Annotated in this window: 18 protein-coding genes; 14 read left to right on the forward strand and 4 right to left on the reverse strand. The window is 73.5% G+C overall.

The annotated features are described in order from the left end of the window. The first annotated feature begins 162 nt into the window (after positions 1–162). From ACIQ9E_RS25855 to ACIQ9E_RS25875, 5 genes are all read left to right on the forward strand, one after another. Positions 163–1,029, forward strand: coding sequence for a DUF4132 domain-containing protein (locus ACIQ9E_RS25855; protein WP_403710925.1), 867 nt, complete (start codon positions 163–165; stop codon positions 1,027–1,029). Beyond that, the gene (locus ACIQ9E_RS25860) at positions 1,026–6,008 is read left to right on the forward strand and encodes a DNA-binding protein (RefSeq protein WP_403710872.1); all 4,983 of its coding nucleotides are present in this window, start codon (positions 1,026–1,028) and stop codon (positions 6,006–6,008) included. Before ACIQ9E_RS25855 ends, ACIQ9E_RS25860 begins: the two co-directional genes overlap by 4 nt. Before the next feature lie 253 nt (positions 6,009–6,261). Then, positions 6,262–7,422 (forward strand): AAA family ATPase, encoded by a 1,161-nt coding sequence (locus ACIQ9E_RS25865; protein WP_403710874.1) that lies wholly within the window; start codon positions 6,262–6,264, stop codon positions 7,420–7,422. Beyond that, positions 7,419–11,105 carry a DUF5682 family protein gene (locus tag ACIQ9E_RS25870; RefSeq protein ID WP_403710876.1) on the forward strand — a complete coding sequence of 1,229 codons (3,687 nt, stop codon included), beginning with the start codon at positions 7,419–7,421 and terminating at the stop codon, positions 11,103–11,105. Before ACIQ9E_RS25865 ends, ACIQ9E_RS25870 begins: the two co-directional genes overlap by 4 nt. Continuing rightward, positions 11,102–13,021, forward strand: coding sequence for a hypothetical protein (locus ACIQ9E_RS25875; protein ID WP_403710878.1), 1,920 nt, complete (start codon positions 11,102–11,104; stop codon positions 13,019–13,021). The genes ACIQ9E_RS25870 and ACIQ9E_RS25875 overlap by 4 nt, the downstream gene beginning before the upstream one ends. A gap of 368 nt (positions 13,022–13,389) precedes the next feature. Here ACIQ9E_RS25875 and ACIQ9E_RS25880 read toward each other — a convergent pair whose 3' ends face one another. The 3 genes from ACIQ9E_RS25880 to ACIQ9E_RS25890 form a co-directional block, all read right to left on the reverse strand. Next, complete coding sequence (locus ACIQ9E_RS25880; RefSeq protein WP_403710880.1) at positions 13,390–14,082, reverse strand: response regulator transcription factor; 693 nt, start codon at positions 14,080–14,082, stop codon at positions 13,390–13,392. A 364-nt stretch (positions 14,083–14,446) separates the two neighbouring features. Then, positions 14,447–17,254, reverse strand: coding sequence for an ATP-binding protein (locus ACIQ9E_RS25885; RefSeq protein ID WP_403710882.1), 2,808 nt, complete (start codon positions 17,252–17,254; stop codon positions 14,447–14,449). Between the two features lie 4 nt (positions 17,255–17,258). After that, on the reverse strand, positions 17,259–22,952 hold the full coding sequence (locus tag ACIQ9E_RS25890) for an AAA family ATPase (protein WP_403710884.1): 5,694 nt from the start codon (positions 22,950–22,952) through the stop codon (positions 17,259–17,261). Between the two features lie 299 nt (positions 22,953–23,251). On the opposite strand from ACIQ9E_RS25890, the gene ACIQ9E_RS25895 reads away from it, so the two are divergent. From ACIQ9E_RS25895 to ACIQ9E_RS25935, 9 genes are all read left to right on the forward strand, one after another. After that, positions 23,252–24,637 (forward strand): glycosyltransferase, encoded by a 1,386-nt coding sequence (locus tag ACIQ9E_RS25895; protein ID WP_403710886.1) that lies wholly within the window; start codon positions 23,252–23,254, stop codon positions 24,635–24,637. 53 nt (positions 24,638–24,690) lie between these two features. After that, a complete protein-coding gene (locus ACIQ9E_RS25900; RefSeq protein WP_403710888.1) occupies positions 24,691–25,749 on the forward strand; it encodes a DegT/DnrJ/EryC1/StrS family aminotransferase in 1,059 nt (352 codons plus the stop codon). 25 nt (positions 25,750–25,774) lie between these two features. After that, positions 25,775–26,980 carry a cytochrome P450 gene (locus tag ACIQ9E_RS25905; RefSeq protein WP_403710890.1) on the forward strand — a complete coding sequence of 402 codons (1,206 nt, stop codon included), beginning with the start codon at positions 25,775–25,777 and terminating at the stop codon, positions 26,978–26,980. Positions 26,981–26,996: 16 nt separating this feature from the next. Further along, positions 26,997–27,191, forward strand: a complete 195-nt coding sequence (locus ACIQ9E_RS25910) for a ferredoxin (protein WP_146483544.1) — start codon at positions 26,997–26,999, stop codon at positions 27,189–27,191. 67 nt (positions 27,192–27,258) lie between these two features. Further along, positions 27,259–28,014 (forward strand): thioesterase II family protein, encoded by a 756-nt coding sequence (locus ACIQ9E_RS25915; RefSeq protein ID WP_403710893.1) that lies wholly within the window; start codon positions 27,259–27,261, stop codon positions 28,012–28,014. Then, the gene (pabB, locus tag ACIQ9E_RS25920; protein WP_403710895.1) at positions 28,014–30,080 is read left to right on the forward strand and encodes an aminodeoxychorismate synthase component I; all 2,067 of its coding nucleotides are present in this window, start codon (positions 28,014–28,016) and stop codon (positions 30,078–30,080) included. The genes ACIQ9E_RS25915 and pabB overlap by 1 nt, the downstream gene beginning before the upstream one ends. A gap of 143 nt (positions 30,081–30,223) precedes the next feature. After that, positions 30,224–35,341, forward strand: a complete 5,118-nt coding sequence (locus ACIQ9E_RS25925; protein WP_403710897.1) for a beta-ketoacyl synthase N-terminal-like domain-containing protein — start codon at positions 30,224–30,226, stop codon at positions 35,339–35,341. 90 nt (positions 35,342–35,431) lie between these two features. Next, entirely contained in the window at positions 35,432–36,436 is a 1,005-nt protein-coding gene (locus tag ACIQ9E_RS25930; RefSeq protein WP_403710899.1) for an ATP-binding cassette domain-containing protein, read from the forward strand. Further along, the gene (locus ACIQ9E_RS25935; protein ID WP_403710900.1) at positions 36,433–37,251 is read left to right on the forward strand and encodes an ABC transporter permease; all 819 of its coding nucleotides are present in this window, start codon (positions 36,433–36,435) and stop codon (positions 37,249–37,251) included. The genes ACIQ9E_RS25930 and ACIQ9E_RS25935 overlap by 4 nt, the downstream gene beginning before the upstream one ends. Before the next feature lie 82 nt (positions 37,252–37,333). On the opposite strand, the gene ACIQ9E_RS25940 is transcribed toward ACIQ9E_RS25935, so the two are convergent. After that, positions 37,334–49,523 (reverse strand): SDR family NAD(P)-dependent oxidoreductase (locus tag ACIQ9E_RS25940; RefSeq protein WP_403710901.1); only part of this gene is annotated, 12,190 nt, incomplete at its 5' end.

Consider the following 49,523-nt stretch of genomic DNA (forward strand, 5'->3'; position numbering starts at 1 on the left):
CGGCACCCGATTCGCCGGTCGCTTCCCGCGGTCCGTCCACAGCTTCCCCGGCCGATTGTCAGTGAACGCCGCTAACGTTCCGCCTGTCGTCGCACAGCTGTCGGGCACATCCCGGCTGAACTGTGCTTTCTTCTTGCTGTCCTGATGCGTGAGGCGGGAATCGTGGGCTGGCTGTCGGCGGGTGACGGGTACGAAGTCGCCTTGGTGGAAGGACGGGTGGCAGCGCGTGCCACCTCGGGAAGGGCGGCGGGACGGCAGTTGAAGTCCCTGCCTCGGGCCCTCAGGGACCACCCCGAGGTGGACCGGCTGCGGCGGTTCGCGGAGTGGCTGGATCGGCACGCCGCGCAATGCGTCGCGCAGGTGGACTCCTGGATGGTGTCGTCGCTGCCCGTGCCCACCGGCCTGCTGGCCCAGGTGTGGCGGGACGAGGCCTGGCAGTCGGCCCTGCGCGACCTGGCCGTGGTCGGCGACGACCCGGACGAGGTCGGCCTCCTGCGGGGTGCCACCGACAACGGCGAACTGCGGCTGGTGAACCTCGACGGCGAGACCGTCCGCCTCTCCCCGCGAACGGTGACCCTGCCGCACCCGGTCCTGCTGCCCGATCTCGACGACATCCGGGAGTTCGCCGCGGAGCTGGGCGTCGTCCAGCGCGTCGAGCAGATCCACCGGGCGACCTGGCTTCGGCCCGGCGACCTCGCCCCCGGGGCGACCGAGATACGCGAGTTCGCCGGCGGCTCCTTCCGCTCGCGCTTCGCCGTCGCCGCGCGCGCCGGCTCCCTGGGCTATCGCGTCTCGGGCGGCTACTCGACGGCCCGGGTCCGCGACGGCGGTCGCACCGTCGAAGCGTCCGTATGGATCGGGGAGCCGTACTGGGAGGACTCGGTGGAGACCGGTGGCCTCACCTGGCGCGGCGAGGACGGCCGGGCCGTCCCGCTGCGCGAAGTGGGCCCGGTGGCCTGGTCGGAGGGGATGCGGATGGCCGCGGCGCTGTACGCCGGGCGTGACATCGAGAAGGGCAAGAACGCATGAGCGGGGGGACGCAGGTGTCGTACGAGGACATGCTCGCGGCGGGCGCGGTCCTGCCGCCGGACACGCGGGACGCGGGTGAACGGGCGGCTCCGCTGACGGCGCGCAGCTACCGCCACCCGGGTCTCGACGACCGGGTGGTGGTGCGGGTGGTGGCCGCCGAGCTGGGCGCGGCGGAGGATCTCGCCGCCGGGTTCCTCGGTCTGGAGCAGGACGGAGAGCCGGCCGTGGTGGGCCTGGGGCTGCGCCGGTCGCTGGGCTTCCCGGAATGGGTGCTGGTCAACCATCCCGCGGACGGGCACCATGCGCTCGGTGTCGTACCGGATCTGGAGCGGGCGGCCCGGCAGGTGCGGTCCCGGCCCAAGGCCGCCATGGACGCCTATACGGAGATCGGCGCGCGGCTGGCGGCCTCCGTCCCGCACTTCCTGCCGACCTTCTACGAGCAGGCGGGCCGGGCCTTCCTCACCGAGGAGAACGCCACGTACGCGGCGCAGCTCTTCACCCGGGCCCGCAAGGCCGAGGCGGAGCACGGGCTGGTCGTCGAGGAGGACCGCCTCGACGCGGTGTTCCTTGAATTCGCCCTGGCGGGGGCGCTGCCGGTGAAGGTGCTCTCCGCGTACGGCAGGGAGCTGGCCGCCCGGGTACCGGCCGACGAGGCGCTGCGGCGCTTCACCCGGCTCTGTCTGCGCCGTACGGCGGGCGGGCTCCCGCCGTCGGCACAGATGGCGGGCGATCTGCGCAAGCTGGCCCGCGCCGCCGGCCGGGACGCCGAAACCGCCGAGCAGGAGTACCTCTCCGAACTCCTCGGTCTGCCGGCCACCCTGCGGGCCGCGGCCGGCTGGTGGAAGGGCCACCGGGCCGCGCTGGTGGCGCTGGCCGCCCGGGACCGGCGGGTCCGCGGCGCCCTGCTGGACATGGTCCCGGCGGGCTACGACGACGAGCTGCCCGCGCTCTGGCTCAGGGTGCTGGAGGACTCCGGCGCCACCGCGGGCCTGTGGGACGCCTCGCTGCCCGAGGAGGAGCGGCCGCGGGACGGCACGGCGGGCTGGCTGGGGCGCTTCCTGGCCTTCCGCGAGCGGGCGCGCTCCTGGCGTGGTTCGACCCGGATGCCCGAGCTGTATCCGCTGGTGGAGCGGGCCGTGGACCGTCTGCGCGCCGAACTCGGTGCGTCCGGTGGTGCGCTGCGGGTCACCCATGACATCGACCTGATCGACCTGCTGCTGTCCCTGGACGTCCCGGTCGCCGCACCGGAGCCCGACGACGCCCTGCCGCTGACCCCGTGGGCCCAGGGCGAGGGGCACCGGGACCTGCTGCTCCTGGCTGCCGACGCCCGGTTCCACGACGCCTTCCTGAAGGGTGCCGAACAGTTCGGCAACCACGACCCTGCGCTGCGGGCCATCCGCGTGCTGGCCGCGTCCCCGGGTGGCCGCCCGTTGCTGGCCCGGTGGGTCGCGGCGGCCGTCAAGCGCTTCACGGTGGCCGGTCTGCCGCAGTTGCCCGACGCGCTGGGCCGGCTGAAGTGGCTGCCCGCCGAGGCGCTGGCGCTCGCCGAGGACGAGGTGCGCAAGGCCGTTGCCACCGACCTCGCCCCCGTGCTGGTACGCACTCTGCGGGCCGGCCTCTTCGACGAACTCGGCTGGCCCGCGTGGGAGGAGGCGGTGGCCGGCCTCGTACCGAAGGACTCGGTGGAGGATCTGATCGTCGCCGACGCCTGGCCCCACCTCGTGGTCGCGGGCGAGGCCCAGGCCCGGGTGATCGGCGCCGAGGGCACCCTGCTCACCCACGATCTGCGCATCCCCACGGGCGAACGCCGTGGCGACCCCGGCTTCCACCATGTCGACGGCGCACTCCTCGTCTACTGGAGCAGCCGCAGCGGCGGCCTGCGGGGCTACTGGCACAGCAGGGCCGACCGCATCGAGACGCTGGCCGGCTCGCGCTCCACCCGCGGCACCGAAATGGACTGGTACCGGGGCGACTTCCCGATCACCCTGCCGCTGCCCGGCGGCGGCCGGACCACCGGCCGTGGTGTCGTGCACGCGGGCGACACCACCGTGCCCGAGGAGTGCCCGCTGCTCTTCGACGGCTCCTCCTACTGGGTGTGGCACGCGGACTCCGAGGACCGCGCGGCGCACGGCTGGTACGAGTACGATCCGGCCACCGGCGACCGGGGGCGCATGAGCCGGCCGGCGTTCCTCGCCGACGCGCTGCGGAACGCCCCCGAGGGCAGCAGCTTCGCGGGCGGCCGGCTGCACCCCTCCCCCACGGCCGGTGCCGCTCCCGCCTGCGCGCCCGTGTACGGGTTCGTCGGCCTGCGCAGCCTGACGCTCCCGGACGGTTCCACCCGGGTCGAGGACCTCGCCGGGCACGCCCTCACCCTCCCGGCCGACACGGGTGTGCCGTACACACTGGTGATGTTCCCCGGCGCCGAGCGGCCCACCGCGGTCGTGCGCAACGGCTGGCAGCTCGATCTCGTGGACGCGGAGGGTGTCGTCACCGCCTGGGCGAAGACCGACCGCACCGCGGGCTCCTTCGGCGAGGGCACCCTCCTGCTGCCGCCGGTGCAGTACTGGGAGTGCCTGACCCCGCGGGATCCGGAAGGCTCGGCGGGACTGCGGGGCATCGACCGCGACACCGCCGCCGCCCTGCTGGCAGCCGCCGCCGACCGGGACGCCGAGGCGCTGATCCGGGCGATCCGCACTCTGCTGCCCGTCACCCACCCCGCCCTGCTGAAGGGCGTCGCCGGAGTCGTGCGCTACGCGGCGGCCCAGCAGGGCGTCCTGGACGCGGCGGCGACCCGGCTGACCCGGGCCATGGAGGGCGTCCCGGACGACGAGGGGCCGGCCGGTCCGGCGGACCGTCTGCTGAGCGAGGCGCTCAGCGGAGTCGGTGCGTCGCGCGGTTACTGGTCGAGCAGCGAGGACGGGGCCGACACGGTCTTCCGTGCTCTGCGCCTGCTGACTCGCGCCACCGACACCGGAGCCACCGACACCGGGGCGAACGGGACCGGGGCGAACGGGACCGGGGCGAACGGGACCGGGGCGAACGGGACCGGGGCGAACGGGACCGGGGCGAACGGGACCGGCGGCCGGCTGCACCTCGACGGGCCGGAGGTGCCGACCGGCCGGCCGGAGCTGCTCCCGCTGATCGCCCGGACGCCGGCGCTCGCCTACCGGGCCGCCGCCGGCACCACCACCGAGGAGCACCGCGAGGCTCTGCGGCAGCTCCTGGCCGGATTCGAGCGGTTGGGGACGGACGGGTCCGCGGCGTCCGGGCGCTGGCGCAAGGTGACCCTGCGTCTGGACGCGCACCGGCTCCGTCTCGCGTCGGGCGAAGGGCAGGAGGGTTCCTGGAACGGTCTGCTGACGCTCGGGGGCGGCGCCTTCGTCGCGTTCACCGGGCACGGGTCCCTGGACGACGCCGGCTGCGATTTCACCGGCCTCTTCCACGACCCCGCGGGCCGGTTCGCCGCGCCGGAGCCCTACACCGTGCTGTCCTGCGAACCGATCGGCCACGGCGAACACGGTTTCCCGCTCGGGAAGTTCCTGGCCGAGCTTGCCGCGCGGGGTCCCGCGCCGTGGTTCCCCGCGGCCGCCGAGGAGTTCGCCCGCCTGACCGGTACCACCGAGACGATGGCCCGGCTCGTCGTCGCCGGGCTGCCGGGAGTCGACGTCTACGAGCGGACCTTCCTCACCACCGAGGCCCGCAACGCCATCGGGGTGAAGGCCGCTCCCGCGGCGGTCGCCAAGGACGAGCTGCGCGGTATCGACAGCGCCGTGCGCGCCGCGGTCGTGGGCGCCCTGCTGCCCTCCGATCCGGCCCGGCTGTGGACCGACGGCCCGGACGCGGCCGCGGGCGCCGCCGTCTGGAACGCCGAGATCGGCAGTCGTCCCGCCGTGCCCGAGGAGCTGCTCGGCGACGCCGTCCGTGCCCTCAAGCACTCGGCGTGGACCGTACGGGAAGCCCTGCCCGCGCTCCTGGACCCGGCGGCGTCCCCGCAGCTCAGCCGGGATCTCCAGTGGGAGGTCAAGGGCGACCGGGTGCGGCCCGTCGACGGCGCCGGGGCCGGGTTCACCGCGGCGACCCTGGTCGGTGCGGTGGCCCTGATGGCCTGGCTGGCCCACCGGCTGCCCGCGGACGATCCGATCCGCGCCGCGCTGCCGCCCGCGTTCACCGCCGTACGTACCCGGCTCGCGGCTCCCGGCCTCATGCTCGACCTCGGCCGCTACATCAGCCTTCCCGAGTTCCGGAAGGCGGCGGGCGCGCCCACCGAGACCGGCCCGGGATTCGAGCGCTACGGCGCCGTCGTCCTCGCCACCTACGACGACCAGCCCGCCCCGGGCATCCGCGTCGACCTCCTCGACGAGGCCGGCCAGGACCCCCATCTGCCCGCCACGCGCGCCGACGAGCACCCGTACCCGGTGGAGGTCGCCCTGCGACTGGTCCGCGACCCCCGTTTCGCGGCCCTGCTCGCCGACCCCGGGGAGCCGATCGCGGGCGACCGCGGCCCGGCCGGCACCTGGTGGCCGCAGGATCCGGGCCGCTCCGTGCCCGACCTGGTCACCGAGGCGGCGAAGGAGTACGGCCTCGGTGAGGACGCGGCCACGCTGTATCTGATGCTGCTGGCCCTGCCCGATCCGACCGACCGGTCCACCGCCCGGTGGACGGGCTGGAAGCCGGCCCGTCTGAAGGCGGCCCGCGCCGAACTGGCCGCCACCGATCTCGTGGTGCAGGCCGCCAGGACCAGAGCGGGCCGTTCCCTCTTCCTGCCCGGCGGCTGGGCCGAACAGCCCGCGCCGCGGATCCCGCTGGAGCACTGGAAGCTGCCGCTGTTCGACACGGTCCACGGCGAACGCGCCTCGTTCGGCGTGATCGCGCCCACCGAACCGGTCGCCGACCTGTACCGCAGGGCCTGGCAGCGGATCCTCGACGGCGACACGCCCCGGTTCGAGGAGCTGGAGGCGCGGCGGGGCCGCCGCCGCTGACCGCACCGAAGCACCCCCTTCGGCGGATGCGGGCGCGGAGGCACCGGACCTTCCTCGCCTCGGACTTCCGCCCCGGCTTCCGGCGGATGCGGGCGGAGGGGCACCGGGCACCACCGGTGCCCCTGCCCCTCCCGCCTCCCCCCTGCCCGCCTCTCCCCCGGCTCGTCGACGTCACCGGACTCCAGACACCCACACCCACACCCACACCGACACCGACACCGACACCGACCGGACCTACCCAGCAAGGACACCCATGCCCCCGACCCGCACGACGACCGCCGTTCCGCCCCCGCGGACACTGCCCGCCGAGGAGCGTTACGCCACGGAGCTGGCCTTCCTCGCCGCCCATGACACAGGCCCCCGTCCGCCCGGCTGGCTGCTGACGCCCCGTTCCGTCGTCACCTTCGTCTGCGGCAGCGCAGGCGAACCCCTCCAGCTGGCCGAGCCCCGGGAAGCGCTGCCCGGCCGGCTCGTCATAGCCCCGAAGTTCGTCGGCGAACGCGCCCTGGTGGAGCGGTGTGTGGTCACGCTCGCCGGGGAACGCGGACTGCTGCTGGTCGGTGAGCCGGGTACGGCCAAGTCGATGCTCTCGGAGTTGCTGTCGGCAGCCGTCTGCGGCACCGGCGCACTGACCGTGCAGGGCACCGCCGGCACCACCGAGGACGCCCTGCGCTACGGCTGGAACTACGCGCTGCTTCTGGCCCAGGGACCCACTCCCCAGGCCCTGGTGGACTCACCGGTCCTCAGCGCGATGCGCTCCGGGCAGGTGGCGCGCGTCGAGGAGATCACCCGCTGTCTGCCCGAGGTGCAGGACGCACTCGTGTCCATCCTCTCCGACCGCCGGATGAGCGTGCCCGAACTGTCCGGAACCGCCGGGGCGCAGGTGGCCGCCGCTCCCGGGTTCACGGTCATCGCCACCGCCAACCTGCGTGACCGCGGAGTATCGGAGATGTCCGCCGCGCTCAAGCGCCGCTTCAACTTCGAGACGGTGCATCCGATTGCGGACGTCGAGGCCGAGACCGCGCTCGTCAGGCGGCAGGCCGTCGCGGGCGTCGAACGGGCGGGCGCGGCCTTCGGCGTCGACGACGCGGTGCTCGACGTGCTGGTGACCGTCTTCCGGGATCTGCGGGCCGGGCGTTCGGCGGAGGGCTGGGACGTGGAGCGTCCCGGTACGGTGATGTCGACCGCGGAGGCGGTGCAGGTCGCGGTCTCCCTCGGAGTGGCCGCCGCCTATCTGCCCGCCGGGGACTCGCTCGACCTGGTCCCCGGTCATCTGCTGGGTGTGGTCCGCAAGGACGATCCCGGTGACCACGCCCGGCTGCTGGGCTACTGGGACGGCCCCGTGCGCCGCCGCGCCGAGGACGGTTCGCCGACCTGGCGCCGCCTGTGGGACCTGCGGGAGAGCCTTCGGTGACCACTGCCCGGAATCCGGAGGCGCCCCCCGCCCGGGACCCGCGGGCGGCCCTCGACGCCCTCGCCGAGTCCACGGTGCCCTATCTGCTGGGTGTACGGCACCACAGCCCGGCGCTCGCCGCGGCCGTGCCCGCACTCCTGGACGCGGCCGGCGCCGACGTGGTGTGCGTGGAGCTGCCGGCCGACTTCCAGCCGTGGCTCACCCATCTCGGCGCGCCGGGTACGGTGGCGCCGGTCGCGCTCGCGGGTGCCGGGCAGGACGGGCGGCTCGGCTTCTACCCGTTCGCCGACTTCTCCCCGGAACTCGCCGCCGTCCGCTGGGCGCGGGAACGGGGCGCCGAGGTCGTCTGCTGCGATCTGCCGTTGGCCGACGCGCGCTGGGACAGCACGCACCCCCGTCAAACCACTGCGACCACTGAGGCCGCTGAGGCCGGGGATCCGCGGGCGGCGGTCGCCGGACCCGCCGACCGGCCGGCTCCCCCGTCCTTCGCGCAGGCGCTCACCGCTGCCGGAACCGGCCGGGCCGGGGACGATCTGTGGGACCGCACCGTGGAGGTACGCGCCCCGGGCTGTACTCCCGAGATGCTGCGCCGGGCCGCGCTGGGCGTCGGCTGGGCACTGCGTCAGGACGCCGGGTCGTCCGGCGGGGTGTCCGCCGTGGACCTGGCGCGCGAGGCGCATATGCGGGACACGATCGCCCGCGCGGCGGCGGGCGGACGCCGGGTGGCGGCGGTCATCGGTGCCTTCCACGCCCCGGCGCTGACCGGCGCGACGGCCGGGCGGGAGCAGCCCCCGGCCGACGGCACGACCGTGCAGGGGGCGCCGGCCGCCGCGGGATCGCCGGGACCGGTCCTCCCGGGGCCCCCCTCCCCCGTCGTCACTTCCCTCGTCCCGTACGCATTCGAGCTGCTGGACTCCCGGTCCGGCTATCCCGCGGGGATCCGCGATCCGCGCTGGCAGCAGGAGGTGTTCGGCGCCGGAGGAGATCCCGGGCGGCTGCACGACGCCGCGGCCGGGGCGATCACGCGGGTGTGCCGGGAGCTGCGGGCGGCCGGGCATACGGCGGGGACGGGCGAGGCCGGCGAGACGCTGCGCGTGGCCTGCGATCTGGCCCGGCTGCGCGGGCTCCCGGCCCCGGGCCGGGGCGAGGTCCTCGAAGCCCTCACGCTGGTCCTGGGCCAGGGCGAACCGCTCGGGCGCGGCCGGGCTCTGGCGCGGGCCCTCGAAGTGGTCCTGGTCGGCACCGAGCGCGGCCGGGTCGCGCCGGGCACACCGCGCTCCGGGCTCGGCCCGTCCGTCGAAGCCGAACTCGCCGCCCTGCGGCTGCCGGGCCCGGACGATCCCGCGCCGCGCGAACTCCGTCTCGACCCGCTGCGTTCGGCGCTCGACCACCGCCGCGAGATCCTCCTGCGGCAGCTTGAGGTGTGCGGGGTGGGATACGGCGAGCCGGTGGCGGTGGCCGGTACCGGCGACGCCGCCGCGCTCTCCTCGCGGTGGCGGCTGTCGTGGGTCCCCTCCGTACCGGTCCGGCTGGACCTGGCCGGGGTGCGCGGTGTGACCGCCGCACTGGCGGCGGAGGGCACCCTGCGGGAGACCTTCCGCAGGGAGTCGGCCGACGGCGGCCCCACCTGCGCCCTCGTCCTGACGGGGCTTCGGGACGCCGCGCGCTGCGATCTGCCCGCGCTGGTCGCCCAGCGGCTGGCCGAGGCCGCCGAGGTGCTGCCCGCGTCCGCGACCGTCCCCGAGATCCTCACCGGGCTGGACCTGCTGGAGGCGCTGCGCCGGGGACATCTGCCCGGCACCACGCCCGCGGGCCGGCGGGCGGCGGGTTCGCTCGCCGCCGACCTTCTGGAGTCGGCGGTACGGTCTCTGCCGGGGCTGGCGGGCAGCGACGACCCGGAGGAGGCGGCCGCGCTGGTCGCCCTGGCGGCCCGCGCCGGTGAACTCCGTCTGGGGCTGCGGATGGACCGGGCCCTGGCCGACCTCGTGGACTCCGCGTCACCCCTGGTCCAGGGCGCCGCCCTGGCCTGCCGGGTCCTGTTCGACCTGGAGGGAGCCGAGACGCTGGGCGCCAGAGCCGCCGGTTGGATCGACACGGCCACCGGTCCCGAAGCGCGGCGCGCGCTGGCCCGCCGGCTCGCCGGACTGCTGACCGGGGCCGCACCGCTGCTCCAGTCGGCGCCCGCAGCCCTGGACCCGCTCCTCGACCGGATCGACTCACTCGACGACCGGGGCTTCCTGGACCGGCTGCCGGCCCTGCGCGGCGGCTTCGACACGCTGACCCCGGCGGGCCGGGACCGGCTGCTGCACACCGTCACGGAGCGGCTGGGCGACCGTCTCGACCTCGCGCTGGGCGCCTCCCCGCAGTTGCTGGCCCTGTGGACGGCGGCGGACGAGGCCGGCCGTTCGGCGGCGGCCTCCCTGCGGCCGGCTCCCCCGCCGTACCGGCCCACCGAGGCACCGGCACCGGCCTCGGAAGACGCCGACACGGGTGGCGCCGACACGGGTGGCGCCGCGGCGACACCGGGCGGGTCCGTCGCGGACGGGCCCCACGACGGCGTACTGCGTCTGCCGGCGACGGACCGGTGGCGTCTGCTGCTCGGCAGGGAACACGACCGGCTCCCGGCGGACGCCCGTCGCTACGCCCACGCGCTCGACGAGCTGTACGGAACGGGCCGCGGGGAGGGCTCCTCGGACCTGGGCCGGGACGGCGGTCGCGGGGGCGGACAGGACGCCTCCTTCCCGACCGCGCGGGAATGGTCCGACGAACTCCAGGCGCTGTTCGGCGCGGAGGTGCGTGAGGAGGTTCTGGCGGGCGCCGCCGACCGTGGGCGCAGCGATGTGCTGACCGAACTCGATCCGGAGGCGGTGCGCCCGTCCGTCGATCTGCTGACGTCCGTGCTGTCGCTGGCGGGCGGGATGCCGGAGCAGCAGCTGGCCCGGCTTCGCCCACTGGTACGCCGGCTGGTCGACGAACTGGCCAAGGAGCTGGCGACCCGGATGCGCCCGGCGCTGACCGGTCTCGCCACCCCTCGCCCGACCCGCCGTCCGGGAGGCCGGATCGACCTGCCGCGTACCCTGCGGGCCAACCTCGTCCATGCCCGCAGGAGGGCCGACGACAGCATCCTGGTGGTTCCGGAACGGCCGGTGTTCAGCACCCGTTCGCGCAAGGAGGCGGACTGGCGCCTGATCCTGGTGGTCGACGTGTCCGGGTCCATGGAGGCTTCCGTGATCTGGTCGGCGCTGACCGCGGCCGTACTCGGCGGCGTGCCCACGCTCAGTACGCATTTCCTGGCGTTCTCGACGGACGTGATCGACCTGACGGACCGGGTCGACGACCCGCTGTCGCTGCTGCTGGAGGTCCGTGTGGGCGGTGGCACCCATATCGCGGCCGGTCTGGCCCACGCCCGCTCCCTGGTGACGGTGCCGAGCCGGACCCTCGTGGTGGTGGTGAGCGACTTCGAGGAGGGCTACCCGCTCGGCGGGCTGCTCGGCGAGGTACGGGCCCTCGCGAGTTCGGGAGTGCACCTGTTGGGCTGTGCCGCGCTGGACGACAGCGGCAGCCCGCGCTACTCCGTACCCATCGCCCGGCAGCTGGTCACGGCCGGTATGCCGGTCGCCGCCCTCAGTCCTCTCGCCCTCGCCCGCTGGGTGGGCGATCGCCTCCGCGGAGAATCCCGATGAGCCCCGAACTTCCCCCGGTCGCAGCCGAGGTGACCGCTGCGGCAGTGGCGGGTCTGACATCCCGGCTGCGCAAGAAGCTGGACGCCGCCGTTGAGACCTTCACGGCCGTCCCCGTCGTAGTGAAGGGCGCCGAGCGGCGGGTACGGTGCGGTGCGGACGCGGAGGTCGTCCTCGCTCCCGGCCCTTCCGGAGCGGTCGCGGAAACCGAGCAGGCGGTGTGCAGTTGCCTGCTGGCCCCGAGATGTCTTCACCTGGCCGCCGTACTGAGCGCCTGCCCGGTGGCGGACGCGGACACGGCGCCAGCCGCGGCCGTGGTGATCGACGGGGACACGGTGATCGACGGGGAGGCCGCGCCGGAGGCGCAGGGCGCCCGCTCCGCCCCGGCCACCGGTACGGCGGACGGCTCGGTCGCTGCCGTACCGGTGCCGGGCGACCCCGGCACCCCGGCGCGGACCGCTCTCACAGCGACGCAGTCGGCTGCCGCGCGCGCCCTGTGGGCCGCCGCGGTGGCGGCGCTGGCCGCCGGGGTACCTGCGGCGGGTGCGGTCGCACAGGCGGAATTGCTGCGGGCCTCGCACTCGGCGCGCATCGCCGGGCTGTACCGCGCGGAAGGTGCGGCGCTGCGTGTGGTACGCGGACTGCGGGGCGTCCGGGCCCGCCACGACGGCCACCGGCTGGCCGACCTGGTCGCCGATCTGCGAGAACTCCTGCTGACCACGGCCCTGTTGATATCGGGGGCGCCGGACCCGGTATGGGTCGGGTCCGCCCGGCGCTCCTACCGCCCGGAGGGCGCACTGCGCGTCCACGGCGTCTGCCGGGAGCCGGTGATCGCGGCCACCGGGTTCGGCGGGGTGGTCACGCACGTCGTCTCCGACGACGGGCGCTGGTTCACCGTCGCGGACGTCAGACCGGGCGGTGCCGCTCGTGCGCGCGGCGCCGCGACCGCCACGGTCGCGCTGGGCTCGGGGAGTGTCGATCACGCCCGGCTCTCGCGCGGTGGGCTGCTGGTCTCGGGGGCGACCCTGTCGCCGGACGGCCGGCTCGGAGCGGGCAAGGGCGTCAGGGCGACACCGGTCGCGGGCCGGTCCTGGACCTCGGGGCCCTTGGCCGCCCTGTTCACACGGCCTCTCGCCGATGCCGTGGGCGGCGGGCTCGGGAACGCTCTGGTGAACGACTCCGAGCAGGCGGCGCGGCACCGGGCCGGTGGACTGATCGGCTGCGATCTGGTCATCGTCGGAGCGTTCGACGACCATGTCCTCGCGCGGGAGCTGCTGCCCGGCGGGACGGACCGGAGCGGTCTGCTGCTCCGGTTGCTGCCGGCCCATGGCCATCCCGGCCTGGCGCATACCGCGAACCTTCGCCGGCTGGCGTCCCGTCCCGGGCTGCGGCTGCGTGCCGTCGGCCGCCCTGATCCCGACCGCGCCGCCACCCTCCGGCCCCTGGCCGTCGGGCCGCTGCCCGGCGGGGGCACGACGACCCTGCGCCTCCCGGAGGAGTGGCTGGGCCATGCCGACCTGGGCTACGACCGCCTCGAAGGCGCCCATCTGCCACCCGCTGACGCGCTGCCGGAGACGGCCGGGGATCCCTGTGTACCGCCGGACCCGGTGGCGGAGGCACCGTTGTGGCGGCTGCGGCGGCTGGTCGAGGTCGCCGTGTCGGGGGGCCGCCGGGCCGTCGCCCAGCCCGCGCGCGACGGCGACCGGGCCGGAAACGCCGCGGCCCTGCGCCGGGTCGGATTCCGCGCGGCGGCGGAGCTGTTGACGGAGCTGTCCACGGAGGCGGACCGGCGCGGCCGTGATGTCTTCGGCCGCACCGAGGAAGCCGACCCCGGCGCGTACGCCCGCGTGTGGCTCGCGGCGGCTGTCTATCTCGCCGACACCGAACGGGCCCTGGTCCGGGCGACTTGGCAGCCGTAGCACACCGGACGCGGCGCGCTCGCCGACGGCGACGGAGGCTCTGCAGGAGGTCGAGTACCCGCTCGTCGGCGGCGCCCTGGCGGTGCACCATCCGGAGCGGGTATGCGGCAGGGTCGGGGGCGCTGTCCAGGACCGGCCGATCGGCCCGGCGGGGGAACACCTGGGTGCAGGCGGCGCCCACCCAGACCCCGGACGACTGCCCGAACCACGATGTCCTCCGCTCGTCGAGGGCGCTGCGGACGATGTCGCGTCGCGGGCGATGTTGCGGGTCGAGAGATACGGCAGCAGGTCGGCCGTGGCCATCCGGAGGCCTCCGTCGCGGGGCCCGCGGAGGACGACGGCCGGCCGCGGGGCGCCCCCGGTGGCCGCTACTTGACGAAGTCCTCGACGACCTTCGGCGGCCACATGCCGACTTTGAGTACGCCCATGGAGTAGGCGCGCGAGACCAACGCCGCCCGGTTGGGCACCCGCAGCTTCCGGAAGAGACAGGTCACGTGGTATTCGACGCCCTGTCGGCTGAGGTAGAGGCGCGCGGCGAGCGGAACGGTCGAGACTCCGGCGGCTATCCCTTCGAGGATCCGGGCGTCGATCTCGCTGAGCATCTTCTTCCGGCTGGGCATGACGTCGGTGTCCACCGGCTCGCTGTCCGAGGCCATCATCACCCAGATCGCCGACACATCGGGGGTGCCGCTGCGTACGGCGCAGGCGGAGAGGGAGGCCGTGAAGGCCCGGCCGTCGGGACCGACGGCGAGCACCTCGCTGGTGAAGCGGTCCCGCTTGCCCTCGGTCAGCCCGGCGAACTTCCGCAGCAGCGGCTGCTGGACACTGGGATGCACCAAGTCGGTGAAGGGCCTGCCGCAGGGCTGCGCCGTGTCCCCGCCGAACCGTCCGAAGAACTCGTGGTTCCCCTGCTGCACGGTCAGGTTCCGGTCGAGACAGGCCATGGTGAGACCCGGCCGCCGGAACAGCGGGTGCTCATCGGCCGGCCCCGTCGGGTCCGCGGCGATGTCCTGTGCCATGGTCTGCGCCAGGTCCACCAGCATGGGTACGGAATTCGCCATGGAAATCTCTGTCCTTTCATGGCGTGAGGTATTGCGAACGTCTGCTGCGAGTCTCTGCGAGCCATGTGGTCCGTCGGAGAAAGGCCCCGGACCGAACCGGACTCCGTTGTAGACATTAGATAACCGGCTTCGTACCGGTCAACGCCGGTCGGGTATCCGAAGCCAACACCGTGGTGATCGGATCCCATGGTTCGGCCGGGCTCCTTCGCTTCGGTGGTTCGGTACGGTCCGGTACCCGCCCCACTGCAGGTCAAGTCAGCAGAAGGGCCTTGACGGGGCATTGACGGGCCGACCGGGCCGCCCACCGAAGCGGAACGACGGGATACCGAACCATCGCCCCTCCACCGAAGTGACACACATGCGGTCAGGATCCTTCGGAGGCCTTCCGGGCACCGCGCCGAAGGGACCTGAGCTGCGGCCGCCCGGATATCCCGAGTTTTCGATAGGAATTCGTCAGATGTTTTTCCACCACTCGGGAGCCGACTTTGAGTTCCGTCGCTATTTCCTGGTTCGTGAGGCCGTCGGCGGCCAGTGCCGTGACCCGTGCTTCGGTGGGTGTGAGGGCCGGCTCGGTCGGCGGGCCCGGCAGGCCCGGCGCGCCCGGCCGGTCCGCCTCCTCCTGCCACGGCACGCCGCAGGGCATGGCGAGCGCCACGGACTCGCTGAGCAGCTTCTGCACCTCCGCGCCTTCGCGCAACGCACGGGCCAGCGCGCGCAGTGCCCTGGCCAGTTCGAGTTCGTTCGCCGAGCCGCGGAGTACCTCCACCGCGTCACGCAGGAGGGCCGTGCCCTCGCTGTCGCCGCGGAGCCGGCCGCGCAGCCGCTGAGCCCGGCCGATGGCGACCGGTGCACCCCAGATCCGCGCCTGTGTGTACTCCTCTTCGGCGAGCGCCCTGGCGGAGTCCAGGTCACCGCGCCGGTGCAGGAGGCGGATGGCCCGGGGCCGCCACGGGAACAGCACGGGGTTGCGCCAGCCCGACGCCTCCAGTTGGCGGCCGCAGGCGAGCACGGTGTCCAGGGCCCGGTCCGGTTCGCCCCGCTGCGCCTCCAGCTGAGCGTCCATCAGCCGCAGCATGGTGGTGGCGGCCAGGTTTCCGGCGGCCCGCTGTCCACCGCCCTCCGTCCGCACCCGCTCGCCGAGCGCCGTGTCCCCGGTCTCCAGGGCGACGGCGGCCAGTACGGTGACGGCCGTCGCCACGTTGCCCGGCCGGCCGGCCACCGCGTGCTCGAAGGCCCGCTCGGCGTGGTCCCTGGCGTGCGCGAACCGGCCGCGGGCCAGCGAGACCATCGCCCGTTCGGCCTGGAGCAGGGGTTCGGGGCCGGCTCCGGACCGGCTCCGGTGCTGCTCGCGGTCGGCCAGCCAGTCCCCGAGTGCGTCCACCTCGTCCGCACCGGCGAACACCGGTGCGAGCAGGGGCAGGACCGGCGGGGCTCCGGACCCGGTGGCCGGTACCCGCTCAAGGATCCGCCCGGCCTGCCGGGCCGCCTCGTAGGCGGGCAGCCGGCCGCTGAGGGTGGCCGCGTGCAGGAGCACGGCGAGCAGTTCCCGTTCGGCGCCGGAGCCGACGGCCGGGTCTCCGGGCCGGCCGCGCAGCAGGGCGACGGATCGGGCCAGTTCGGCGGGGTCCTGACGGGCGCTGTGACTCAGCCGGGCCTCCAGTCGCAGGGCCAGGTCCCGTTCCGGTCCTGTCAGCCGGTCCGGGGAGCCGAGGTCGGCGGCGGCCTGCCGGAGGATGTTCAGGGCCGAGGGGCTGACGGTGGAGACATAACCCGGTGAGATCCGCAGCGCGGCCGCGGCCCGGTCGTGCGGGGTGTCCAGCAGAGCCATCGCCTGGGCGGTGTGGCGTTCGCAGGCGGAGCTGTCGTAGGCCTTCTCCGCCGCCGCCAGGTCGATGAGCAGACGGGCCCGATCCGTTCCCTGTTCAGGGCTGTCGAGCAGGGCGTGGCGGAGGAACCGGGCTGCCTCCCGGGGGGCGCCCCGGCGCAGTGCCGCGTCCGCCGCGGTGCACAGGACGGCGGTGGACCAGCCGTCGCCCGGGGCGGCGGCCGCGATGACCTGGGCCGCGATCTCTTCGGCGGGGTGTCCGGCCTCGTGCAGCAGAACGGCCGCCCGCCCGTGCCACTGGCCGCGTTCGGCGATGGTCATATCGGCCTCGGCCGCGTCCTGGACCACCGGGTGGACGAATACCGGGGTGTCTTCACCCAGGAGCAGTCCGAGCCGGTGCAGGATGCGGAGAGCGCCGAATGCTCCGATCATGTCGAGGCCGGCCAGCCGGGCGGCGAGCCCGAAGTCGCTCTGCTCGCCGAGGATCGCCAGCGCTGCGGCCAAGTGGCGGACCGGCGGGGTCTGGGCGCGCAAGCAGTCGGCGAGCCGTTCACGCAGCGGCGCGGGCCGCTGTGCGGCGGCGGTCCGGGCGTGGGCGGCGGTCGGCCGCAGACCGGCGGCCGCGGAGGCATGCAGCAGCGAGCACAGGATCACCGGATTACCGCCCGATGCCTGGTGGCAGGCCGTGATGAACTCCGGTTCGCCGTTCTCGCCGAACTGTGCGCGTACGAGCTGTCCGGTCGCCGCGGGTGACAGCGGAGCCGGCCGTATCACCTGTGTCGCGGCATCGGTGACTTCGCACACCAGCGGGTGCCGGGCACGGGCGTCCCCGTCGCGCAGGGTGCAGACCAGTACGGCCCGCAGCCCCTGCGGTCGGCCGGCGAGGTAGGCCAGGCAGCGCAGCGACCAGGTGTCGGCCCATTGCAGGTCGTCGACGAGGATCAGCAGCGGCCGTTCGCGGCCGAGCCGGGCCAGGAGCGCGCGCAGTGCGGGGAGGACGGCGTCGAGGGGAGCCTCCGGATCGTCCTCACCGGCGGGCAGGAGGTCGTCGGCGAGGACGTCCTCGCCGAGTGATGTCCCGGATGCCCCGTCGCCGGACACGGCGAGATGCAGGCTGTCGAAGAGTTGTCGTACGACACCGAGGACGAAGTCCTGTTCCATGACGGCCGCGTTGGCACGCATCACGTCGGCGTCCTGGTCGGTGAGCAGGGCCGGTAGCTCCCGCAGCCAGGTGGATCTGCCGATGCCGAGCGGTCCGGCGAACAGCAGGAGCGAGGATCTGCCGTCGGCCGCCGCGTGCAGAGCTTCCTGCACCAATGCGGTCTCGGAAGTACGTTCGAGCAGCATCGGCTCACCGCCCTTCCATATCGCCCACGAACGCGTGGAGTTCGTCCCGGCCGTGGATCCGCAGTTTGCGGTAGACCCGGCTCAACCGGAGTTCCACGGCGCGCCGCGACAGGGACAGCAGTCCGGCGATCCTGGTGTTGCTGAGCCCGCGGGCGGCAAGCGTGGCCGTACGCGCCTCCGGCGGTGACAGTTCGGCCCATGCCGCTGCCCGGGCGGCACCGGGACCCCGTCCGGGCGCGAGTTCCGCCGCGAGCCGCCGGGCCCGCTCGGCCATCGGGCCCCGCGGGTGGGTGGCGGTGAGGGTTGTGAGTTCGGCCAGGGCCGCGGCGGCGGCCTGCCGGTTGCCGCCGTGGGTGAGTTCGGCGGCGGCGAGATCCGCGAGCGTGCGCTGGTAGGCGGGGCCGGGCGGGCCGCCGCGGAGGAGGTTCGCCGCGTACCGGGCGCGGACCGGGTCGCTGTGGGCGGGTGCGGGGCCGGCGTTCAGCTCGGCCCATCCGAGCTGTTCGGCGGAGCCCCATCTGCGGGCGAGTCGCAGTTCTTCGTCGCTCAGCCGCTGCGCTTCGGCTTCCTGCCCGGTCGCGCGCAGGAGTCTGGCGGCGGCCGAACGCCAGGGCAGTACCGCGGGGTTGATGTGGTCGCGGTGCAGCAGCAGGCGGCCGCACTCCCGCAGGAGACGTACGGCTCCGACGGCGTCGTGGTCGGCGGCGGCCACCATCGCCCGGGCGAAGAGGAGCTGCGGCCAGTACGGGCTGTGGCGGACGGTATCGGAAACCGGCTCGGCGGCGAGTCCCCGGGCCCGTACGGTGTCCCCGCGTTCCAGCTCGACGACGATGCGCACGGCCCGGAGCCGGGCGGTCTCGGCGGGATGCCGGCCGGGCGCGGGCAGGGCCCGTTCGGCGGCGCGGATGTCCTGTTCGGCGGCGGCGAGCAGACCGCGCCGCAGATTCAGCTCCGCGCGGACGGCGAGGATACGGGGGACCGCGATCTGCCGGCCGTCGGCCCAGACGTCGGTGAGCAGGGTACTCAGTCCGGCGTCGGCCTCGTCGTGGTCTCCGGTCAGGCACAGTGCCTTGCAGGCCGCGAGATAGGGCAGGACCGGGGTGCCGCGCGACAGCCGGGCGAGTGCGGTACGGGCCAGCTCCCTCGCCGTGGTCAGGCCGTCGCCGGCCAGGGCGAGCTGCCAGGCACGGGACCCGGCCTGGAGGGCCGAGACCGGGTGGGTGGGGAGTGGGGGCAGCTCGGGGACGATGTGTTCGGCGTGGTCCCGGTCGGTGGGGTCGGCTGCCCAGAACAGTGCGGCGATGGCCTCCTGTTCCTCCGCGGCGGCGGCGGGGCGGGCTTCGGCGACGGCCCGGCGCATCCCCTCGGTGTCTCCGGCAGTGAGTCCCAGGTCCACGGCCTGCACCCGGAGTCCGGACCGGATGTCGCGGGTCCGGGCGAGCCGGCCGAGTCGGCGGATGCCCGCCTCGGGGGTGGTGACGAGTTCGGCGGCGGCCAGTTCGAGAGTCAGTCGGGCGTGCCACTCCGCGTCGAGCGGTTCGCGCAGTGCGCGGGCCAGGAAGGCGGCGGCCCGGGGGTGGTCGCCCGTCCGCTGGGCCGCCACGCTGCCGCGGCGCAGTACGTGAACCGTCCACGCGGCGCCGAGGGGGTGGGATTTCAGCAGGAGTCCGGCGACCTGCTGGTCGGGGGCGCCCGCGCGGTGGGCGAGACGGGCGGCGGCGGCGTACAGGTCGGCGCGCCCGGCCGCTTCCATCCCGGCCAGGATCTGCAGCCGGGCCTCGGGGGCGATCCGGATGCCGGTCCCGCTGCCACGGACCAGTCCGGTGGCGTCCAGCACGGCGCGCAGCCGGGCCTCCCTGAGGTGGCCGAGTCCCGCGAGGACGCAGACGGCGGTGAAGTCGAGGACCCCGCCCCCGACGGCAAGGGCTCGCAGGGCGGCGACGGTCTCGGCCGGCAGGCCCCGCAGAACCCGGCCGATGTGGTCGTCGAGCGCGGCACGGCCGAGGGCTTCGAGTTCGGGGATCCGGACGGCGACGGGGAGGTGTCCGCGCCGGACGAACTGCCGGAGGGTGGTGTGGAAGACGGCCGGGGTCGCCGCCGATGCCCGCAGGGCGGCGGCGGTGAACTCCGGTTCTCCCTCGACACCGCACAGGGTGCGCACGGTCAGTGCGGCGGCGGCGGGGGACGGCGGCCCCAGCAGGGTTTCACAGGTGCTGTCCGGATCGGGCGAGGAGGAGACCAGACCACGCCAGTCGGGGCCGGCGACGCAGGCGTCGCTGCCGCTGGCCACCACGGCCAGCGGGGCGTTGGCGGAGCGTCTCACCAGGGCGTGGAGCCAGTGCAGCGACTCGGGGTCGGTCCACTGGGCGTCCTCGACCACCACCAGGAGGGGGCGCTGCCGGGCCGCGCGCAGCACCGGGGCGAACCGGTCGGCGCCGGGAGCGCCGAGGGCGGTCAGCAGTTGGGCGGCCACGCCGCGGCAGAGTCCGGACTCGGACGGCACCGCTCGGGCACTGAGCACCCGCAGGCCACGGGACCGGCCGAGGCGGGCGGTCCAGCGGGCCAGGGCGTTCTGGCCGTAGCCGGGACGCCCTGTGAGGGTGACGACCGCGGACCGTCCGGCGGCGAGACGGTCGAGGAGGACGCTCAGGGTGCGCTGCTCACGGCTGTGGTGCGGCAGCAGGGCGGCGGCACCGCGCGGTTCGGACAGGGAGGGAGCGACGGGACGGCCGGGGCTCGGTAAGGCCCTTGGGGACATGGGCGCGCTCGGGTTCTGAGGTCGGCGGAGGGTGGACGGCGGGGCCGGCACGGCGCCCCGGCCGGAGTCGGGGTCGGCCGCTTCGCGCGGGTAGGCGGGCCGTGGCGGATCCCGGAGGGTGGTGGCCAGGGCGGTCCGGCGGCTGACACCCAGTTTGCGGTAGACACTGGTGAGGTGTGTTTCGACGGTGCGCAGCTCGACGCAGAGGGACTGGGCGATCTCCCGGTTGCCGGCACCGTCCAGGACCAGGCCGACGACCTTGCGTTCGGCTCCGGTGAGCAGGTCCTCCCGCGCTCCGGTCAGCTCGGGCATCCGTCCGCCCGCGGCGATGAGGAGGCGGCGGGCACGGTGCGCGAGGGAGAGTGCGCCGCAGGCGTGGGCGAGGTCGGCGGCGAAGCGCAGATGCGGGCGTGCGGCGGCCTGGTCGCCGTCGGCCAGCAGGCGGCGGCCGAGTTCGTAGGCGGCCCGGGTGTGTTCGACACGGGCGGGCGAGGCGGCCAGTATGCCGGCGGCTTCCGTGAGCAGTTCGATGCCGGGTCTGCCCGGGGTGATGACACCCCGGGCCAGGGCTGCGATGCCCAGGGCGCGGGCGGTGCCCCAGCGCTTTGCCAGTTCGTCGCCGTATTCGGCGTGGGCGTGGGCTTCCCGGGGGCGGCGCAGTGCGGCGAGGGTGTGGCACGCCTCCGCCCACCAGGGGGCGAACACGGGGTTGGCCAGGCCTGTTTCCCGCTGGGCGCGGCCGGCGGCGAGCAGCAGGTGCAGCGCCCTTTCGTGGTCGCCGAGGGCCCGGCGGGCGCGGGCGCGGACCATCAGGGAGAGCTGTTGGTCGATGACGGGGCCGACCGGGGACGCCGGGGAGATCATGCCGACCAGGTTCTGGGCGAGGGCGGCCTCGCCCCGGTCGCTGAGGGCCGCCGCGAGGACCAGGCGGGGCAGGGTCAGGTGCGCCGTCGTGCGGCCCGCCGCATCGAGTGCCGCGCGGGCGTCGGCCATCGACTCGGTGATCGCGCCGGTGCCGTACAGGACCAGGGCGCGGGCGGAGTGGGCGAGGGCGCGGGTCCGGCCGGTTCCGGGTTCCCCGGCTTCGGCTTCGGCGACCGCGTGGTTCAGGGTGGTGAGGGCTTCGGTGGTCTCGTCGGCCAGGGCGAGCACCGTGCAGGAGGCGAGCACCGGCCAGGAGGTACGGGGTCCCGGTGCGTCCAGTACGCGGCGGGCGTAGGTGTCCGACGCCTCGCGCGAGCCCTCGTAGAAGGCTGTGACCAGGGCCCTGACGGCGTCCATAGGGGCGGGCAGCGGCTCGGGCGGCCGGGCGGTGGCGCGGGGTGCGGCTCCGGTGGCCGTACGGTCGGCGCGGCCCAGGAGGAGCAGGGCCGATTCCAGGGCCGGGGCGAGGTCTCGGAGTCCGGTGCCGGTGCGCAGTTCGGCCAGGATCTCCGCGAGGCCGTGGTCCTGGGGTACGCCCCGTCCCGCGGCCAGGCAGGTGGTGGTGTACTGCACGGCGGCGACAGCGCGGGTCCGCAGGTCGGGGGTGTGGTCGAGGGTGTCTCTGAGCAGGTCGACGGCGGCGTCCGGGTCGGTGTGCGCGATGAGGCCGGCCAGCCGGAGACGGAGAGCGTGGTCTTCGGGTACGGCTTCGAGCACGCGGCGCAGACAGCGTACGGCGGTGCCGCGGGCGCCGCGGCCCTCGGCCGAGGCGGCAGCGTCCCGCAGCAGCGAGGCCATCCAGGGGCGGAGGGCGCCGGGGACGGCGAGGAGGTGTCCGGCGACCTCTTCGGCCGGGCGGCCGGCGTCGCTGAGCAGCAGGGCGGCCCGTGCGTGCAGTTGGGCGAGGTCGCCGGGGCCGAGCGGTTCGAGGACCGCCGCACGGATCTCGCCGCCCGCGAAGTCGGTGCGGCCGGGGGTCAGGACCTCGGCCTGGCGGAGTATCCGGACGGCGTCCGCCATCTGGACGGCGGAGACCCCGGCCAGTGCGGCGACGTGGTCGGGCAGATCCTCGCCGAGGACGGCTATCGCCGTGGCGACGGACTCCACCCAGCCGGGGTTTCTCTCGAAGAGGGTACGGAGGGACAGGACGAGCAGTCGTCTGCCGCGTTCGGCGGCCTGCCGGGCGCCTTCGCGGTCGGGACGGACACCGGCGCGCCGCAGCTCCGTCAGCAGCCGGGACACCTGGCCCGGGTTGCCGCCGCAGGCGTCGGCGACGCGAGCCGCGAACGACGGCGCGACCGGGCGGCCGAAGGCATGCCGGACCATCTCGGCGACCGCGGCCGGATTCAGCGGGTTCAGCGGCACCGTGGTGCACGAGGGATGGGCGGCGAATCCCGACCAGGCACCGTCGGCCGGACCGGTCTCGGTGCTGCGGGCCAGGACCAGCAGCAGGGGCAGCCCGTCCGCCCGTCGCAGGAGGAAGTCGAACCAGCGGAGGGTGTGTTCATCGGTCAGATGGGCGTCGTCCAGCGCGAGGAGGACGGGGCGGCGCGCGGCGAGGCGCGTGATGAGGCTGTACAGCCCCTGGAGTACCGGGTAGTCGGTGTCGAAGGTGAAGGGCCGGTGATCCGGGCCGGGCAGCAGAGCGGGCAGGGCAGGGCGGGCGGTGCCGTACAGCAGCGGATGCCGGGGGGCGCTCTCGCCCGTCAGGCCGAGCGGTCGCAGCAGAGCCCGGACGCCGTCGTACGGAGCGGTGGCAGTGCCCGTACCGGATGTTCCGTGGAGGACCGTCATACCGCGTGTCCCACTGTCGGCCGCCGCACTGCCGCGGGGGACCGATTCATGGAGGAAGGCGCGGATGAGGCTGCTCTTCCCCATGCCGAGCGGTCCGGCCAGGATGACGACTCCCGAGCGGCCGGCGCGGGCCGCCGCAGCCCGTATGGAAAGCGTATGAATTTCACTGTCACGACCGAAGACAATCGTACTCGCGTGTGACGGGACCAGTTGGTCGAACAAAGAATCCCTCTCGTCGAACGGAGAGGACCGGCCTCATCCGGCAGCTGTCTTCATAATTATCCACACTGCCATTGATCTGCGGAAGCGTATCGGAACCCGACAACACGACCATCTGAAATCCGCCAGGGAAGGAAACGGCAACCCGCCCCCGACGAAGGGAATAGTCGCGTCTTCAACAAACGACTCGCGGGTCCGCCCCGGCGCCGCCGGACCCGCGGAGTCTAAGGATTTCCCGGCGCGCGCCGTGAGACCAAGGGGAGGTGCAGCCAACCCCGCCGGGCCATGACCCCAGGAGTCCGATGAGCACCAAGCAGCGGCCGGTCCTCTTTGTCAGCCTGCCGGAAAGCGGACTGCTCAACCCGCTTCTCGTCCTCGCGGGCGAACTCTCCCGGCGGGGCGTGCCCGACCTCTGGTTCGCGACGGACGAGCCCCGGCGGGCCGAGGTGGAGCGACTGCCGAGGGGCTCCGGTGTCGAGTTCGCTTCGCTGGGCGAGGTGTGCCCGGAACTCTCCGCGGTCAGCTGGCCGGACGAGGTGTACCGGGAGGTAACCCAGCCCTCCCGTTTCAAGGCGCACCGCGCCGTGATCCGGCAGTCCTACCGCCCCGAAGTCCAGGCAGCGAAGTTCCGACGTCTCGACTCCCTCGTCGAAAAGATCAATCCGGCGCTCATGGTAATCGACTGCGTTGCCTCTTTCGGTATCGACGTCGCCATCAGCCGGAACATTCCGTACGTACTCAGCGTGCCGTTTCTGCCGACGAATGTCATCACCTCACTGAATCCGTTCGGACCATCCGGAACCCCTCGGGACTTTCCCGTTCCACATTCCGGCCTCCCTTATCCGATGAATTTCTCCCAGCGGATCCGGAACAGCCTCTTCAAATATCGCACTCTGGGTATGTTCTTCCATCCGGCCATGGGCCGGGTACTCTCCGCCGACGCCCGTATCCGCAAGGAACTCGGCCTGCCCGGGCCCAATCCGATGACCCGGGTCGACCGGGCCGAGCTGGTGCTGTGCAACTCGATCGCCGAACTGGACTATCCGTTTGCCGTGCCGGAGCGGATGAAGCTGGTCGGGGCCATGGTGCCGCCGCTGCCGGAGGCTCCGCGCGGCGAGGACGGCGGCGGGGTCGCCGACTGGCTCGACGGCCGGCCCTCCGTGGTCTACATGGGCTTCGGGACCATCACCCGGCTCGACCGGGAACAGGTGGCCTCCCTGGTCGAGGTGGCTCGCCGGATGCAGGACCGGCATCAGTTCCTGTGGCGTCTGCCCGCCGAGCAGCAGCATCTGCTGCCGGCCGCGGCCGGCCTGCCCGCGAATCTGCGGATCGAGAGCTGGCTGCCCTCGCAGCTCGATGTGCTCGCCCACCCCCATGTCCGGCTGTTCTTCACCCACGGCGGCGGCAACGGGTTCAACGAGGGCATGTACTTCGGCAAGCCGATGGTGGTCCGCCCGCTCTGGGTCGACTGCTACGACCAGGCCGTACGCGGCCAGGACTTCGGCCTGAGCCTGACCCTGGACCGGCCCCGGGACGTCGACCCGGACGATGTCGTCGACAAGCTCACCCGGGTCCTGGGCGACCCGCGGTTCAGCGAGCGGGCCGAACGGATCGGAAAGCTCCATCGCACGGCCGGCGGTCGGCAGACGGCTGCCGATCTGCTCCTCGGGCTGCCGGCCCTGTCCTGACCGGCAGCCCGTCCGCTGTGCCTCCGCCAACCCCGACTCCGAACGAGGACGACATGCCCATCAAGTACCCCGTTTCCCGGCCCGCTCTCCAGGGCCGGGAACTCGCCTATGTCACCGAGACGGTCAGCGACGGCTGGATATCCTCACAAGGGCCCTATGTCCGACGTTTCGAGGAGGCATTCGCCGCCTACAGCGGAATCGCGCACGGTGTCGCCTGTTCCTCCGGAACAGCGGCCCTGACCCTGGCACTGCGCGCGTTCGGCATCGGCGCCGGTGACGAAGTGATCGTCCCGGAATTCACCATGGTGGCCTCGGCCTGGGCCGTGAGCTACACGGGCGCCACCCCGGTATTCGTCGACTGCGCCGACGATCTGAACATCGACCCGGCCAAGATCGAAGAGAAGATCACCCCCCGGACCAAGGCCATCATGCCCGTCCATGTCTACGGCAGGCGATGTGCCATGGACACCATCATGAATATCGCCCACGACTACAACCTGCGCGTGGTCGAGGACTCCTCCGAGGCGCACGGCATCCCCCCGGTCGGCGATGTCGCCTGCTACTCGCTCTTCGCCAACAAGATCATCACGGCGGGCGAGGGCGGTATCTGTCTCACCGACGACTCCCGGCTGGCCGCGCAGATGGCACATCTGCGGGCGATGGCGTTCACCGAAGACCACAGCTTTCTGCACAAGAAGCTCGCCTACAACTTCCGTATGACTGCCATGCAGGCCGCCGTGGCACTCGCCCAGGTGGAGCAGATCGACGACTTCCTCGCCCGGCGCCGCGAGATCGAGCGCCGCTACGACCAGGGACTGAAGGGTATCGCCGACATCACCCTGATGCCGCAGCGCGATGTGCTGTGGATGTACGACCTGCGGGCCCGGCGCCGCGACGAGCTGTGCGCCTATCTCGCCGCCGAGGGCATCGAGACCCGGGTGTTCTTCAAACCCATGAGCCGCCAGCCCGGCTACCACGACCCCGTCTGGCCCTACCTCAACGCCAGCCGGCTCAGCGACGACGGGCTCTATCTGCCCACGTACACCGAACTCACCGCCGCGGACCAGGAATACGTGACCGGAAAGGTCCGCGCCTTCTACGGCGCGGGCTGAGCCCGTACCGAACCACGGAGCACATATGACCAGGCCCACAACCGAACCAGAGGCTGTCCCCTTCCCGCTGCGGATACCCGGTGAGCCGTTTCCGCCGCCCCGGTACGAGGATTACCGGCGGCGCGAAGGGCTGGTACTGACCCATATGCCGAACGGCGGCCGGGTCTGGCTGGTGACCCGGCACGCGGAGGTGCGTGCGGTCCTCACCAGCAAGAAGGTCAGCGCGAACCCCGACCGCGAGGGCTTCCCGCATATCAGCGACACCATGGGCGTACCCCGCCAGGAGCAGATCCCCGGCTGGTTCGTCGGCCTCGACTCGCCGGAGCACGACCGGTTCCGCAAGGCCCTGATCCCGGAGTTCACCGTGCGCCGGGTGCGCGGGATGCGCCCGGCGATCGAACGCGTCGTCGACGGGCTGATCGACACCATGCTGGCCGCCGGGGACTCCGCCGATCTGGTGGCGGACTTCGCGCTGCCGGTGCCCTCGCTGGTGATCTCCTCGCTGCTCGGCGTACCGCCCGTGGACCGCGCCTTCTTCGAATCCCGGACCCGAACCCTGATCAGCATCCGCAACTCCACCGAGCAGCAGCGCGACACCGCAGCCAAGGAGCTGCTGCGCTACCTCAACCGGCTCATCGGCATCAAGGCGTCGTGGCCGGGCGACGATCTGATCAGCAGACTGCTGGCCACCGGAACGATCAGCACCCAGGAGCTGACCGGGGTGCTGATGCTGCTCCTCATCGCGGGCCACGAGACCACCGCGAACAACATCTCCCTCGGCGTGGTGACCCTGCTGCTCAACCCGGAGTGGATCGGGGACAAACGGGCGGTCGAGGAGACCCTGCGCTTCCACTCGGTCGCCGACCTGGTGTCCCTGCGCGTGGCCGTCGAGGACGTCGAGATCGGCGGCCGGCTGATCCGGGCCGGTGAGGGCATCATCCCGCTGGTCGCGGCCGCCAACCACGACCAGGAGGCGTTCAGCTGCCCGCACGCCTTCGATCCGGGCCGCGCCGAGCGCCACCACGTGGCCTTCGGGTACGGAGTCCACCAGTGCCTGGGACAGAACCTCGTCCGGGCCGAGATGGAGATCGTCTACCAACGGCTCTTCGAGCGGATCCCGACCCTCCGGCTCGCCGTGCCGGAGGAGGAACTCCCCCTCAAGTACGACGGCGTCCTCTGCGGACTCCACGAGCTGCCCGTCCGCTGGGACCCCCCGGCCACAGCTCCCTGACGATTACGGAGACCCCATGCGCATCACCGTGGATGCCGACCTCTGTGTCGGCGCCGGACAGTGCGTGCTGTCCGCGCCCGGCGTGTTCGACCAGGACGAGGACGGGCTGGTCCGTGTACTGCACTCCCGGCCCGTGCCCGAGGATGCGGACGCCGTACGGCTGGCGGGTGAGCTGTGCCCCGCCCACACCATCACCGTCCACGAGGACTGACCCCCGCGGCGCGGCCCCGGACCGGCCGACCCCGTTCCCCCCCCGTCATATGAGAAAGGACCGCATCTTGAACAGCACGGACCACACCTCCGCCCGGTGGCTGCGACGTTTCCACCCGGGCGCGGACCGTCCCGTCCGGCTGGTCTGCTTCCCGCATGCCGGCGGGTCCGCCAGCTTCTTCCACCCGGTGTCGGTGCGGTTCTCACCCGCCGTCGACACGATCTCCTTGCAGTACCCCGGCCGCCAGGACCGCCGGACGGAGCCCTGCGTCCAGGACATCGCTACGCTGGCCGACCTCGTCACCGACGAGCTGCTGGCCCTCGACGAGAAGCCCACCGTGTTCTTCGGGCACAGCATGGGTGCCGTCCTCGCCTTCGAGACGGCCTGGCGGCTGGAGCAGAAGGGCACCCACGAGCCGCGGGCCGTCATCGCCTCCGGCCGTCGCGGACCGTCCACCACCCGCCTGGAGAACGTCCACCGCCGCGACGACGACGGCATCATCGACGAACTCCGGCTGCTGAACGGGACCAATCCGGACCTGCTCGGCGACGAGGAGATCCTCCGCATGGCACTGCCGGCCATCCGCGGGGACTACGAGGCCATCGAGAAGTACACCTGCCCGCCCGGCCGCACGCTCCGCTGCCCGATCACCGCCCTCACCGGCGACACCGACCCGCGCACCTCCCTCGCCGAGGCCCGGGCCTGGCAGGAGCACACCGAAGGCGGCTTCCGGCTGAAGGTCTACCCCGGCGGACACTTCTTCCTCTCCGACCACATCGGGGCCGTGGGTGACGAAATGGCACGCGAACTCGGGATCCTGTGATGCGTACGCTCCTCGTCGACAACTACGACTCCTTCACCTACAACCTCTTCCACTACCTCGCCGAGGTCAACGGCCAAGAGCCCGAGGTGATCCGCAACGACGACCCCGTCCGGCGGGACAGCCTCCTAGACGAGTTCGACAACGTCGTACTGTCGCCCGGTCCCGGCACGCCGCACCGTCCGGCCGACTTCGGCCTGTGCGCGGGGATCGCCGCGGAGGGCCGGCTACCGGTACTCGGTGTCTGCCTCGGCCACCAGGGCATCGCCCTCGCCCACGGCGGCGAGGTCGGCCCGGCCCCGGCACCGCGCCACGGGCGCACCTCCCCGGTCCGCCACGACGGTACCGGGCTCTTCGAGGGTCTCCCCGACCCCCTGGAGGTGGTCCGCTACCACTCACTGGCCGTCAACTCGCTCCCGTCCGCGCTGGAGGCGATCGCCCACAGCGTCGACGACGACGTGATCATGGCGCTGCGCCACCGCACCCTGCCGCTGTGGGGCGTGCAGTTCCACCCGGAATCCATCGGCACGGACGGCGGGCACCGCCTGCTGGCCAACTTCCGTGATCTGACGTACGCGTACACCCGGACCGGGCAGCGCCCGGCACGAGCGAAGAAGGCCGTCCCGGCTCAGGCCGCCCCGCCGCGGCAGGCACCGGTCCGCAGACTGCGGGTGCTGGCCGAGCGGCTGGTCACCCGCTGGGAGGCCGAACCGGTCTTCGACCAGATCTTCCGCTCCGGCGAGCACCCCTTCTGGCTGGACAGCAGCCGCACCGACGCCCGGCTCGGCCAGGTATCGGTCCTGGGCAACGCCTCCGGGCCGCTGGCCCGCACCGCGGCCGCGAACGTGCCCGAAGGAACGGTGACCGTCACCGCGAACGGGCGGACCCTGACCCTGCACAGCCCGTTCTTCGACTGGCTGGAACACGATCTCGGCACCCTGGAAACCGACGTCCCGGAACTGCCCTTCGAGTTCGCGCTGGGCTGGGTGGGCTACCTGGGCTACGAGCTGAAGGCCGAGTGCGGTGGTGAGGCGGCTCACGGCTCCCCCGACCCGGACGCCGTGATGGTCTTCGCGGACCGGGCCGTGGTCCTCGACCACCGCACCGACACCACGTACCTCCTCGCGCTCACCGAGGACGGCGACGAGGCCGCCGCCCGCGCCTGGCTGCGTACCACGGCCGCCGAACTGGCCCGGCTCACAGCGCGGGCGCCCGCGCCCTGCTCCCCGCCGGCCGGGCTGACCGGTCCGGATCTGCGGCCGCGCCACGACCGGGACACCTACCTCAAGCTCATCGACGTCTGCCATGAGGAGATACGCGCGGGCGAGACGTACGAGGTGTGCCTGACCAATATGATCGAAGCGGACACGGCCCTCGACCCCTGGCAGGCGTACCGGTATCTGCGCCGGGCCAGCCCGGCCCCGTTCGCCGCCTTCCTCGGCTTCGGCTCCGTGTCGGTGCTGAGCACCTCGCCGGAGCGGTTCCTGCGCATCGACCGGCAGGGCCTGATGGAGTCCAAACCCATCAAGGGCACCCGCCCGCGCCATGCCGATCCGGTCGAGGACGCCGGGCTGGCCGCCGATCTGGCGGAGAACGAGAAGGACCGGGCGGAGAACCTGATGATCGTCGACCTGGTCCGGCACGACCTCGGCCGGTGCGCCGAGGTGGGCTCGGTCGTCGCCGACCCGGTCTTCCGGATCGAGTCCTACGCCACGGTGCACCAGCTCGTCAGCACTGTAAGGGCCCGGCTGCGCCGCGGCACGAGCACGGTGGCGGGCGTCCGCGCGGCCTTCCCCGGGGGGTCCATGACCGGCGCGCCGAAGATCCGCACCATGGGGATCATCGACCGGGTCGAAAGCGGGCCGCGCGGTATCTACTCGGGTGCGATCGGCTATTTCTCGCTGACCGGCGCGGCCGATCTCAGCATCGTCATCCGCACCGTGGTGCTCAGCGGCGGCCGGCTGCGCTACGGCGTGGGCGGCGCGGTGATCGCCCTGTCCGACCCGGCGGCCGAGTACGAGGAGACACAGGTCAAATCGGCGCCGCTCCGGGCGCTGCTGCACGGATAGCCCGGACCCGCACCAGGTCCACGCGCCGCCCGCATGTGATCCGGGCGCGATCCGCGCAGAGGCTCATCTCTAGGGCTTTTCCCGGTGGCGCGGACCCAGCATAAAGCGGCAGATCCGCCCAGCGGCCGGCTTTCTCGGGAGTTATGGTGTCCGTCCATGTCGATGACCACGCGGCCGTAGCGGCCGCCGGGCCGCGCGGGGCACTGCGCGGCCTGACCCTGCCCGCCGTCTTCCGGGCCGCCGCGCAGGCGGAACCGGAAGCCGTGGCGCTGAGCGACGGGGACCGGCACCGGACCTGGCGGCAGTGGGCGGCGGATGTCGACGCGCTCGCCCGCGGCCTTCAGGAACAGGGCGTCGGCGTCGGTGACGTGGTCGCGATCCAGCTGCCGAACTGCTGGGAGTTCGAAACCCTGCACCTCGCCGTCGCGGCGATCGGCGCCGTCATGCTCCCCGTCCACCAGGGGTACGGCAGCGCCGATGTGCCGGCACTGATGGAACGGGTCGCGCCGGTGGCGGCGGTGCTGTCCGCGGACTCCGGGTACACGGCGGACGCGCAAGCCCTCGGCGGATTGCGGGCGGCGGTGCCGTCGCTGCGATCGGTCCTGGTGGCGGGCGACGGCTCCGGCACGGCGGACCAGGGACTTGCGGTACGTGTCGACGCGCTGCTGGAGCGGTGGGCCGGCGCCGCACCGGAACCGGTCGAGGTGCGGCCGGAGATGCCCTTCGTGCTGCTGCCGTCCTCCGGTACGACATCCGCCCGGCCCAAGATCTGTCTGCACCACCACGACGGGCTGATGTCGAACACCGCGGCCGTCACCGAGGAGGCGGCCGCCTCCTTCGACGGTGCGGTGCTCACGGCCTGCCCGCTCACCCACCTCTTCGGCCTCCAGTCCCTGCATTCGGCCCTTTTCGCCCGCTGCCGGCAGGTCCTACTGCGCGGCTGGGATCCGGACCGGTTTCTGGAGCTGGCCCGTGAGACCCGACCCGGCGTGGTCTTCGCCGTGCCCGCCCAGCTCCACGACATCACCGCCCGGATCACCGGCTCCGGTGCGGCGGCCGGATTCCGGCCGCGCGAGGTGCGGACCGCCGGCGCGGCCGTCCCCGCCGCGCTCGTGACACGGGTACGGGAAGTCCTCGGCTGCCCCCTTGTCGTGGTGTGGGGCATGTCCGAACTGGGCACCGGCACCTGCACATCCGCCGCCGACCCCGCCGAAACGGCCACGCGCAGCGTGGGCCGGCCCACCTTCGGGGCGAGCGTGCGCATCCTCGGCGAGGACGGCACCGCCTGCGCGGCGGGGGAGCCGGGTGAGCTGTACTACCGCAGTCCCGGCATGTTCCGCGGCTACCACGGCGAACCGGAGCTGACCGCGGCGGCCGTCACCGCGGACGGCTGGCTGCGGACCGGGGACCGGGCGAGCGTGGACGACAGCGGCCGGGTCCGCTTCCTGGGCCGCTCGGCCGAGCTGATCAACGTCGGCGGCCGGAAGTTCGACGCGACCGAGGTCCAGGGGCTGCTGGCGGAGCTGCCGGGGCTCGGCCCGGCAGCCGTGATCGCCCGCCCCGACCGGCGGCTGGGCGAATACCCGTGTCTGGTGGTCACCGGGCGCGCCGAACGCGCCGTCACGCTGGAGAAGGTGACCGCGTTCCTGCTGGAGCGCGGTGTCGCCGACTACAAGATTCCGCTGGAGCTGGTGGTGGTCGGGGAGCTGCCCCTGACCCCGGCGGGCAAACTGCACCGGCGGGCCCTGGAGGCCCTGCCCGCCGATCAGGGGCCCTCGGCTGCCCGGACCGGCGGCGGCTCCGTGCCCGGCTCGTACCCGGCGGCCCTGGAGCTGGTCCGTACCTGTGTCACCAAGGCATTGGCGCCCGCCGTCGAAGCCGCGCCCATCGGGGCCGGTGACACCTTCCGCGGTCATGGGCTGGACTCGGTCCGCAGTATCCGGCTGCGCAATCTGCTCGCCGAGGCGACGGGGCTCGCGCTGCCCGCGTCCCTCGCCTTCGACTTCCCCACCCCCGATGCCGTGGCCCGCCGTCTGCGGGGCGATACGGCGGAGGATCCAGTGGCGTTCGCCCCCGCCGCAACCGACGATCCGGTCGCCGTCGTGGGCATGGCCTGCCGGCTGCCCGGCGGCGTACACGGCCCCGACGATCTGTGGGCCCTGGTGGCAGAGGGCCGGGACGCGATCGGCGGCTTCCCCGAGGACCGCGGCTGGGATCTGGACCGGCTCTTCGACGAGGACCCCGAGCGCCCCGGCACCTCCTATGCCCGCGAGGGGGGATTCCTGGCCGGCGCGGGCGCGTTCGACGCGGGGTTCTTCGGTTTCTCCGACCGGGAGGCGCTGGCTGCCGACCCGCAGCAACGGCTGTTGCTGGAGACCGCCTGGGAGGCCCTGGAGCAGGCCGGAATCGACCCGGCCGCGCTGCGCGGCTCGCCCACCGGGGTCTTCGCGGGCGCCATGTACCACGACTACGCACCGGCGGCCTCCGGCGGCGAAGGTCCCGATCTGGAAGGGCTGCTCGCCCTCGGCACCGCCGGAAGCGCGCTGGCGGGCCGGATCTCGTACGCCCTCGGTCTCCAGGGCCCCGCGCTGACCGTGGACACGGCCTGCTCGTCTTCGCTGGCCGCGCTCCATCTGGCGGTCCGTTCGCTGCGGTCGGGCGAATCCTCCCTGGCCCTGGCGGGCGGTGTCACCGTGATGGCCACCCCGGTCTCGTTCACGGAGTTCTCCCGGCTGCAGGGGCTGGCCCCCGACGGCCGCTGCAAGTCCTTCGCGGACACCGCCGACGGCGCCGCCTGGTCGGAAGGCGTCGGTCTGCTGGTGCTGGAGCGCCTCTCCGACGCCCGGCGCCACGGCCGTCCGGTACTCGCCCTGGTCCGCGGCTCGGCGATGAACCAGGACGGCGCCTCCAACGGGATGACCGCCCCGCACGGGCCCGCGCAGCGGAGGGTGATCCGGCAGGCCCTGGCCGACGCCGGGCTCGGCGCCGCCGATGTGGACGCGGTCGAGGGGCACGGCACCGGGACGACGCTCGGCGACCCGATCGAAGCGCAGGCGCTGATCGGCACCTACGGCGCCGGACGCGATCCGGACCGGCCCCTGTGGCTGGGCTCGGTGAAGTCGAACATCGGGCATGCCCAGGCCGCCGCGGGGGTCACGGGTGTGATCAAGACGGTGCTGGCGCTGCGGAACGAACTCCTGCCCAGGACCCTGCACGTGAGCACACCGACCTCGCATGTGGACTGGTCGGCGGGGACCGTACGGCTGCTCACCGAGGCCCGGCCGTGGCCCCGGGAGAGCGGGCGGGCGAGACGGGCGGGGGTGTCCTCGTTCGGGATCAGCGGAACCAACACGCATGTGATCCTGGAGGAGGCCCCGCCGGAGTCCGCCGGGGTACGGCCGCCGGACGGGACCGGACCGGTGGCGTGGGTGCTGTCCGCGCGCAGCGCGCCCGCCCTGCGCGATCAGGCCCGGCGGCTGGCGGAGTACGTGGCGTCCCGGCCCGAGGTCCCGGCCCGGGACATCGCGTTCGCGCTCGCCGTGAGCCGGACCGTGCACTCCGGACATCAGGCGTGTGCCGTCGGATCGGATCCGGGTGAACTCCTGGACGCGGTGCGGGCACTGGCCGAGCGCGATGCGCCGCCCGGTGGCCCGGTCGGCGGTGAACCGGTGTACGTGTTCGCCGGGCAGGGCAGTCAGCGGCCCGGTATGGGCCGGGAACTGGCCGGCGCCCAACCGGTGTTCGCGGCGGCCCTGCGCGAGGTCTGCGAGGTACTCGACCCGCTGCTGGACCGGCCGCTGACCGAGGTGATGTGGGCGGCCGACGGCCCGGACGCCGCGCTGCTGGACCGTACGGAGTACACACAGCCCGCGCTCTTCGCCCACGGGGTGGCCCTGTACCGGCTGTTCGAGTCCTGGGGTGTGCCGCCCGGCCGGCTGGTGGGGCATTCGGTGGGCGAGATCACCGCCGCGTACCTGGCGGGGGTGTTCTCCCTCGCGGACGCGGCCCGGCTGGTGGCCGCCCGGGGGCGGCTGATGCAGCGGCTGCCGGAGGGCGGTGCCATGCTGGCCGTACGGCTGCCGGAGGCCGAAGCGGGGCCGTGGCTGGAGGGTCTGAGCGGTGGGCCGGTGGCGGTGGCCGCCGTCAACGGGCCGGATTCCGTGGTGCTTTCGGGTGCTGCGCGGCCCCTTGAGGAACTGGCCGGGAAGCTGGTGGCCGCCGGTGTCCGGACCAAGCGGCTCGCGGTCGGCCACGCCTTCCACTCCCCGCTGATGGACCCGATGCTGGACGAGTTCCGTGCGGTCGTCGCCGGGCTCTCCTTCGCCGCCCCCGCTGTGCCGGTCGTGTCCTGTCTGACCGGGGCGCCGCTGACGGCCGCCGATGCGGGCGATCCGGACTTCTGGGTACGGCATGTCCGGGAGCCGGTCCGGTTCCGCGACGCGATCGTCCGGCTGTCGGCCGACGGCCCCGGGGCGTTCCTGGAGCTGGGACCCCGGACCGTGCTGGCGCCGGTGCTGGAGGAGTGCCTGCCCGCGCGCCGGGCACCGGTGGCCGTGGTCTCCGCCGGGGGCGCGGCCGAGGAGCGGTCGGTGCTGGCTGCGGTGGCGCGGCTGCATCTGTCCGGGCTGCCGGTGGCCTGGCGGTCGGTGCTGCCCGGCGCGGTGGCCGTCCCGCTCCCCACGTACCCCTTCCAGCACCGCGTGTACTGGGCCGCGGCCGGGACTTCCGTGGCGCCACCGGCGCCGCCGCGCCAGGTGCTCGCGGACCGGCTGGGCACGCTCGGCGCATCCGAGCAGCATGCGGTGGTGACCCGGCTGGTGCTGGAGGAGACGGGGGCCGTACTCGGCGGCCGTACGCCGACCGCGGCCGAGACCGAGGTGCCCTTCTCCGATATGGGCATCACCTCGGTCGGCGCGGTGGAGCTGCGCAACCGGCTGCGGTCGGTCACCGGGGTACGGCTGCCGACCACTCTGGTGTTCGACCATCCGACTCCGGCGGCCGTGGTCCAGCTGGTCCGGCAGGAGCTGGCGGACCCGCTCACCGGGCCGGCGGGCCGTACGGTGTCCTGCCTCGTGGCCGAGCTGGACGCGCTGCTGTCCGCGGGCTCGGAGCTGGACCCGGACACCGCCACCCGGCTGAAGGCCCTGGCGGGCGCCCGGGGGCCGCTGCCCCCGGCCGGGCGTTCGACGGCCACGCCCTTCGATCTCGGCACCGCATCCGACGACGACCTGTTCCGCCATCTGGACGGCGCCGGCCACTGACGGACCCGTCCTGCCCGGCATGACAGCCGACCGGTATCCGTGCCGGTCGGCTGTTCCCTTTCCCCGACCCGACGAATCCGGAGAACTCCCATGAACGGACTCCCCACCGGGCCTCCCGAGACCATGATCGAGGCGCGGGATCTCGGTAAGACCTTCGGCACCGTGCGCGCACTGGACTCGGTGGACCTCTCCGTCCCCCGGGCATCCGTCCTCGGTCTGCTGGGGCACAACGGCGCCGGTAAGACCACCCTGGTGGGCATTCTCACCGCCGCGCTCCCCCCTTCCTCCGGCACCGCGTCGGTCGCCGGCCACGATGTGACGCGCCGGCCGCGCGAGGTACGCCGGCGCATCGGGCTGACCGGGCAGTTCGCCTCGGTGGACGGCCAGTTGAGCGGCCGGGACAATCTGGTGCTGATCGCCCGGCTGCTGGGCGCCGGCCGCCGCGCCGCCCGGGTGCGCGCCGATGAACTGCTGGAGCTGTTCGGGCTGGGGGACGTCGCCGGGCGCCGGGCCCGCACGTACTCCGGCGGGCTGCGGCGGCGGCTGGACCTCGCGGCGAGCCTGGTGGGCCGTCCTGAAGTGGTCTTTCTGGACGAGCCGACCACGGGCCTGGACCCGGAGGCCCGGCTGGGCCTGTGGGAGATCGTCGAGGGCCTGGTCGCCGAGGGCGCCACCGTCCTTCTCACCACCCAGTATCTGGAGGAGGCCGACCGGCTCGCGGATTCCATCACCGTACTGTCCGGCGGCCGGGTCGTCGCGAGCGGTACGGCGGCGGAGCTGAAGGCGGCCGTGGGCCGTCGCACCGTCACCGTCGCGCTGGACCCGGCGGCCGACCCGGAGAGCGTGGCCGGCGCGCTGCGCCGGGCCGCCATGGACCCGGTGGTGGCCGGGCCGAGCGGCTGCCTCGTCATCCCGATCGACGCGTCGAAGGAGGTGGCGACGGTGATCCGGGCACTGGACCAGGCGGGGGCCGAGGTGACCGAGCTGTCCCTCGGCGAACCCACCCTCGACGACGTCTACCTCGCCCTGGCCGGCCGGGCATCCGGGTCCGCCGTGCCCCCGGTGCCCGCTCCGTCCGAAGGATCCGCCTCATGACCGTCACTCCCACCCCTTCGCCGCGGGCCGTGTGGCCGGACAGTTCCGTTCTCCTCCAGATCCGGGTGCTCACCGCGCGCTCGCTGCGCTCGATGGCGACGGACCCGGGCGTGATGCTGTTCGGGCTGCTCCAGCCGGTGGTCATCCTGTTCGTGCTGACGCAGGTGTTCAGCAAGATGGGCGAACCGCCGCACTTCCCCGCCGGAATCACCTATCTCGACTTCGTACTGTCGGCGGTACTGGTCGACAACGCGGTGCAGTCGGCGGTCCAGTCGGGTGTCGGGCTCGTCGACGATCTCAAGAACGGGGTGGTGGCCCGGCTGCGGTCGCTGCCGATCGTGCCGTCTTCGCTGCTGATCGCCCGCAGCCTGGCCGGCCTGGTGCGCGGCGCGGTGCAGGCCGTGGTCATCCTGCTGCTGGCGTTCGGTGTGCTCGGGTACGCGCCGGACGGCGGGGCGGTCGATCTGGCGGCGTCGGTCGGGCTGACCCTGTTCATGAGCTGGTCGCTGGGCTGGGCGTTCATCGCGGCCGGGGCCTGGCTGCGGCGGGCCGAGCCGATGCAGAATCTGGCGGTGATCGCGGTCCTGCCGCTGATGTTCGCGTCGAGCGCCTATATGCCGGTCGAGGATCTGCCGGGGTGGCTGGCGGCGGTCGCCGGGGTCAATCCGCTGACGTACGCGATCGACGCGACCCGTGCGCTCGCGCTGGGCATCCCGGGCTCGGACGCGATCGTCCCGGCGCTGGTGATCGGGGGTGTGATCGCCGCCGTGGGCGGTGCCCTGGCGGTGCTGGGCTTCCGCCGGCCGGTGCAGTAGCGGCCGGCGCCGAACCGTACGACGCCCCTGGGGCCGGACCTCCGAGCAGGTCCGGCCCCAGGGGCTCTTCCGTATCGGCCGGCTACTGACCGAGTTGCTGGTCCAGCAGATCGAACACCTCGTCGTCGGAGGCCGCTTCGAAGTCGAAACCGCCGTCGGATCCGGTGGTGTCCTCCCCTGAACCGGCCACCCGCAGCGCGCCCCACTTCTCCTTCAGGACGTCGAGGCGTCCCGCGATCCGTGCGAACGCCTCGTCGCTGACTTCCGCCCCGGCGAAGGCGGACTCCAGCCGGGCCAGTTCGGCCAGCAGGGCGGCGGAGGCATCGGGCTGTGCCTGCGGCGCCAGGTCGAGGAGCGTGTACAGATGGTCCGCCAACTCCGCGGTCGTCGGGTAGTCGAAGACCAGGGTGGCGGGGAGCCGGGTTCCGGTCAGGGCGTTGAGCCGGTTCCGCAGTTCGATCGCGGTCAGCGAGTCGACGCCGAGGTCCTGGAACGTGCGCTGCGGGTCCACTTCCTCGGCCCGGGAGTGCCCGAGGGCCGTCGCGGCCTGGCCCTGTACCTCCGCGAGCAGGGCGTCGTACCGTTCGGCCTGCGGCAGGGCAGCCAGCCGGCCGGTGAGCCCGCCGTCCGTACCGTCCGGGGTGGCGGGGCGGCGTACGGGGGTACGGATCAGGCCGCGCAGCAGTGCGGGGACCTCACCGCGGGCGCGGAGCGCCGGGAGGTCGAGCAGGATCGGCAGTACGGCCGGCTCGGCGGCGCCGACCGCGAGGTCGAACAGCTCCAGTCCCTGCCCGGGGGTGAGGGGCGGTAGCCCGGCCCGCGCCGAACGTTCGGCTTCGGCCGGGGTAGGCGCTGCGGTCATACCGCCGTCGGTTCCCGTCCAGGGGCCCCAGGCGAGGGAGGTGCCGGGTAGGCCCTCGGCCCGGCGGTACCGGGCCAGGGCGTCCAGGCAGGCGTTGGCGGCGGCGTAGTTGGCCTGTCCGGGGTTGCCGAGGGTACCGGCCGCGGAGGAGAAGAGGACGAATGCTTCCAGGGGCAGGTCCCGGGTTGCCTCGTGCAGGTTCCAGGCCGCGTCCGCCTTGGGGCGCAGGACGTCCGCGAGCCGCTGCGCGGTGAGGGATCCGATGGTTCCGTCGGCCAGCACGCCCGCGGTGTGGACCACCGCGCGCAGGGGGTGGCGGGTGACGAGTTCCGCGACGGCCGCCGGATCGGCGACATCGCATGCCTCGACCACCGTGCGGGCGCCGGATTCGGCGAGTTCGGCGACGAGTTCGGCCGTTCCTTCGGCCTCGGCGCCCCGGCGGCTGACCAGGACCAGTTCGCGTACACCGTGCCGGGTGACGAGGTGGCGGGCGAGCAGGCGGCCCAGGCCGCCGGTACCGCCGGTGATCAGGACCGCTCCTTCGCCCGCCCATACCGGGGCGGCCGGGGCCGGGTCCGGGTCGAGCCGGGCGATCCGGGCGATCCGGGCGGCCAGCACGGTATCGCCGCGCAGGAGGAGCTGCGGTTCTCCGGTGGCGAGGGCCCCCGGGAGCAGAGCGGCCGTATCCGCGCCGTCGAGGTCCACCAGGCCGAAGCGGCCCGGGTTCTCCGAGCCGGCCGAGCGCACCAGGCCCCAGACGGCGGCCGCCGCGGGGTCCGCGCCCGAGACGGCGCCCCGGGTGACGAACACCAGGCGGGCGTCGGCGAACCGGTCCTCGGCCGGCCATGCCTGCGCCAGTTCGAGCGCGTGCAGGGTGCGCGCGTGCACCGCCTGCGGCATTCCGGTGGCCGTCGGGTCGTCCGCCGCGCCGTCCGTTCCGGTGTCCGGCCCGGCATCCGTCAGCGGTACGAGGACCACGTCCGGGGCCGGCCGGGTCTCGTCGGCGGCCAGTTCGGCGAGAGAGGCGTACACGGGGTGGTCGCCCAGGCGGGCCGTATCCGCGCCCTTCATGGTGCTGAGGACCGCCGTTCGGACGGCGGCGCCGGTGTCGTCGCCGGTGTCGACGGGTGTCCAGTCCAGGTGGAACAGGGAGTCCTGCCCGGCCCGGTCCGCCGCGCCCAGCTGTTCGGCGCTGATGGGCCGTACGACGAGGGAGTCGACGGAGGCCACCGGTGCTCCGGTGGTGTCCGCGAGGGCGAGGGACACCGCGCCGCCCGTACCGGAGCGGCTCAGCCGGGCCCGTACCGCCGAGGCGCCCGATGCGTGCACTGAGACACCGGTCCAGGAGAACGGGACCCCGCCGCCGGCCGGGCCACCGGTTCCGCCGTCCAGTGCGAAGGCGTGCAGGACGGCGTCGAACAGTGCCGGGTGCAGTGCGAAGACCGAGCCTTCGACGCCTTCGGGCAGGGCGACCTCCGCGTACACCTCGTCACCGAGCCGCCAGGCCGCGCGCAGGCCCCGGAACACCGGGCCGTACTCGAACCCGGCGTCGGTGAACTGCTCGTACACGTCGGCCGTGTCCAGGGCTTGCGCTCCGGCCGGTGGCCAGACCGCCGCTTCGAACGGTGCGGCCGACGGGGCGGGGGGCTCGGTGAGCACGCCACTGGCGTGGAGTGTCCACGGTTCGTGGGCGCCTCCGGCGGCGGGCCGGGAGTGCACGGTGAGCGCGCGCCGGCCCGATGGGTCGGCGGCGGCCACGGCCACTTGCAGGTGTACGGCGCCGTCCTGCCGGGGCAGGACCAGCGGTGCGGCCAGGGTCAGTTCCTCGACGGCGGGGCAGCCCAGCTCGTCACCCGCCCGGACGGCGATGTCGAGGAGGGCCGTACCGGGCACCACCACCGATCCCATGACCCTGTGGTCGGCGAGCCACGGATGGCCGGCCGTCGAGAGCCGGCCGGTGAACAGGAAGCCTTCGGCTCCGGCCAGCTCCACCGCGCCGGAGAGCAGGGGGTGTTCGGCGGATCGGAGCCCGAGCGCCTCCGCACCACCGCGTCCGGCGGATGCCCCGGTGGGCCAGTAGCGGCGGTGCTGGAAGGTGTACGTCGGCAGATCGACCGACCGGGCACCGGTGCCGGTGAAGAGGGGGGTCCAGTCGACGTGCGCGCCGCTCACGTGGAGCCGGGCGAGTGCGTGGAGCGCGGACTCCTCTTCGCCGCGGTTCCTGCGCAGGACGGGGACCGTGACGGTCGTGCCGTCGGGGGCGGTTTCGGCGGCCAGGGCGGACAGGGTGCCGTCCGGGCCGAGTTCGAGGAAGCGGGTCACGCCCGCTTCGGTGAGGGTGCGGATGCTGTCGGCGAAGCGGACGGCTTCGCGGACGTGCCGCACCCAGTACTCCGGATCGCACACCGGATCCGTGCCTGTGGTCATGCCGATCCGCGGACTCGCGAACGACAGCCCGGAGACGACCGTACGGAAGCCGTCCAGCATCGGGTCCATCAACGGCGAGTGGAAGGCGTGCGAGACCTTGAGCCGGGTCGTTTTACGGCCCAGGGCCTCGAAGTGGACCCGTACCGCCTCCACCCCTTCCTCGGCACCGGACACCACAACCGCAGAAGGGCCGTTGACCGCGGCAACGGACACCGACGCATCCAGCAGCGGCAGAACCTCGTCCTCGCCCGCCCGCACCGCCAGCATCGCACCACCCTCCGGCAGGGCGTCCATCAACCGGCCACGCGCCGACACCAGCGCACACGCATCAGCCAGGGAGAACACCCCCGCAACATGCGCCGCAGCCACCTCCCCAATCGAATGACCAGCCACAAAGTCCGGAGTCACCCCCCACGACTCGACCAGCCGGAACAACGCCACCTCAACCGCGAACAGACCCGCCTGGGCATGCACGGTCCGGTTCAGGGCATCCGCGTCCCCACCCCACACCACCTCACGCACCGGAACATCCAGCTCCGCACAGACCGCGTCAAAAGCCTCCGCGAAGACGGGGAAGCGGGCATACAGCTCACGGCCCATGCCGAGACGCTGCGACCCCTGCCCCGAGAACAGAAACGCCGTCTTCCCGCCCAGCGCCCGGCCCTCGATGACCTGCTCACCGTCGAGTACCACAGCCCGGTGAGCGAAAACCGACCGGCCGAGAGTGGACAGACCCACATCCACCGGCCGCAGCCCCGCATCCTCCGCATACGACCGCAGGCGTCCAATCTGGTCGCGCAGCGCCTCCTCCGTCTTCCCCGACACCAGCCACGGCACCACACCCGGCACGACCGAGGGTTCAACGGGGTCCGGAGTGGTCCGTTCGGGCTGTTCCAGCACCAGGTGGACGTTGGTGCCGCTGATTCCGAACGAGGACACCCCGGCCCGGCGTACGCGGCCCGACTCCGGCCAGGCACGCTCCTCCGACAACAGCTCGACCTCACCCGCCGCCCAGTCCACATGCGAGGACGGCGCATCGACGTGCAATGTCTTCGGCACCACGCCGTGCCGCATGGCCAGCACCATTTTGATGACTCCGGCCACACCCGCGGCTGCCTGGGTGTGGCCGATATTGGACTTCACCGAGCCGATCAGCAGCGGGAGTTCACGGTCCTGGCCGTAGGTCGCGATCAGGGCCTGCGCTTCGATCGGGTCGCCGAGTGTGGTGCCCGTGCCGTGCGCCTCCACCACGTCCACATCGGACGCCGACAGACCGCCGCTCGCCAGCGCCTGCCGGATCACCCGCTGCTGCGAGGGACCGTTCGGGGCCATCAGGCCGTTGCTGGCGCCGTCCTGGTTGACGGCGGAGCCGCGGACGACGGCCAGGACGTGATGCCCGTTCCGTGCCGCGTCGGACAGCCGCTCCAGTACCACCATGCCCACGCCCTCGCCCCAGCCGACGCCGTCGGCGGCCTCGGCGAAGGCCTTGCACCGGCCGTCGGCCGCGAGGCCGCGCCGGCGCGAGAACTCGATGAACGTGGTCGGGGTCGACATCACCGTCACACCACCGGCCACCGCCAGGGAGCAGTCCCCCGACCGCAGCGCCTGCGCCGCCAGATGCAGCGCCACCAGCGACGACGAGCACGCCGTGTCCACCGTCACCGCCGGACCTTCCAGACCCAGCGCGTACGACACCCGGCCGGAGGCGATACTGCCCGCGCTGCCGCTGCCCTGCTGCCCCTCGAACTCCCGGCCGCCGAGCAGACTCGCGTAGTCGCTGTACATGACACCGGCGAAGACGCCGGTCCGCGAACCGCGCAACGACACCGGGTCGATCCCGGCCCGCTCCACCGCCTCCCACACCGTCTCCAGCAACAGCCGCTGCTGAGCATCCGTCGCCAACGCCTCACGCGGACTCATCCCGAAGAAACCGGCGTCGAAGTCCGCTGCGTCGTCGAGGAAGCCGCCGGAGCGGGTGAAGCTGGTGCCCGGCTGTTCCGGGTCCGGGTGGTAGAGCGACTCCACGTCCCAGCCACGGTCGGCCGGGAATCCGCCGACGGCGTCCACGCCGTCGGCGACCAGCCGCCACAGGTCCTCGGGCGAGGCGACACCACCGGGATAACGGCAGGCCATGCCCACGATGACCACCGGATCGCCGGTGGCATCCGCCGCTGTTGCCGGTACGGCGGGCAGGCGCTCCGCCGCGGCGGGCTCGTTCCCGAACATCTCGTCGAGCAGGAAGCGCACCAACGTGTCCGCGGTCGGGTAGTCGAAGACCAGCGTGGCCGGCAGCCTCAGACCGGTGGCCGCGTCGAGCCGGTTGCGCAGTTCGACCGCTGTCAGGGAGTCGAAGCCCAGGTCCTGGAAGGCCAGGGCCGGGTCCACCTCCGCCGGGTCCGTATGCCCGAGTACGAGCGCGATCTGCGTCCGTACGAGGTCGAGCAGCGCATCGTGACGCGGCTGCGGGTCGAGACCGGTGAGCCGGTGGACGAGGCCGGCGTCGGGACCGGCCGCCGTGGCCGCGCGCCGGGTGGGATTGCGGATCAGGCCGCGCAGCAGCGCCGGGACCTCGCCGCGCGCCCGGATCGCGGCCAGGGCCAGACGGACCGGCAGCACCACCGGGCGCCCGGCCGTGAGCGCGGCGTCGAACAGGGCCAGTCCCTGTTCCGGTGTCAGCGGGGGCAGGCCCGCACGCGTCATACGTTCCGTGTCGGCCGCGGTGAGTGCGCCGGTCATCCCGCCGCCCGCGCCGGACCACGGTCCCCAGGCGAGCGAAGTGCCGGGCAGGCCCAGGGCTTCCCGGTGCCGCGCGAGGGCGTCCAGGAAGGAGTTGCCCGCAGCGTAGTTGGCCTGTCCGGCGTTGCCGAAGGTGCCTGCCACCGAGGAGAACAGGACGAAGGCCGCGAGGCCGTGTCCCCTGGTCGCCTCGTGGAGGTTCCAGGCCGCGTCCACCTTGGGGCGGAGGACGGCGGCCAGCCGGTCCTCCGTCAGCGAGCCGAGCAGCGCGTCGTCGAGGACACCGGCGGTATGGACGACGGCGTGGACGCGGTGGCGGGCCAGCAGACCGTCCACGGCGGTCCGGTCGGTCAGGTCGCATGCCTCCACGACCGTGTCCGCGCCCGCCTCGGCCAGCTCCGCGACGAGTTCGGCCGCGCCGTCCGCCCGGATACCGCGACGGCTGACGAGCAGCAGGCCGCGTACGCCGTGCTCGGCCACCAGATGCCGGGCCACGGTCCGGCCGAGACCGCCCGTACCACCGGTGATCAGGACCCTGTCCTCACCCGCCCAGACCGGGGTGGGCTGCCGCCCGGCCTCGACCCGGGCCAGCCTGGCCGCCAGCACCCGGCCGTCACGGACGGACAGCTGGGGTTCTCCGAGTGCGGCCAGGGACTTCAGCACCTCGGCGCCGGGTTCCTCTCCGGCCACGTCGACCAGGACGAAGAGGCCCGGGTGCTCGGACTGTGCAGACCTCAGCAGTCCCCAGGCCGCGGCGGCCGCCGGGTTCTCTCCGGACACGGCACCGCGGGTGACGAAGACCAGGGGGGAGCCCGAGCCGGGCCGCTCCCGCCGGGCCAGCTCCAGCACCCGGGCGGTCAGCGCGTGCACCGATCCGACGATATCGCCGGAACCGTCCGGCTCGGCCGGCCGGACCAGCTCCACGTCCGGCGCCGCGCCGCCGGGGACCTCCACCGGTGTCCACTCCACCGCGAACAGTGCGGCGCGCACGGCCGCCCCCGCCTCCCCCAGCTGCCGGGCGGAGAGCGGTCGCACGGTCAGCGAGCGCACCGACGCAACGGGGGTGCCCGTCCCGTCCGCGAGCGCCACGGACAGCGAACCGTCCGCGCCCGGGGTCAGCCGGACCCTCAGGGCCGAAGCGCCGGACGCGTACAGCGACACTCCGGACCATGCGAACGGCACTCCGCCGCCCGCCCCGGCATCCGCGGCCGCCGCGGCAGCGTGCAGGCTCGCGTCGAACAGGGCCGGATGCAGGCCGAACACCCCGCCGTCCACATCGTCGGGCAGCGCGACCTCGGCGTACACGTCCCCGCCGAGCCGCCAGGCCGCGCGCAGGCCCTGGAATACCGGCCCGTACCCGAACCCGGCTTCGGCGAACCGCTCGTACACATCGGTCACGTCCAGGTTCTCGGCGCCCGCGGGCGGCCAGAGCCGCGCGTCGAACACTGCGGCTCCGGCGGCCGGGTCCGGAGTGAGGAAGCCGTCCGCGTGGCGTGTCCATGCGCCGGCCGAACCGGCGTCGGTGTCGGTGTCGGCGTCCCGGGAGTACACGCTGACCGGCCGGCGGTCCGAACCGTCCGGCTCGCCCACCCGGACCTGGATCTGTACGCCGCCCTCGGCGTGCAGTACCAGCGGCGCCCCCAGGGTCAGTTCGTCCACGGTCGCGCAGCCGACTTCGTCGCCCGCGCGCAGGACCAGTTCGAGCAGTGCGGTGCCGGGTACGAGGACCGCGCCCATGACCGTGTGGTCCGCGAGCCAGGGGTGCGACCGCGTCGAAAGCCGCCCGGTGAACAGCTGTCCGGCGGTACCTGCCAGTTCGACGGTGCCGGTCAGCAGGGGGTGCTCCGCGGGCTTGAGCCCCACGGATTCCGCGCTGCCCGCGTACGCCATGACGGCCGGCCAGAACCGCCGGTGCTGGAAGGGGTAGGTGGGCAGGTCGACGCGCCGGGCTCCGCAGCCCGCGTAGAAGGCGGGCCAGTCGACTTCGACGCCGTGCGCGTGGAGGAGGGCCACTCCGTGCCGTACCGCGGTCTCCTCGGAGGTGTTCGCTCGCAGTACGGGGACGAGTACGGCGCCGTCGGCGGCCGCCTCCTGGGCCAGTGCGGTGAGGACTCCGTCCGGGCCGATCTCCAGGAAGCGGGGCACGCCCAGACCGGTCAGGGTGCGGATGCCGTCGGCGAATCGGACCGTGTCGCGGGCATGTCGGACCCAGTACTCCGGGGTGCGCAGCAGCTCGCCCGCGGCGATGCCACCGGTCAGGTTGGACACGACGGGGATCGTCGGCTCGGACCGGGACAGCCCCGCCACCACCGCGTGGAACTCCTCCAGCATCGGGTCCATCAGCGGGGAGTGGAAGGCGTGCGAGACCCGGAGGCGGGTCGTCTTGCGGCCCGCGTCCGCAAAGTGCCTGCGGATCCTCTCCACCGCCTCGGCGGCACCGGATACGACGACGGACTCGGGGCCGTTGACGGCGGCGACGGCCACCGATTCGTCGAGCAGCGGGACGATTTCCGCCTCCGCGGCCCGTACCGCGAGCATCGCGCCGTCCGCGGGCAGGGCCTGCATCAGCCGGCCCCGGGCCGCGACCAGTGCGCACGCGTCGGGGAGGGAGAACACTCCGGCCACATGTGCCGCGGCCACCTCGCCGATCGAGTGACCGGCCACGAAGTCCGGCCGTACACCCCAGGATTCCACCAGCCGGAACAGGGCCACCTCAACGGCGAAGAGTGCCGCTTGCGCGTACACCGTCCGATGCACTGCGTCTTCGTCCTCGCCCCACACCACCTCGCGCACCGGCAGGTCCCATTCCGCGCAGACCGCGTCGAAGGCCGCTGCGAACACCGGGAAGCGGGCGTACAGCTCCCGGCCCATCCCGAGCCGCTGGGAGCCCTGTCCGGAGAACAGGAACGCCAGTGGTGCGGCGGTCGCGACGGCCGTGGCCGTCTCGCCGCGCGCGATCGCCCCGAGTCCGGCGACGAGCTGGTCCCGGTCGGCGGCGGGGAACGCGGCCCGGTGGTCGAGTGCCGCCCGGGTCGTGGCGAGTGAGTGGCCGAGGTCGACGGGGCGGATTCCGCCGGCCGCGCCGACGAACTCCAGCAGGCGGCCGGCCTGGGCCCGGAGGGCGTCCGGGGTCGCGGCGGACACCACGACGGCGGCCGGGGCAGTGGCCCGGTCGCCGGGGCCGGACCCGGTATCGGCGGCGGGCAGCGGGACTGCCGGAGCCTCCTCGACGATCACATGCGCGTTGGTGCCGCTGATCCCGAAGGACGAGACTCCCGCGCGGCGCGGACGCCGGCCGTCGCCGTCCCAGGCACGGCCCTCGGTGAGCAGCTGTACGGCTCCGGCGCTCCAGTCCACCTCCCGGCTGGGCTCGTCCACATGCAGAGTCGCCGGCAGGGTCCCGTGACGCATGGCCATGACCATTTTGATGACCCCGGCCACGCCGGCCGCGGCCTGCGCGTGGCCGATGTTCGATTTGACCGAGCCCAGCCACAGCGGCCGGCCGGCCGGGCGCCCCCGGCCGTAGGTCGCCAGCAGCGCCTGTGCCTCGATGGGGTCGCCGAGGGTGGTGCCGGTGCCGTGCGCCTCGACGGCGTCGATCTGGTCGGCGGCGAGCCGGGCGTTGGCGAGAGCCTGCCGGATCACCCGGCGCTGCGAGGGGCCGTTCGGCGCGGTCAGACCGTTGGACGCACCGTCCTGGTTGACGGCTGAGCCGCGGATCGTACCGAGCACCTGGTGACCGTTGCGGACCGCGTCGGAGAGCCGCTCGACGACGAGGAAGCCGGCGCCCTCGGCGAATCCGGTGCCGTCGGCCGCCGAGGCGAACGATTTGCACCGGCCGTCGGAGGCGAGCCCGCCCTGGCGGCCGAACTCGGCGAACACACCGGGCGTCGCCATCACCGTCACCCCGCCGGTCAGCGCCAGCGAGCAGTCGCCCTGCCGCAGTGCCTGCACGGCGAGGTGCAGCGCGACGAGGGAGGACGAGCAGGCGGTGTCGACGGCGACGGCGGGGCCTTCGAGGCCGAGCCGGTAGGAGACCCGGCCCGGGACCACGCTGCCGTTGCCGTCGCTGCCCGGGTAGTCGTGGTACATCACCCCGGCGAATACGCCGGTGCGGCTGCCCCGGAGCGACGTCGGGTCGATGCCCGCGCGTTCCAGTGCCTCCCAGGCCAGTTCCAGGGTGATCCGCTGCTGCGGGTCCATGGCGAGGGCCTCGCGCGGTGAGATACCGAAGAAGGCCGGGTCGAAGTCGGCCGCTCCGTCGAGGAATCCGCCGGTGCGTGTGTAGTACGCGTCCGGGCCGGCTCCGTCGGGGTCGCGCAGGGAGGACAGGTCCCAGCCGCGGTCGGCGGGGAACGCGGAGATCGCGTCGCCGCCGGAGATGACGAGCCGCCAGAGGTCCTCGGGGCCGGTCACACCGCCGGGGTAGCGGCAGGCCATGCCGACGATCGCGATGGGCTCGTGCCGGTCGGCGGCGAGCTTGCGGTTGTCGGCGCGCAGCCGGGCGGTCTCCCGGCGGGCGGCCGCCAGTGGGTCGCCGTCCGCGTCGGTGGTGGGGTCCGGGTTGCCCTCTTCGGCCGGGTCGGCGGGGGTGATCCGGACCTCAGCGAGTTCCAGAAGGGTCTCCATCAGGCCCGCGTCCCGCAGGCGGCTGGTCGGGATGGACCGGAGGGCCCGGTGGACCCCTTCCTCATCCGCGATCTCTTCGGTTTCGCTGTCACCGAGGAGGGTGAGGAGGTGGTCGGTGACGGAGTGGGCGTTGGGGTGGTCGAAGGCGAGGGTGGCGGGCAGTCGCAGGCCGGTGGCCCGGCTGAGGTGGTTGCGCAGTTCGGTCGCAGCCAGTGAGTCGAAGCCCAGTTCCTGGAAGGCCCGGTCCGCGCCGATCGCCTCGGCCGACGCATGCCCGAGTACGGACGCGACCTGCGCCCGGACCAGATGCAGCACCGTACGCCGGCGCTCCCCCGCCGACAGACCCGACAGCCGGTCGTTCAGGGTCGGTTCGGCGGCGGCCGTGCTGGTGGCAGCCGCTGTGGTCCGCCGTACGACGGAGGCGAGGCCGCGCAGCAGTGCGGGTACCTCGTCCTTGCGGCTGCGCAGGGCGGCCTTGTCGATCCGTACGGGAACGACGGTGGCGCGCTCGGACCGCAGGGCCGCGTCGAACAGGGCCAGACCGGCTTCGTGGGTGAGCGGCGGTACGCCTTGGGCGGCCATCCGTTTGCGGTCCACGTCGCGCAGGTGGGCCCCCAGTCCGCCGCCGACCTCCCAGAGGCCGAAGGCCATGGAGGTGGCGGGCAGTCCTTCGGCCTGCCGGTGCTCGGCGAGGGCGTCGAGGAAGACGTTCGCCGCGGCATAGTTGCCCTGTCCGGCGGTCAGCACCAGTCCGCCGGCCGAGGAGAACAGGACGAACGCGGCCAGGTCCATGTCCCGGGTCAGCTCGTGCAGATACCAGGCGGCATCCGCCTTGGGGGCGTACACCGCGTCCATCTGCTCTTGGGTGAGCGCGGCCATGACGGCGCTGTCGCCGATGCCGGCGGCGTGGATGACTGCGGTCAGCGGGCGCTCCGCGACCATCGCGGACACCAGCGCGCCGAGTGCCTCCCGGTCCGACACATCACACGCGGCGATACGGGCCTCAGCACCCAGCGACGCCAGCTCGGCCACCAACTCCTCCGCACCAGGAGCAGCCGCACCCCGCCGACCCACCAGCACCAGACGCCGCACCCCGTACTCCGCCACCAGCCGACGCGCCACCACCCCACCCAGACCACCCGTCCCCCCGGTCACCAAAACCCACCCCTCCGGATCGAACACCGGCACACCACCAGCAGCCTCCAGCCGCACCAGACGCGGCACCCACACCTCACCCGCCCGCACCGCCGACTCCGGCTCCCCCGTCACCAACGCAGCCCCCACCACATCCACAGCCGCACCCGGCTCCACATCCACCAGCACAAACCGACCCGGATTCTCCGCCTGCGCCGCACGCACCAAACCCCACACCGGAGCCTGCACCACATCCACCCCACCCCCCTCCACAACCCCCACCGCACCACGCGTCACCACCACCAACCGCGACCCCGCAAACCGCTCATCCGACAACCACTCCCGCACCACCCCCAACACCCGATACGACACCCCACGCACCCCCCACGGAACATCCCCCACCCCCACCCCCACACCACAATCCAGCACCACCACCCCCGGCACCGAACCCCCCGCCACAACCTCCTCCCAACCAACCCACGAC

It is taken from the genome of Streptomyces sp. NPDC094448 (assembly GCF_044763775.1).
GTDB lineage: Bacteria > Actinomycetota > Actinomycetes > Streptomycetales > Streptomycetaceae > Streptomyces.

Bases quoted from the DNA above. Each gene is read 5' to 3' on its own strand.
- ACIQ9E_RS25860 (WP_403710872.1), top strand. From the start codon at position 1,026: ATGAGCGGGGGGACGCAGGTGTCGTACGAGGACATGCTCGCGGCGGGC.
- ACIQ9E_RS25865 (WP_403710874.1), top strand. From the start codon at position 6,262: ATGCCCCCGACCCGCACGACGACCGCCGTTCCGCCCCCGCGGACACTG.
- ACIQ9E_RS25875 (WP_403710878.1), top strand. From the start codon at position 11,102: ATGAGCCCCGAACTTCCCCCGGTCGCAGCCGAGGTGACCGCTGCGGCA.
- ACIQ9E_RS25880 (WP_403710880.1), bottom strand. From the start codon at position 14,082: ATGGCGAATTCCGTACCCATGCTGGTGGACCTGGCGCAGACCATGGCA.
- ACIQ9E_RS25885 (WP_403710882.1), bottom strand. From the start codon at position 17,254: ATGCTGCTCGAACGTACTTCCGAGACCGCATTGGTGCAGGAAGCTCTG.
- ACIQ9E_RS25895 (WP_403710886.1), top strand. From the start codon at position 23,252: ATGAGCACCAAGCAGCGGCCGGTCCTCTTTGTCAGCCTGCCGGAAAGC.
- ACIQ9E_RS25900 (WP_403710888.1), top strand. From the start codon at position 24,691: ATGCCCATCAAGTACCCCGTTTCCCGGCCCGCTCTCCAGGGCCGGGAA.
- ACIQ9E_RS25905 (WP_403710890.1), top strand. From the start codon at position 25,775: ATGACCAGGCCCACAACCGAACCAGAGGCTGTCCCCTTCCCGCTGCGG.
- ACIQ9E_RS25910 (WP_146483544.1), top strand. From the start codon at position 26,997: ATGCGCATCACCGTGGATGCCGACCTCTGTGTCGGCGCCGGACAGTGC.
- pabB (WP_403710895.1), top strand. From the start codon at position 28,014: ATGCGTACGCTCCTCGTCGACAACTACGACTCCTTCACCTACAACCTC.
- ACIQ9E_RS25925 (WP_403710897.1), top strand. From the start codon at position 30,224: ATGGTGTCCGTCCATGTCGATGACCACGCGGCCGTAGCGGCCGCCGGG.
- ACIQ9E_RS25930 (WP_403710899.1), top strand. From the start codon at position 35,432: ATGAACGGACTCCCCACCGGGCCTCCCGAGACCATGATCGAGGCGCGG.
- ACIQ9E_RS25935 (WP_403710900.1), top strand. From the start codon at position 36,433: ATGACCGTCACTCCCACCCCTTCGCCGCGGGCCGTGTGGCCGGACAGT.